Origin of the sequence: Nocardioides sp. WS12 (genome assembly GCF_014108865.1) — a bacterium.
Classification (GTDB): domain Bacteria; phylum Actinomycetota; class Actinomycetes; order Propionibacteriales; family Nocardioidaceae; genus Nocardioides.
In genome coordinates this window covers 1760681-1817302 of sequence record NZ_CP053928.1, presented here as the reverse complement: position 1 = coordinate 1817302, position 56622 = coordinate 1760681, and the positions used below count along the sequence as shown (strand labels likewise).

The window sequence follows — 56622 nt, the reverse complement described above, 5'->3', positions numbered from 1 at the left end:
GGCCGCGGAGGCCTCGGCGCAACCACCTATGACGACGATCTCAACGCCTTCGACGTCGACGCCACCCTGGTGCCTCTGCAGGCCGGGGACGATGTCGCTGACCTCGCGAAGGACTACGAGGTCACCGCCGGCGACCTTCCCTACGACCCGCCCCTCAAGCGCGGGGAGAACCGCGTTGTCGATGGCGTCGAGGGCTGGACCGCCCAGACTGTCGAAAACGGCCAACTCATCTATGCGTTCGGGACGAGGCACAATCGCGTGTCCTTCGACCTCTTCTTCGGCTTCCCCAAGAAGGACCCGCGAACCCTTGAGTGGATCGAGGCCGTGCTGGCCTCGATCGAGTGGAAATGATGCGCGTGCGCGGCCGCCGATGGGCACCGGCCGTCATCCTCGCGATCGGCCTCGCGACCGGCCTGACCGCGTGCGGGGACGGCGATGACAAGGGCGCAGGTCCCAGCGACCCACCCGCCACCTCGCCGTCGACGGTCGACTCCTCGGCAACCTCGCCCTCCAGCCCCACCACGGATGTCGCGCCGCCCGGCCCCCTCGTCAAGGATGCCCACGTCAGCTTCCGCCTCCCCGGTGACCTCGAGTGGTACTTCGACGGCAAGCTCGTTGCCAGCGCCTACGACGCTGACCTCAACCCGTACGACGTCGAGGCCGCCGTGGTCCCGCTGAAGGCGGGCGACGACGTCACGGACCTCGACACCGACTACGAGGCGAGCGTCCGCACCCTCAAGGTCGACTCGCCGTTGAAACGCGGGGAGAACCGCGTCATCGACGGCGTCGAGGGGTGGACCGCCGAAACGATCGACAACGGCCAGCTCGTCCACGTCTTCGGCACGCGGCACAACGGCGTGTCCTTCCACATCCTGTTCAGCTTCTTCGAGAAGGGCCCGAGCAGTCGCGCATGGATCGAGGCGACCCTGGCCTCGATCGAGTGGAAGTGACCGGGCTTCGCCAGCCGCGGACGAGGCCCGCCGGGAAGGCTTCCGCGCGGTAGCGTTCACCCATGGATCTGCTCCCCCTGCGTTCGGTTCCGGGAGCCGGTCTGCTCCCCGGCCCCGATCAGGTCGTTGCTGCTGCCAGCAACGTGGCCCACAAGGTGTTGTACGGCGGCCTGGCCGACCTGCGTCCGATGCCGCGCACCCTGATCGATGAAGGCACGCTGCGCGAGGTCTATCACTACCGACCGGCCGGCACCGTCGTCCAGAAGGGCGACCCCGTCCTGCTCGTGACGCCGCTCGCTGCGCCCGCGCTCTGCTACGACCTGCGCCGCGGCTGCTCGCTCGTCGAGCACTTCGTCACCGAGGGCCGGCCGACGTACCTGCTGGAGTACGGCGAGGTGTCGTTCCGGGACCGCAATCTCGGCATGGAGCACTGGGTCGACGAGGTCCTGCCGACCGCGATCCGCGAGGTGTCCGAACACGCCGGCGGACGCCCGGTGCACCTGATCGGCTGGAGCCTCGGCGGCATCTTCTCGCTGCTGACCCTCGCCGACGAGAAGTCCGGCAAGCTGCCGGTGGCCTCGCTGTCCGTGGTCGGCTCCCCCATCGACGTGTCGCTGGTGCCGCTGCTGGCCCCGCTCCGGCCACTGCTGAACATGTTCAACGGCAAGGGCCCGATCACCAAGGGCTACCAGATGCTCGGCGGTGCCCCGAAGCCGCTCGTGAAGTGGGCCTTCCAACTCAGCGCCTTCCAGAAGATGGTGACCAAGCCGATCGCGCTGGCCCAGCACATCGACGACCGCGAGTTCCTCGCGCAGGTCGAGGCGGTCGACCGGTTCACCGCCAACATGATCGCTTACCCGGGCCGCACGTTCGGGCAGCTCTACCACCGCTTCGCCAAGGGCAATCAGCTCGCGCAGGGCCTGTTCGAGCTCGACGACCGCGTGATCGACCTCGGCAAGATCGACGTCCCCGTGCTGGTGTTCGGCGGTGCCACGGACGGCATCGCCCCGGTCCCGGCAGTGCGGGCCGTCGTACCGCTGTTGAAGGGGTCACCGGAGGTGCGCTTCGAGGTCGTCCCCGGCGGACACCTCGGCATGCTGACGGGGCGCGCGGCCCGGCACACAACGTGGTTGGCGATGGACGAGTGGATCACCGAGTGGTCCACGGACAACCAGCCGGAAGCCCCGATCGGCACCAGCCGCAAGCGTCGGCACGGTTCCGCCTCGTCGCGCGCGCTGTCGAAGTGACCCTGATCGGTACCGCCGATCGCCGTGCCGTCGTAGTCCCAAAGGACTAGAAGAGGACGGCCGTGCTCCCGATCCCGGGACCCCTCCCGGTTCCGTAGATTCTTCCTTACCGACGCGGACCTCGAAGCCGCTGGAGGGAGCCCCACCGGGCCTGGCGCACCGCAAGGAAGCGCTGCCGGAGGACCAGTTGGGCTCGAAGTCCGCGTCGGAGCTGGCTGTCACGCGTGCTGGTGCGCCCCTCGGAGGGAGAGGGGCGCCCCACCGCGAAGCAGCCGGCAAGAGGGAGCAGCACCACGGCCGGACACCACATGTGGGGTCTGGGGGGACCGCTGCGCGTCGGGAGCCGCGCACGAGCGTTACTGTCCGGCTGTGGGTGCTTCTCTTTCTCAACTCGTCGACCAGGGCCGCATGGCCGCTGACTGGGCTGACGCCCTTGCCCCGGTCGAGGACCGGATCGCCGAGGTGATGCGATTCCTCGATGCGGAGACCGCTGCAGGGAAGTTCTGGGCACCTGAGCCGGACCTGATCTTCCGCGCCTTCGAACGGCCGCTGGCCGAGGTCCGGGTGCTCATCGTCGGCCAGGACCCGTACCCCACGCCGGGGCACGGGATCGGACTCTGCTTCGCCGTCGACCGCTCGGTGCGGCCACTGCCGCCGAGCCTGAAGAACATCTACAAGGAGATGCGCACCGACCTCAAGGCGGTGCCGCCCGAGCACGGCGACCTGACCACCTGGTCCGAGCAGGGCGTGCTGCTGCTCAACCGGGTGCTCACCGTCGAGCAGGGCCAGCGGCACGCGCACCGGCGACAGGGCTGGGAGGACGTCACTGCCTGTGCCATCCAGGCCCTCGCCCGTCGCGCAGAGGCCGGGGCCCCGATGGTCGCGATCCTCTGGGGCGATCCGGCACGGACACTCGCGCCGCTCCTGGACCCGGTCCCGGTGATCGAGTCGGCGCACCCCTCACCGCTCTCGGCCCACAAGGGCTTCTTCGGCTCCCGTCCCTTCAGCCGGGCCAACCAGTTGCTCGCCGAGCAGGGCAGCACTCCCGTGAACTGGAGTCTGCCTTCCTGAGCAACCCGGGAATATAGTTGAGTCTTCAACTATTGTGTCAGGCATGAGCACTGACACGACTGGACGGATGCCAGCCCTCTACATCGGGCACGGCGCTCCCCCGCTGCTCGACGACCCGCTCTGGTCGAGCCAACTGGCCACCTGGGCCCGGGACCTGCCGCGCCCCAAGGCGATCCTGATCGTCAGCGCCCACTGGGAATCCGCGCCGCTCTCGCTGTCCGCGAACCACGCGCCGCTGGTCTACGACTTCGGCGGTTTCGCGCCGAAGTACTACCAGATGACCTACGAGACGCCCGACAACTCCGACCTCGCAGCCCGGATCACCGCGATGATGCCGAAGACCGAACCGGTCCACCAGCACGCTTCGCGCGGCCTCGACCACGGCGCCTGGGTGCCGCTGAAGATCATGTATCCGAAGGCGGACATCCCGGTGGTCCAGATGTCGATGCCCACGCACGATCCCGGCCGCCTGATGGAGATCGGGCGCCGCCTGCAGTCACTGCGCGACGAGGGCGTACTGATCATCGGCTCGGGCTTCCTCACCCACGGCCTGCCGTTCCTGAAGTCCTTCCAGATCGACGCCCAGGCGCCCGGCTGGTCGAAGGACTTCGACGCCTGGGCCGGCGAGGCGATGGCCCGCGGCGACGTGGACGAACTGGCGTCGTACCGCGACAAGGCGCCGGGCATGCCGTACGCCCACCCGACCGTCGAGCACTACAGCCCGCTGTTCGTCACCCTCGGCGCAGCCACCGACCCCACCGCGCCCGGCGACCAGGTGATCGACGGGTTCTGGATGGGCCTGTCGAAGCGGTCGCTGCAGATTGGCTGAGCCTCAGCGACCCAGCTTCCGCATGATCTTCAGCGACTGCATCATCTGCTTGACGTAGGCGTTGTAGTCCTGGCCCGGCCGGGCACCCATGACCTGCTTCTTGAGCACCGCGACGTTCTTGGCGTCCGTGTACTTCAGCAGGCCCTGGTCACCGTGGCGAGCACCGACGCCGGAGCTCTTCACACCGCCTGAGGGCGAACCCTTCGAGGCGTAGGCAGTCGCGAGCGCGTCGTTGATGTTGACGTTGCCGGAGTCGATCCGGGCCGCCACTGCCTCGGCGCGGGCGATGTCGCCGCTCCACACCGAAGCGTTGAGCCCGTAGTCCGTGTCGTTGGCGAGGTGGATCGCCTGGTCCAGGGTCCGGTACGGGTACAGCCCGACGACAGGACCGAAGGTCTCCGTGCGGCCGGCCAGCATGTCCTTGGTGACACCCTCCAGCACGGTGGGCTCGAAGAAGGCCGGCCCGAGGTCCGGGCGCGCCCGGCCACCGATCAGCACCTTCGCACCCTTGGCCACGGCATCCTCGACGTGCGAGGCGACCCGGTCGCGGTGATCCGGGCTGACGAGCGAGCCGACCTCCGGACCGAAGTCGTACGTCGCCCCGATCACCAGGTTGCGGGCCCGCTCGACGAACGCCGAGCGCAGCTCGTCGTACCGGCTCTCGGGGAGGTAGATCCGCTCGATGTGCATGCAGATCTGGCCGGTGTTGCCGAAGCAACCAAAGATCGCGGACTCCACCCAGTCGGCGACGCCCGCCTCGTCGAGGTCGTCGAGGACGATCATCGGGTTCTTGCCACCGAGCTCCAGGCAGCAGCCGATCAGGTTGCGTCCCGCACGCTCGCCGATGACCCGACCGGTGGCGGTCGATCCGGTGAACATGACGTAGTTGGCGTTGTCGATCAGCGTCGGACCGATGTCCGGTCCCTCGCCGCAGACAACCTGGAACAGGCCCTTGGGCAGACCCGCCTCCTCGAGGAGGGCGATGCCGAAGAGCGGCGACAGGGCCGTCTTGTTGTCCGGCTTCACCACGACGGCGTTGCCGGCGATCAGCGCCGGGATCGCGTCGGAGAGGCCGGTCGCGAACGGGAAGTTCCACGGCGCGATGATGCCGACGACGCCCTTCGGGACGCGGACCTCGGTGGAGCCGGAGATGATCGGGACCGGCCCCGCGTGCTTGGCCGGCTTGAGCAGCTTCTGCGCCCGCTTGATGTAGTAGCTCATCACCATCGGCGGATCGCAGGACTCCTCGATCGCCATCCGACGGTTCTTGCCGCTCTCGACCTGGATCAGGTCGGCGGTCGTGTGGGCGTTGTCGACCAGCAGCGTGTGCGCACGCTTGAAGACCTCGACCCGCTTGGCCACCGGCCACTGGGCCCACAGCCGCTGGGCCGCTCGCGCTTCCTCGAACGCTGCCTCGATGTCCTCGGGCGTCGACTGCGGGAGCTCGACGAGGACCTCACCGGAGTAGACCTCGGTCAGCTTCCAGGTCACGCCCGTGCGGCCCGGGACCCGCGCAACCAGGCGGTCGAGCAGCTCGTCGGTGACCGAGGCCGGCCGGACCGGGGCCTGCGTGGACGAGGTCACCAGTTCGCCCCGCCCAGGATGATCTCGGCCGCCATCTCGCCGATCATGTAGCAGGGCGCGTTGGTGTTGCCACCCGTGATCGACGGCATGATCGACGCGTCCGCGACCCGCAGGCCCTCGATGCCACGGACCTTCAGGTCCGGGCCGACGACCGCACGCTCGTCGACGCCCATCCGGCAGGTGCCGACACCGTGGTAGACCGACGTGGACCGCTGCTTGAGCGCGACCCGCAGGTCCTTGCCGTTGGCGATCGACGGACCCGGGTGGATCTCGGCCTTCACGCCCCCACCAAAGGCGGCGGACGCCATGATCTCGCGGATCATCTCGGTGCCCTGGGCCAGCACCTCGACGTCGTCGGGGTGGCTGAAGAAGCCGTAGTCGATGAGTGGTGCGGTCATCGGGTCCGAGGACGCGAGGCGGATCGTGCCCCGGCTCTTCGGATAGATCAGCGTCGAGAAGACGGTGAGGCCGGGACGCGGGTCGGGCATGTGCCGGATCGGCTCGTCCTGGTTGGGGCTCGGGTAGGTCCACGGCAGCGCGTGCAGCTGGATGTCGGGGACATCGGTCGCCAGGCCGGAGCGGATGAACCCGACCGACTCGAAGACCGAGTTGTCGAGGAAGGACTTGCGACCGGCGAGGTTGCGCGCGGTCCCCTTCGCGAACGTCCACGGGTTGCCGCGGTACGTGACGCTCGGGATGTGGAACGACAGCGGGTGAAACAGGTGGTCGTGCAGGTTGTCGCCCACCGGCAGGTCCGCGATCACCTCGATGCCGAGCGAGGCCAGGTGGTCGGCGGGACCGACACCGGACAGCATCAGCAGCTGCGGGCTGTTGATGAACCCCGAGGAGAGGATCACCTCCTTGCCGGCCCTGATGAAGCGGCGGGTGCCGCCGCCCTTGCCCTGGTCGAGGACCTCGACACCGGTGGCCCGGCCGTCCTTGATCACGACCTTCTCGACGTGCACCTCGGTCTGGAACTCGAGGGTGCGCGGGTTGAGGTGGTGCACGTAGCCGCGGGTCGAGGAGTAGCGCAGGCCGTCCGCAGCGTTCTGCTGCATCCGGGAGATGCCCTCCTGCTCGGCACCGTTGTAGTCGTCGTTGACCTTGACGCCGAGGGTGTCGGAGGTGGCCTGGATGAACTGGAGGGTCGCCTCCTGCGGGGTCTTGTTGCGGGTGATCTTGATGGGGCCTCCGGAGCCGCGGTAGGCGTCCTCGCCGTCCTCGAAGTCCTCGTAGCGCTTGAACGCCTTGTTGACGTCGTCGGCGGACCAACCCGTGTTGCCCTCAGCGGCCCACGAGTCGTAGTTGGCGCGGTTGCCGCGCACGTAGACCATGCCGTTGACCGAGGACGAGCCGCCGCCGACCTTGCCGCGCGGGGCGGGCATCCGGCGTCCATCGAGACCGGCCTGGGGAACCGAGCGGTAGCCCCAGTCGAACTTCGCCTCGAGCTTGGGCTCGGAGTGCATCGGGCCGATCATGCCGGGAACCTTGGACATGTAGCCGTGCAGGCCCTTGTCGTCGCTCTTGCCCGCCTCGAGCAGGATCACGCTCGCGCCCGACTGGGCCAGACGACCCGCGACGATCGCCCCGGAGCTCCCGGATCCGACCACCACGTAGTCGGCTTCACTGCTGCGCTGGTTGTTCTTGCTCGCGCGCTTGGCCATGCCAGTCCCATCCCTCGTCACTGTGGTCCGCTAACTGTAACGCGTTCTAGTTTCGTTACGAAAGGGTTTCGTTTGGGAGGATGTTCCGGTGAAGATCCTGTCCATCCAGTCCTCGGTCGCGTTCGGGCATGTCGGCAACTCGGCAGCGGTCTTCCCGCTGCAACGCCTCGGCCACGAGGTCTGGCCGGTGTTCACGGTGCACTTCTCGAACCACACCGGGTACGGCGCCTGGCGCGGCCCGCTGCTGGACCCGGCCGACGTGCGCGACGTCATCGCCGGCATCGATGACCGCGGCGTGCTGGGGTCGGCCGACGCGGTGCTGTCCGGCTACCAGGGCGACCCTGCAATGGGTGCGGTCATCCTCGAAGCCGTCGCCCGGGTCAAGGAACTCAACCCCGACGCCATCTATTGCTGCGACCCGGTCATCGGCGACGTGGGCCGCGGCATCTTCGTGCGGCCCGGGATCCCGGAGTACCTGCGCGACGAGGTGGTGCCCCATGCCGACGTCCTGACGCCCAACCACTTCGAACTCGAGTTCCTGGCCGGTCGTGAAGCACGCACGGTCGAGGACGTGCTGGCGGCTATTGACGTCGTACGCGATCGGGGGCCGCGGGACGTCCTCGTCACCTCGGTCCGGTACGACGACAGCGAGACCCTCGACGTCGTAGCGGTCTCCGACGCCGGCGCCTGGGCCGTCACCACCCCGGTCCTGCCGATCGCGCCCAACGGTGGCGGCGACCTGACGGCCGCGCTGTACCTCGCGCACCTGCACGCCTCCGGCTCCCCCGCGACCGCCCTGGGCCTGACCACCTCGTCGGTCTTCACCGTCCTCGAGCGCACCCTGGCTGCCGGAACACGCGAGCTCCAACTGATAGCCGCACAGGACGCGATTGCCGCTCCCCCGGAGCGGTTCGAGGTGCGGCAACTGCGGTGAGCGCGACCGTCAGCGCTCGACCATCCCCACAGCCGCGACGGACAGCACCGCGCCCACGGCGGCGATGCCACCCAGCACAGCGAACGTGACCGGATAACCACCGGCCACCTCGGCCAGACCGGCACCCACGAACGGCCCGACGGCCGTGGCCACGGCGACGGGCGCGCCGAGGACTCCATTGAGGGTTGCGTAGCGCTCCGGCCCCCACAGGTCGGTGACCAGCAGCGCGCCCACGAGCGTGAAGAGCCCACGGGCAGCGCCGGCCACGACGGCACCGAGCACGAGCAGCGACGCCGGACCCGGCACGACCGCGAACACGGCGATGGTCACCGCCAGCGCGGAGGTCATCAGGCCGACCCGGGCTCGCAGTCCGAGCGTCCGGCTGAGTGCCGGGTAGGCGAGGCGCCCGACGACCTGCCCGGCTCCTCCGAGACCGAGCGCCCAGGCGGCGAGCCCAGGAGTGAGGTCGCGCTCGATCAGGAGCGGCACGAACGCCACGATCGACGCATACATCGCCAGGGTGGCCAGGGTGAAACCGATCGCGACGAGCACGAAGGCGGCGCTGGTGACGACGTCGCGGTCGGTGGCCGCATGGTGCCCCGCCTCCACCGGCTGCCAGGCAAGCCGGAGCGCGAAGTGGTGCAGCGGTACCGCGACGACCAGGAGGAGCACAGCCAGCATCAGGTAGGTGGTGCGCCACGAGGTGCGCTCGGCCAGCAGGGTCGTCGTCGGCGCGAAGATGGTGCTGGCGAAGCCCGCCACGAGCGTGAGCGCCGTCAGCGCCTCGACCCGGCGCGCGCCGTACCAGTGGGTGATCGCGGCAAACGCGGGCGCGTAGAACAGGCCGGCCCCACCCGTGCCGCACACGACCATGGCCACGAGGAAGAGCGGGTACGTCGGCGCGACCGCCACGAGCAGCAGTCCCGCCGCACCGACACATCCGCCGGCCACCATGACCTTGCGCGGGCCGCCCGCCTGGATCGCCCGCCCCGCCGGGATCCCGGCCACTCCGGTGGCGAGACTCCCGGCGGAGAACGCGGCGGTGATCGCGGTCAGGGACCACCCGGTGTCGGTCGAGATCGTGGGCGCCAGCACGGCGAAGGCGTAGTAGAGCGTGCCGTAGCTGACCGTCACCGTCACGCAAAGAGTCGCGAGGACCCTGCGCGGCGGCCGATCGGTCATGGGCGAACGGTACGCAGGGCCGTTGGAGCACCAACTCCGCAGGGACGCGATCGCCGTACCGCCGGAGCGGTTCGAGGTGCGGCAACTGCGCTGACTAGGATGCTCCGGTGCTCAGTGATGGGCGCAGGCCGGTGTAGCTCAGTTGGCAGAGCGTCTTACTTGTAATAAGAGGGTCGCAGGTTCGATTCCTGTCACCGGCCCCAAAGGTCTTCGCCCCTCCTTGTGTCGGCGGTCGTTCCTAGTCTTGTCACCATGCGAACCTGTCTCGGGTGCGGCACCTCGATGACCAAACCAAGCCAGAAGGTGTACTGCAGCGTCGCCTGCCAACGGTCGCTTGAACGCACTGCCAAGACCGCAGAGTGGTTGGCCACCGGCCACGCACGAGCCACCGGCCAACGCGGCCACTACGTTCGCCGATACCTCCTGGACGCACAGGACGGCTGCTGCGAGATCTGCGGGATCGTCGAGGAGTGGAACGGCCAGCCCTTGGTCTTCGTCCTCGACCACATCGACGGCGATGCTGCCAACAACCGCCGCGAGAACCTGCGCATGATCTGCCCGAACTGCGACTCGCAACTGCCGACGTTCAAGAACAGGAATCGTGGCAAGGGGCGGCACTTCCGCCGCGAGCGCTACGCGAACGGGCAGTCGTACTAGCCGATGGGTGCGGCAACACGGGGCTTCCGCCGCGTCACCAGCACCCCGACGACACAGAGCGCACCACCAGCGAACGCCAGCGCCGGCGGCACCTCGTCGAGCAGGACCCACGCCATCACGGTCGCGATGGCCGGCACCAAGAAGGTGGTCAGCGCCTGCTTGCCGGCGTCGGTGTAACGCAGCGCGAAGGCCCAAGTGCTGAACGCAATCGCCGTCGGGAAGACGCCCAGGTAGGCGATCCACAGCAACGTGTCGGTGCTGCCGTTCCGGATCACGTCACCCAGGTCACCGACCCACGGCAGGCAGACGATTGCGCCGATCCAGCAGGCGTAACAGGTCACCTCGAGCCCGGAGAGCCGCCGGAGCAGCACCTTCTGGCACACCACCCCGATCGCGTACGTCGCCGCGGCGAGCAGGGCGAGCAGGACCCCGTCGAGGTCGGAGCCGCCCTCGCCCCGCATCGCGCTGCCGATCACGACCACGCCGCCGAAGGCGATGGCCATCCCGACCAGCAGCCAGCCCGTGAGCCGCTCGCCGAGGAAGAGCGCAGCGAACAGGGCGATCAGGATCGGCCCGACCTGCACGACCATCGCGGCCGTGGCGGCGTCGATCCGACGCTCGCTGTCGTTGAGGGCGAGGTTGTAGATGCCGAACCACGCGACGCCGCAGCCGACCAGCAGCATCAGTTCGTTGCGGGTGAAGCGAGTCCGCGGCGCCCGCGCCAGCAGTGCCGAAAGAACGATCGCTGCAATCAGCAGCCGCCCCAGCGACAGCGCGCCGGGTGTCACTTCGCGCCCGAGGTGACGGATCGCCACGAAGGCAGAGGCCCACAGGACGAGGGTGACGCCGATCGCGGCAATGGGTTGCCAGGGCGGCGGTCCCGTGACGACCGGAGTTTCGGGGGCGGCCTGGGCGGGCGTTGACGTCACTCGTCGAACCTAGGGCGCTCGATCGTCCGGCGGCACGCGGTTTTCGGACGTCCTGCGTCGAGATCCGGACGTTCCGATGAATGTCGGAGTGCTGACTAGTCTGAGGTGCTGTGGACCTCCCCGTGATGCCGCCCGTCCAGCCGATGCTCGCCAAGGCCGTGTCGGGCGTGCCCGATCCGGCGAAGTACGACCCGATCGGACTGCTCTTCGAGCCGAAGTGGGACGGGTTCCGCTGCATCCTGTTCAAGGACGGCGACGAGGTGGAACTGGCCAGCCGCAACACCAAGCCGCTGACCCGTTACTTCCCCGAACTCGTCGAGGCGGCGCGAGCCGAACTGCCGGAGCGGTGCGTCCTGGACGGCGAGATCTTCGTGGCGCTCGACAGCGAGGACGGCAAGGGACGTCTGCAGTTCGAGGTGTTGCAGGAGCGGATCCACCCGGCTGCCTCGCGGATCACGATGCTGGCCGAGAAGACGCCGGCAGCCTTCGTGGCGTTCGACCTGCTGGCGCTCGGCGACGAGTCCTACCTCGAGCGACCGTTCGTCGAGCGACGCAAGGCGCTCGAGGAGGCGCTCGGCGGCCTCGCCGACAAGCCCGACGCCCGCTGCCACCTGACCCGCACCAGCACCGACCCAGCCGTCGCGCAGGAGTGGTTCCACCAGTTCGAAGGCGCCGGTCTCGATGGCGTCATTGCGAAGCCGCTGAGTGCGCCGTACTCCCCCAATGCCCGGACGATGCTGAAGATCAAGCATGAGCGCACCGCCGACGTCGTCCTCGCCGGCTACCGCGAACACAAGACCAGCACCCCCGAACAGCCGCTGATCGGAAGCCTGCTGCTGGGGCTCTACCAGGACGGCGAACTCCAGCACATCGGCGTCAGCGCCAGCTTCACCGCCGCCCGACGGGCCGAACTCTGGCAGGAGTTGCAGCCCCTGGTCTGCGCCATCGAGGAGCACCCGTGGGGGCGCTGGCAAGAGTTCCTCGTCGCCAACCCCGGCCGCCAGCCCGGCACCCAGAGCCGGTGGAGCAGCGGCAAGGACCTGTCCTTCACCCCGCTGCGACCCGAACGCGTCATCGAGGTGAAGTACGACGCCATGGAGGGCCGGCGCTTTCGCCACACCGCGCACTTCAAGCGGTGGCGCGAGGACCGCGACCCGGAGTCCTGCGGCTACGAACAACTCGAGCAGCCGGTGAAGTACGACCTCGCCGACGTGCTCGGGGGCTGAGGTCTCGACAAGCTCGACCAACGAGGGAATTCCTCGACCGCCAGGGACCAGGGGTGCAGGATGGTTGTATGAGCACCGACGCCACACCCGCCCAAGAGCAGTACGACGTCGTCCTCCTCGTGGAGCAGGCCCTGACACCTGTGGATGCGGCCCAGGTTCGCGCGCTGCACGTCGAACTCGACGACGACCCGACGATCGAGGTCGTCTACCACGTGCTGCTGCCGATGGCCGATGCCGCCGCAGCGGTCGAAGCCTCGCTGGGCGTGATCGGTGGCGCCGACCTGATGGCCGCACCGATGACACCGTCGCCGGACGAGATCGAGCACCTGCGGACGGAGTACCGCGACCAGGCCGAGCGCGACCTGGCCACCACCTCCGATGCACTCACCGCTGCCGGCGCCAACGTCGGCGACGGCACCGTGGTCACCGACTCTGCTGTCGATGCACTGATCCGCAAGGTGAAGGAGGTCGATGGCCGCGAGGCGATCATCCTCACCCGGTCCCACGTGGTGGCGGAGTTCTTCCACGTCGACTGGACCTCGCGCGCGCGACGCAAGCTCGGCGTACCGGTCCTGCACCTGCTCGAACACGACGCTTCCTAGAGTGCCCAACGGCAAGGCGTAACAGCAACGGCGGCCGCGTCGTTGATCAGTCATGTCGGCCCTGCACACCCTCGATGTCCGCCTCTACGAGGTGCTGGCGGGCGCGCGCCTGCCGGCCGCTGAGCGCGACCAGGTCATCGACCTGTGCGAGTACGTCGTCGGGTTGATCCCGGAGCTGGACCTGCCCCACCCCGGCCGGACCACGCGCAGCGCCGTCCACCTGCTCCTCGACGACCTGACCACGTCCCTGGACGTACGGGTGCGGGGCGATCTGGCCCGACTCTGCGAAGTCGCCGTGGTGCGCGGCCTCGACTGACTCTCCGACCGACTCCTGCCCGATCAGGTCCCTTCGACCCGGTTGCCCTGCTCGTCCCAGTGCTCGGCGACCTTCTTGCTCGGCTGCACCCGCGGCGGCTCCCCCGGCATCTTCGGGTAGTCCGGCGGGAAGTTGAGCTCGCTCGCACCGTCAGCGACCTGCTGGTCCCAGAGATCCAGCAGCGGCTGGAGCGAGAAGGACTCGTCGTCGATGCTCGTCCACGGGTCGCCGTCGGCCATCCGCTCGGGCACGGTGAAGAGGTTGAAGTCCTTGGGGTCCGTGACCCCGGCGAGCTCGGCCCACGTCATCGGCGTCGAGACGGGCGCACCGGGCAGCGGCCGCAAGGAGTACGCCGACGCGATGGTGCGGTCGCGATTGTTCTGGTTGAAGTCCACGAAGATCCGCTCACCCCGCTCCTCCTTCCACCACGCGGTCGTGACCTGATCATCGCGTCGGGACAGTTCCCGCCCGAACGCGATCGCCGCGTGCCGCACGTCGGTGAACTCCCAACGCGGATCGATCCGGACGTAGACGTGGACGCCGCGGTTGCCCGATGTCTTCGGGTAGGCGCGCAGGCCGAGCTCCTCGAACAACTCCCGGGCAAGATCCGCGACCCGCACGGCATCACCGAACGTCGTACCCGGCTGGGGGTCGAGGTCGATCCGCAACTCGTCGGGGTGATCGGTGTCGGCACGCCGGACCGGCCAGGGGTGGAACGTCAGGGCGCCCATCTGGGCGCACCACACCGGCACCGCCAGCTCGGTCGGGCAGATCTCCTCGGCCGTCCGGCCCGACGGGAACGTGATCTCGACGGCCTCCAGGTAGTCGGGAGCCCCCTTGGGGACGCGCTTCTGGTAGAAACCCTCGGCATCGTTGTCACGCGGGCCGGTGGCCAACCGGAAGCCCTCGCGGACTCCGGATGGCCACCGTTCGAGCGCTGTCGGGCGCTCACGCAACGCGCGCATCAGGCCGTCGCCGACCGCGACGACGTACTCGGCCACCATCAACTTGGTGACCTCGCCCGTCCGCTCGGTCGCTTCGTAGATCACGCGGTCCGGGCTCGACACCCGGACCTCGCGCTCGCCGGCCTGCACCATGGCTGCCGCGGTTTTCGCCATGCGGCGAGCCTAGAGGGTCAGCCCACGACGCCGCTCAACTCGTTGGGCGCCTGCGCCACGTCGATGCTCCGCGTGACCTTGCCGGCCGCGAGGTCGATCACGTGGATCTGCTTCGTCGCCGGCTCGGTGACGTACGCGAGGTCGCCGATGACCTGCAGCGTCGGGCGCGCCTCGTGCCAGTCGGTCGGCTCCCGCCAGGCCTTGGTCACGGGGATCGAGTTCGTCAGGGCAGCTTCGGCGGGATCGATGACGTGCAGGTTGCCATCGGTACCGAGGACCAGCGCGTCCCCGTCAGACGAGCGCCCCAGGGAGCGGAAGCTGTAGCTCGCCGGCAGGTCGACCAGCCGCAGCGACGCGTTGCGGGTGTCGATGACCGACACCCGGGTCGGGCGTTCGAGCTCGGCGTCGGGCTGGACCTTGTAGTCCCCGAGGACGTACGGCGAGGTCTCGTGGCCGGCCTGGTTGCCGATCCGGCCATAGGCGTCAGGCGCCTCGACCTTGGTGATCTCGCGTCCGTCCACGAGGAGAACGCCGTCCTGGCACCCGAACAGCGCGACGTCGCCGGCGAAGGCCTCGCCGTGGACGCCCGGGCACTCGTCGGACGCGGCCAGTTCGTTCCCCGCAGCGGTGATGATCCGGATGCCGCTGCGTGTTTCCGCATTCCCGACCGTGTGGATCAGGTTGCCGTGGCCGTCCTGTACGGCGACGCCGTGGTGGGCCTCATCGAGGGTCCAGGTGTCCAGTTCGGGCTGGCCGTCAGCAGACAGGTCCGCGGGGTCGAAGGCGGTGACGATGCCCGTGCCGTCGTCGAAGACGGTCGTACGGCCGTGGTGCGGCACCACGTGGCCCGGCTCCTCGGCAGCGATTGTGAAGTCGGTCAGTCGCGGATCGGTCGTCCAGGAGTGGCCGTGATCGCCGTGGTCATCGGTCCACGCCCCGAGGTCGAGGGCGGTCAGTCCGCCGGCAGCAGCGACGAGGAGGTGACGGTCGTCGCCGGCAGGGTTGAGCCGGACGAAGCCGTCGATCTTCTCGTCGAGCAGCACGTCACCGGTGGCGGCATCGAGGACGGCCACGCCGCCGTCGTACGTCATCGCCAGCCGGGGCGCCGGGGCCTTCACCTCCGTCGCGGACGCGTCCGCAGCAGGGGTCGTGTCAGTGGAGCGGGGAGCGGATTCCTCGGTGCCGCAGCCGACGAGGGCGAGGGTGGACAGGAGCGCGAGAGCACTGGACTTGATCAACATGAGAACGATTCTCATGTTCAAGTCCAGTCACGTCAAGCCGACGCCCCGCTCCCCTGTCAGCAGCCGTCCGTGAAGAAGATGGCGACGAAGCTCCAACCCGCCCCCAGGAAGTCGAGACCGCACACCACGACGAGCGCGATGATCACCGCGGCCAGCGGCGGTTGCCTCCACGGCCACCGGAGGAGTGCCGTCACGACAGGCATGGCGAGCAGCACCACGGCCGGCACCAGATACGCGGCCGGGTCGACCTCGTTCGCGGCCGAGCACTGCGAAGCGGCCGTGAACCCCAGCAACAGGATCCAGGCCGCCTCGAGGGCGCCCCCGAGAGACAGGACGAAAGCGACGGTTGCCAGTCCTCGGGCCGCGCCGCCGCCACCGGCGGCGGGCCGATGGGGCGGCACTCCCGCGGACGCGATCAGGCGTCCTTGGGTTCCAGCGTCAGGCTGACCGAGTTGATGCAGTAGCGGTCGCCGGTCGGTGTGCCGTAGCCATCAGGGAACACGTGGCCCAGGTGCGAGCCGCAGTTGGCGCAGCGCACCTCGGTCCGCTTCATGCCCAAGGTCGAGTCGTCGATGTACTCGATCGTGTCGCTGATCGGCTGGTAGAAGCTCGGCCAGCCACAGCCGGAGTGGAACTTCGTGTCCGACTCGAACAGGGTCGCCTGACACGCCTTGCAGCGATAGACGCCCTTGGTCTCGGTGTCGGTGTACTCACCCGTGAACGCGCGTTCAGTGCCGGCCTTGCGCAGCACCTGGTACTCCTCGGGAGTGAGTTCGGCCTTCCACTCCTCGTCGGTCTTCTCCACCTCATATGCCATGACACGAGCGTACCCAGCGGGTCAGGCCGTCAACCGGAAACAGGCATCCCGGCATCGCGCCAGGCTGCGAACCCGCCCACCACGTCAGTCGCGTTGCGGATGCCGATCCGCTGGAGCGCGTCGGCGGCCAGCGAGGACGTGTAGCCCTCCTGGCAGAGCACGATCACCCGACGGTCGTACGACGCCTCCGGAATGCTGGCGTCGCTGCGGGGGTCGAAGCGCCACTCGAGCACGTTGCGCTCGATCACGCGCAGCGGCAGCCAGGCCGCGACCTCGCCCTCGACCTCTCGCTGGGCGGCGGGCCGGATGTCGACAAGGAGCGCGTCCCCACCGATCAACTCCTGGAAGGCGGCGCGGGCGCTGACCCGGTCGAGCCGGGAGCGGGCGTCGTCGAGCATCGCGTCGATGCCGTCGTACTGCTGCGCGACGGGGGCGAACCCGGCGAGCGCGGTCACCACTCCTCCCCGGCGCGCTCGACGCCGAGCACCTCGAGGCGGTCACCACGGAAGCGGAAGCGGGTCATGGTGGAGAGTCTCGGCGAGTAGACGTGCAACGACAACGCCGGCAGGTCCGATTCGTTGCGGACATCGTGGGCGTAGCCGGCGCCGAATGCCTTGGCGTCACCCGACTCGAGGTCGTTGAGCTTCAAGCCACCATCGAAGGTGTGCTCGACGAGCGAACCCTGGAGCACGGTGAAGGCGCCGTACGACGCCCCGTGGTCGTGCCAGTCGGTGGAAGCCCCCGGCGGCCACGAGATCAGCCAGACCTCGTACTCCTGCGCGGCGTGGATCCGCAGCCAGGAGCGCTCGGGCTGGTCGGGGTCGATCAGGTAGTTGAGGTCGGGGTCGGCGGCGTACTCACGCACGACCTCGAGCAGGGACAGGACAGCAAGCTGGGTCATCGGGGCGTCTCTCGGAACGGCGTCGGCCACCCTGTCGGGGCCGGACGCGACTGCTGGGATCGGGGATGAGGGCGATCAACAACAGCGACAACACGACAGCGCGTCGCGCGAGACGACGTTCATGGCTGCAGTGCGGTCGGACATGTTCCTATAGTGCATTAAGTCAATGCACTTTGCAAGTGAACTACGGCAGGCGGTTGATGAAGTCCGTGACCTCGACGCGGCGACCGGTGTAGAACGGCACCTCTTCGCGGACGTGGCGACGCGTCTCGGAGCCGCGCAGATGCCGCATCAGGTCAACGATCCGGGACAGGTCGTCGCACTCGAAGGCGAGGATCCACTCGTAGTCACCGAGAGCGAAGCTGGGGACCGTGTTGGCACGCACGTCGGGGTAACCGCGGGCCATCTTGCCGTGCTCGGCGAGCAGCCCGCGGCGCTCGGCGTCGTCGAGGAGGTACCACTCATAGGAGCGCACGAAGGGGTAGACGGAGACGTAGTCGTGCACCCGCTCGTCAGCGAGGAACGCCGGCAGGTGGCTGCGGTTGAACTCCGCCGGCCGGTGCAGGGCCATCTGCGACCACACCGGCGCGAGTCGCGAGCCGAAGGCGGTGCGACGCAGACGGTGGTACGCCGCCTGGAGCGCGTCGCTCGACTCGGCATGCCACCACACCATGACGTCGGCGTCGGCACGCAGGCCCGCGACGTCGTACACACCGCGGACGACGACGTCCTCGGCGGCCAGTTCAGCGATGAGGGCCTCGACCTCGGCGGCCTCGCCCTTGCGGGCGACGTCGTCGTCACCGATCGTGCGGTCGAGGCGGAACACCGACCACATCGTGTAGCGGATCAACTCGTTGAGCTCGTTGATCTTCGCGGCGTTGGACTGGATGTGGGCCTGCGGGTCGGACATGGCCTCCATTGTGCCGCGCCCCCAACTGCCGCACTTCGCACCCCCAACTCCCACACTTCGCGGGTCAGGCGAGCAGGTCGGCGATCGCGTGATGGGCGGAGCCGATGGTGGCGGGGATGCCGACGCCGTCGTACGCCGCGCCACAGAGGGTGAGTCCGGGGACCTCGGCGACGGCGGCGCGGATGCGGGCGACGCGGTCGAGGTGGCCGACCCAGTACTGCGGGAGGCCACCACCCCAGCGCTGCACAACGGCGTCGACGGGTGCCACGGAGAGGCCGGTGGCAGTGGCCAGGTCCTTGAGCGAAACGGTGACCAGTTCCTCGTCCGCGGCCTGCAACGAGGCCTCCTCACCGAAGCGGCCCAAGGACGTGCGCAGCACCAGCAGGCCCTCCCCGGCGGCCCGGACCCAGTCCCACTTCGCGAACGAGAACGTCGATGCCTTGATCGCACGGTCATCGACCGGCGGGACGAGGAAGCCCGACGCGCCGGTGTCGAGAGTCTCGGCGGCCTCGTCAGCACGGAAGGCCAGCGTCACGAGGGCGACCGACGCGTACCCGATCTGCCGCAGCTCCTCGGCGGCGCTCGGCGCGAGGTCGGTGAGCAGGCGGGCGGTCGGGGCAGCCGGGGTGGCGACGACGAGCAGGTCCGCGGCCTCGTCACCGGCGGGGGTGGTGACCACGAAGCCAGAGCCGGTACGACGAACCGCGGTGACCGTGGCGCCGTGGCGGATCTCGACGCCCGGCCGTTCACGCAGGTCCGCCTCGAGCGCGGCGGCCATCCGCCACATGCCGCCGTCGACACTGGCGAACACAGGCGGCGCATCGGCCGGCGGGGTCGGGAGTGTGAACTCGTCGCGCGCGATCAGGTCGACCAGTTGGGGCACGGCAGCCCGCACCGAGATGTGGCGCGCCTGGCCGGCGTAGACGCCACCGAGTAGCGGTTCGACGAGACGGTCGACGACCTCCTGCCCGAAGCGCCCGCCGACGAGCTCGCCCACCGAGACGTCCCACGTGGGGTACTGGACGTGCTGGTGGCGCGCGTCGCGCATGCCCTCGGGCGACAGAATCCCCGAGGCCTCGAGCTGGTCGAGGTCGAGCGGAGCGCCCATCAGCGTGCGAGGCAGCGGACGCAGCGCATCGCGCGTCCACACCCGGGACGTCGCGGCCGTGGGGTGCGTGATCGGAAGTCGGAGGTCCGTGGCGAGCGCCGTACCTTCGGGCCGGCGGTGCAACATCGCCTCCGCGCCGACATCCACGGTCACCCCCGCGACCTCGCCCGCGCGCAACTTGCCGCCCGACCGATCCGTCGCTTCGAGGAGCAGGACGTCGTGACCCGCGATCGCCAGGTCGCGCGCGGCCGTCAGTCCAGCCACACCCGCACCGACCACGACCGCTCGACTCACGCGCCCAGACTGCCAGAGCCCGGGAAGTGTCGCTGCCAGGCCTGGTCCGGCTGGGTCGGCACCCGTGGGTGGCCACGCCGGACCAACAGGCGGTGGATCTTCGCGACCGTCACGTCGGGCCTCGCGTACACGCCCTTGGCGATCACGACGAGGATCCGCCACCCGTCGTCATCGATCTCCTCGCGACGCGCGAGATCCGATTCCCACTGCTCAATGCGCTCGACATGATGCCGACCGTCGTACTCGACGATCAGTCGCACCTCCGGCCAGCTCAGGTCGTAGCGCCGAAAGGCGAGCCCCTCGTCGTCGCCGTAGGTGATGTTGACGAGCGGTTCAGGCAGGCCGGCCAGCACGATCAGCATCCGCAGGCGGCTCTCCATCGGCGAGTCCACGCGCTCGCGCACATAGGCAGCGGCCGTGCGCGCCTGGGCAGAGCCGCTCCCTCGGGCCAGAGCACAGTGAGCCCGCAGCCGGTCCAGCCGGACCATTCCGCGCCGAACCATGTGGTCGCCGACCACGACGAGTTCAACGAGTGGCAGTTGCGTCGCCAGCTCGACGAAGACCTGCTCGGGGCTCGACACCGGCACGCCCTCGACCAGACGCACCAGGTCGGAAGTCGCGTCCGGCGCACAGTGGCAGACGATCCCGACCCGGTTGCGGCGGTCCTGACGCCGTACGACGGTCACGTGCTCCTCCGGCAGCGCTGGGATCGGGAGTCGCCACATCCGAGCGGCCGTGGCGTGGCTGGCCCAGCTCCCCTGCGCGTAGGAGAGCAAGGCGGCTTCGGCGCGCAGCGCCGGAGTCAGCGCAACAGTCGCGTCGACGTAGATGCTCGCGTGCAGTCGGACATGGCGCGGGGAACCGAGCTGGCGATCGGTGAGACCCGCAGCCAGCGCTGCGGCGCGCGTGAAGGGCCGGGTCGGATCAAGCATGCAGTCGAGGATGGATGAGTGGGCGCGCTGCCGCTGCCTTCATCCACAGCCCTCAAGGGCGGGCGCTGGCCTGCGCGGTGAAGGATCACACCTGGGCGCCGTTTCGACAGCGATTCGACCCGGATCGGCGTACAACGTCGCGCCCTGGCGCGATCTTTCACGCCCGAGCGGAACCGTCCGGGACGGCCGCACGTCGTACCGCCATGACGAAGACACCCCGCACCCGATTCCTGCTCGCCATCGCGGCCGTGGCCGCCATCGCCGCGACCGCGGGTTGCTCGGGATCCGGCGACGACGACCGCTCGACGGCCGACGTGGGCGCCAGCAGCGACGATGCAGGGCGCGCTGCTGTCGAGGAGCCGGCCGCACCCCAGGGCAGCCTGGCGGGTGGCGAAGCCCAGGACGCGGCCGCGACGGCGCCCGATGCCGATCCGGCGAAGCAACTCGAGGTACCGGGGCAGTCCGTGATCTCGACCGGCACCATCTCGCTGGAGTCCAAGGACGTGGGCGATGCGCGCACCGAGGTCCGCAAGGTCATCGACAAGTACCAGGGCACTCTCGCCGAGCAGGAGACGACGACCGGCGACAAGGGCGAGGTCACCTCAGCCCGGCTGGTGTTCCGGGTACCGAGCGCCCGCTTCGCCGACGCGACCCTGGACCTGGAAGGAATCGCGACCCTGACCAGTTCGACGTCGTCAGGTCAGGACGTGTCCACCGAGGTGGTCGACGTGGAGGCGCGGATCCGAGCCCAACGCAAGAGCGTGTCCCGCATCGAGGCGTTGCTCGCACGCGCCGAGAGCCTCGAGCAGATCGTCACGATCGAGAGCCAGTTGAGCTCGCGCCAGGCCGAACTCGACGCCCTGCTCGCCCGGCAGATCTACCTCGCCGACCAGACCAGCCAGTCCACGATCAACGTCTACATCGAGCAGCCCTCCCAGGACTCCGACGAGCCCGACGACGACACCGCCGACGGCTTCCTCGGTGGCCTGCGCGACGGCTGGGACAGCTTCGTCTCCGGCTTCGGCGCCGTGCTCACCGTGGTCGGCTTCGCGATCCCGTGGCTCGCCCTGCTCCTGCTGATCGGCATCCCCGCCCGCGTGCTGCTCAAGCGGCGGACGCGAGCAACCGCGTGATCAACGGTCGCGTCCTCTCGAGCCACTGCTCGTAGGCCGCGGGGTCGTCGTACTGCTTGTCGAGGACGTAGAGCCCTCCCGGTACGACGGCCCCGAGGTGCAGGAGGAGCGGCGCGAGGCCCACGTCGGGTGCCAGCGCATGCGCCGGCCCGCCGCCGAGCATCAGGGGTACGGCGATCCCGGACAGCTGACCGACCGCAAACCGGTCGAGGAACAACTTCAGCAACCCCGTGTACGTCGCCTTGTAGGTCGGGCACGCGACGACCACCAGGTCTGCGCCACCGACGTCGGCCACCAGCCCCTCGACCGTCGGGTCGGACCAGTCGATCAGGCCGGCGCCGAGCGTGGCGAGGTCGACCACCAGGTCCGGCTCGCCACCGACCAGTTCGCGGTGCAGGAGCAGGGCAGCGTCGAGGGTGCGGCTGGCGGGACGGGGGTTCCCGACCACGACGGCCGTGCGAGCCGCGCTCATCGCGAACCCACCGAGGCGAACGGCACGGCGCTGCTGTGCAGGCGTTGGGGACCGTCGTACTTCCACAGGCCGCGCTCGGCGAGGATCGGCAGGACCCCTTCGCCGAACCAGTAGGCGCCTTCGAGGTGTGGGTAGGCGGAGAGCACGAACTCGTCGATCCCGAGGTCTGCGTACTCGGCGATCCGGTCGGCCACCTGCTCGTGGCTCCCCACCAGTGCGGTGCCGGCACCGCCGCGCACCAGGCCCACTCCGGCCCAGACGTTCGGGTAGATCTCGAGGTCGGCCGTGCTGCCGCTGTGTAGGTCCAGCATCCGGCGCTGCCCTTCCGACTCGCTACGACGCAGGCCCTCCTGGACCCGCTTGATCGACTCCGGATCAATCCCCTGCAACAAGCGGTCGGCCTCTGCCCAAGCCTCCTCGGCGGTGTCCCGGGTGATCACGTGCATCCGGATCCCGAAGCGGATCGGCCGGTCGTCGGGCCCGCGACCGGCGGCCTCGGCGAGTCCGCGGATCCAGGCGATCTTCTCCGCCACGGCGCTGGGTGGCTCGCCCCAGGTCAGGTACACGTCGGCGTGCTCGGCGGCCACCTTGCCCGCGGCCGGCGAGGATCCGCCGAAGTAGATGTCCGGGATCGGGTTGGGGATCTGCGAGAGCTGGGCGTTCTCGACCGAGAGGTGCTCGCCGGCGAAGTCGACGATCTCCCCCGTCCAGAGCCGACGGACGATCTCGAGGAACTCACCGCAACGCTCGTAGCGCTCGTTCTTGTCGAGGAAGTCGCCGTACATCCGCTGCTCATGGCTCTCGCCACCGGTGACGACGTTGAGCAGCAGCCGCCCGCCGCTGAGGTTCTGGAAGGTGCCGGCCATCTGGGCGGCGAGGTACGGCGCCACGACCCCCGGGCGGAACGCCACGAGGAACTTCAACCGGTCCGTGGTCTGGCTCAGCATCGCCGTACTCAGCCAGGCGTCCTCACACCAGGCGCCCGTCGGCGTGAGGGCGGCGTCGAAGCCGTTGTCCTCGGCAGCGCGAGCGACCTGGGTGAGGTACGGGACGTCGGCCGGACGACCGGCCTGGCCGGGGTTGACGCCATGGCCGCCGCCGACGACGTGGCGTCCGTCGCCACCGTTGGTGGGCAGGAACCAGTGGAACTTCAGGGACATGAGTGTCTCTCGTCTCGTTTCAGGGCCTGGAGGTTTCGAGGCTCGTCGCTGGCGCCCCTCGCACCTCAACCACCGGCTAGATCTGGCCGTTGCGCGGCGGTAGGGTGCCGTCGATCGCGAAGCGACCGAGGTGCTGGACCTTCCAGGCCGCCGGGTCATGGAGGGTGTGGGTGCGGGCGTTGCGCCAATGCCGGTCGAGGTTGTCCGAAGCCAGCGCCGAGCGGGTGCCGGCGACCTCGAACAGCCGACTCGACGCCTCCAGGGAGGCGGCGGTCGTGGCGGCGCGGGCAGCGGCCACGGCCAGGCTGGCGTCGGCACTCGTCTCCGCAGTCAGCTCAGCGCGGGCCCGGTCGACCGCGCGGCCGGCCTCGGCCAACAGCGCCTCCGCGCCCCTCACCTGCAGTTCGATCTCGCCGAAGGCCTTCACGATCAGCGGGTCCCCGGCGGCGCCCTCGACGTCGTACAGCGCGATCGCGTCGGGGTAGGGCCGGCTCCGCGTGGTGACGAAGGCGGCCGCGTCCCGCAGTGCCGCGCGCGCAATGCCCGCGTCGATGGCCGCATGCAGGAGTTGCGCGAACGAACCGTAGGTCTGGGGCCGTTCGAACGTCAGGTGGTACGGCGTGATCCGGCCGGATGCGACGCGGACATCGGCCAGTCGGACCGTGCCGCTGGCGGTGGTGCGTTGGCCGAGTCCGTTCCAGTCATCGATGACCGTCACGCCCTCGGCATCGCGTTCGACCCAGGCGACGTGCAGCGGACCGCCCTCGCCGAGATGGGCGAGGACCGGGATCCAGTGCGCGAACAGCGCGCCCGTGCAGTAGCCCTTCTCGCCGTTGAGCACCCAGTCGCCGCTGACCGCGTCGTCACGGCGCAGCGTCGTCGCGTGATCGCGGACGTGCTTCGAGGCGATCTCGGACTGCGCGTTGCCGAACCGCTTCCCGGCCAGCACCTCGCCGAGCAGGAAGACCTTCTGCGCCTCGGTGCCCTGCTCGAGGAGTGCGTTGACGTAGACGAAGTGGCTGTGCGGGATCTGCGCGATGTTCGGATCGCCGGTCGCGACCAGTCGCACGACCTCGGCCAGCACGGCGGCGCCGAGCCCGGGGCCGCCGTACTCGACAGGGACCGTGAGGGCAAGCAGGCCAGCGGCCGAGAGCGCCTCCACCTCTGCGACGGGGAGGATCCGTTCCCGATCGCGGAGGGCCGAGCCCTCGGCGAAGCTGGCCGCGAGCTCGGCAGCAACGGCGATCGCGGAGGTCGCCGTGTGGACCCTGGGGGTTTCGAGGCTCGTCGCCGGCGCTCCTCGCACCTCAACCACCGGGGCGCTCATCCGACGCGTTCCAGCTCCGCGGCTTCGAGCTCCCGGACGATCGGGAGCACCTCGCGGCCGAAGTACGCGACGTCCTCGAGGTAGTGCAGGAAGCCGAGCAACAGCAGGTTCACGCCACGGCGCTTGTATTCGATGATCCGGGTCGCGATCTGCTCGGGCGTGCCGATCAGGCCGGTGCGGAAACCGTCGTTGTACTGGACCAGGTCGGCGAACTCCGAGTCCTGCCACATGCCCTTCTTGTCGCCGGTGCTCTGGCCGGCCTGGCGTACGGCGCCGCCAAATCCTTCGACGGCTTCGCGGTCGGCCTTGTCGATGATCTCGCGGAGGACGTCGCGCGCCTCGGCCTCGGTGTCGCGGCCGATGAAGAAGCCGTTGACCCCGAACCGGACCTTGCGGTGGTGCACGGTGGCGACATCGGTGACGTCGCGGATCTGCTCGGAGATCCCGTCGGGGGTGTTGCCGTTGGCGAAGTACCAGTCGGACACGCGGCCCGCCATGCCCCGGGCATCGGACGAGTTGCCGCCCTGGAAGATCTCCGGGTGCGGGCGTCCCTCGCTGGCGATCGGCTTCGGCTTCAGGTCGAAGTCGTGGAGGCGGTAGAAGTCGCCGTTGAACTCGGCGTTCTCCGAGGTCCAGATCTCCTTGACGTACCGGATGAACTCCTCCGAGCGGCGGTAGCGCTCGCCGTGCTCGAGCCACGGCTCACCGAGCTTGGTGAACTCGTCCTTGAACCAGCCGCTGACGACATTGATGGCCGCCCGGCCGCCGGAGATCTGGTCGGCGGTGGCGATGAACTTCGCCAGGACGCCCGGCTGCCACAGGCCCGGGTGGACCGCGGCGATCACCTTGAGGCGCTCGGTGGCGAGCAGCAGCGCGAGGCTGAAGCTGGTCGACTCGTGCTGGTTCGCGGCGCCGTACGACGCGATGTAGCGCACCTGGGAGAGCGCGTACTCGAAGCCGTTGTTCTCGGCCAGGCGCGCGAGCTCGACGTTGTAGTCGTAGCCCCAGTCGGTGCGCTGTTCGATCTTGCTGACCACCAGTCCCCCGCTGACATTGGGGACCCAGTAGGCGAACTTGAGCGGCTCGGCGAAGGCTTCGCGGTCAAAGGGCTGGTCGGTGCTCATCGGCTTCTCCGTAATGTCGAGTACGTCAATAGACTTTAGCGTATAGGCCGGATGTTCGACAGGCCAGGCGACCTCCACGGCAGGCGGAAGCGACGATCCCGCGCAAGGCGAAACCGATCACCACCGCCTGCCGTGCGCGGGTCAGGACGGCGCGGTGCGCCCGATCGCCCACGCGTACGGCGGCGGGGAACCGTTGACGAGATATCCGCCGACCACCCTCGACTTGAGGATCCGCGGGTTGTGCGAGGCCACGGTCCGGGCGTTGCGCCAGTGCCGATCCAGGCCCCGCGCACGCGAGGTCCCCGAGGCTCCGAGTGTGTCGAACAGGTTGGTCGTCGCCGTCAGGATCAGGTCGGTCACGGCCACCTGGGCAGCCGACGACTCGAGTTCGGCAACCTCGTTGGCGATCGCGATCTCGACGTCAGCCCCGGGCGGCAGGTCGGCCACCTCCTGCACTGCGGTCGCCGTGCGGATCGTGACCGCTTCGGCCGCGTGGACCGCAGCGGCGGCCTCGCCGATCCGGGCGAGCACCTGCGCGTCGTCGCGGACCCGTGCCGCATTCGCATGGGAGTAGTTGCGCTCGCGACCCTGCACCTGCGCAATGAACTCCCGCAGAGCGGCCTTCCCGATCCCAGTGAGGACGGCCAACAGGTTCAGTTGGTAGAGCGCCGTCTGGAACACGAAACGCTCACCGAACGCCAAGACGTCCGCGGCAGGCACGGGCGCCGCGGCGAAGGCCGTGGTCCCGCTGCCCGTACCGCGCTGGCCGAAGCCGTCCCAGTCGTCGGTGACCGTGACCGTGGGGTCCCGGGTGTCCACGAGGGCGATCGCGAAGTCCGCTTCGCGACCGGGCACTTCGCGCTTCGCGTAGACGTCCGCCCACTCGGCGTAGACCGTGCCCGTTGTGTAGAACTTGCTGCCCGTCAGCAGATAACTGCCGTCGGGCTGGCCGGTCAGCACGGTGGCCTGAGTGTCGATCGAGGTCGCCCCCACCTCCGACCAGGCGTTGCCGGCGATCTCGCCCGCAGCGAAGCGCTCGAACCACACCTGCTGGTCACGGCCGCGGGCGTGTTGCCAGAGCCGGTCCTCGACGAGGGCCGCGTGTCCGCGCAGCGCCTGGGGCAGGTTGGAGTCCGCGGCCGCGAGATCGATCCAGAGCTGCGTGAGCTCGGGAATCGAGGCCCCGCGGCCGCCGTACTCGATCGGGACGCGGAGCGCGCCGAAGCCGGCCGCCTTGAGGCGGCCCACCTCCTGATCCGGCAGTACGTCGTCGAGGTCGCGCTGGAGCGCACCTTCGCCGATCTCCTCGAAGAGCGGTCGGTACGACGCCCGCAACTCATCGAGCAAGGGGCTCCGCAGCGTGGGACGGTCGAGTCCACGCACCACGTCCTGGGCCAACTCGGCGGACGGGAGATCCGTCGTCGTCATCGCCGCGTCCTCACGTGTACCAGGACGGCGCGGGCAGCTCGCCGAGCAGGGCGTAGCGCCCCACCTCGGCCCGCTTGTGGGCGACCGGGTCGTGCAGGCTGTGCGTGCGGATGTTGCGCCAGAAGATGTCGAGACCGACGCTGCTCGCCGTCGCTCGAGCACCGGTGACGTCGTACACCCGCGTCCCGATCTCGAGGCCGGTGTCGATCGCGACCTGCTTGGCCGCAGCGATCACCACCTCCGCCTCGCCGCGCTCCTCCTCGGTCACCGTGTCGGCGTGGGCATTGATCGCCTCGATCAGGGTCGCGGCCCGCTCGACGAGCGCCTCGGCGGCCCAGAGCTTCGAGCGGAGGTCGCCGTACGCCTCGAGGATGTAGAACTCTTCGCTCGCGGAGTCCTTGAGGTCCGGCGTGAACGGCCAGGGACGAGTCCGCTCCCGGGTGTAGGTGGCGGCGGTCGCGAGGGCTCCCTCGGCGATGCCGACGTAGATGTTGGCGAAGATGATCTGGATCAGCGGCACGTTGAGGGTGTTGTAGACCCGCGGCTGGAACTCCCAGCCCTGCTCGGTCTCGACATAACCGGCAGCCGCGGCCCACGGCACCCGGACGCCGTCGATGACGACGCCGCCGCTCTCGGTGAGGCGCTGGCCGAGGGCGTCCCAGTCGCCCTTGAACCGGATGGCCGGCTGCGCGGTCGGGACGATCGCGAAGATGTGCTTGTCGGTGCCCTCGAGGACGCCCTCCAGCACGGTCACATCCGAGACCCGGCCACCGGTCGAGAAGCTCTTCTCGCCACGGAAGACCAGTTCCCCGTCCTCGTCGGCGATGGTCAGGTCGGCGTCGCGCGGATTGACGGCCCCGCCGAAGAACCAGGCCTCCTTCGTGGCCTGCTCCTCGACGGCTGCGATCTGTTCGGGCGTGCCCACCAGGCGCACTGCCCAGAACCACAGGTAGTGGTAGCCGATCAACTGGCCGATCGATCCGTCGCCGGCACTGACCGCACGGATCACGCGCAGCGCCGTCGTCCAGTCCTGTCCACCTCCCCCGTGCTCGACCGGGCCCAGCAGGGTGACCAGTCCGGAGTCCTTGAGCAGCTGCACCTCCGCCGTCGGGATCGCGAGCGCACGGTCTCGTTCAACCGCATCGGCAGCCAGCGTGGTGGCGACCTGGCGGGCTCGGTCGAGCCAGCCTTCGGCAGTCGAGGGGCGGTCGGTCCACCCACCGGCAACAGTGCCGGTCGGGGCGGTCAGGTCAGCAGTCATGGACGAACTCTCCTTGGGGAACGGGCAGGCGTGATACTGTTTCTCTAGAAACTTACTGCACTTTGAGTCCGGGGCAAGCGCCTGGACCCACGGCGTCGCCGATGGTGGTGATCGGCGGCGACACTCACCACCCACCGCAGGAGCACGACATGCGCATCGAACAACTGGAGTACCTCACCGCCGTCACCCAGCACGGATCACTCCGCCGCGCCAGTGAGAAGCTCCACCTCTCCCAGCCCGCCCTCAGCGAGGCGCTCACCAAGCTCGAACGGGAACTGCGGGTGACCCTGCTCGACCGCCGACGCTCCGGCGCACGCATCAGCCGGGAGGGCCGCGAACTGCTGCCCTACATGAACGAGGTGCTCACCGCCGTCGACCGCCTCCGCGTCGCGGCCGGCGACCAGCGCACCGACACCCGCGTCATCCGGGTCGGCACCGTGCACGCCGCCACCTCCACCCTGCTGGTGCCCGCGGTCCGCGTCTTCCAGGAGCGCCACCCCGGTACGACGGTGGAAGTGCTCACCATGCAGCAGGCCCAGATCGACGAAGCGTTGGCCGAGGGCACCCTGGACCTCGGTCTGGTCAACGTGCTCGACGGCGACGACGCACCCATCGGCCTCGACGGGATCGACCTGCTCGTCGGCCGACCGGTCGCCGTACTGCCGGCCGGGCACGCGCTCACCGCACGCCCCCAGGTCACCATCGACGAACTGCGCCAGGAGCGCTTCGTGATGATGCGCGCGGGCTACGTCATGCACCGCTACGTCCACCGCGCGTTCGGCCCGGAGGTCCCGCCGGCCGCACACAGCACCGACGGCGCGGAGATGGGCAAGGCGCTGGTGGCCGAGGGCATCGGCGTGACCGTGCTCCCGGACTACTCCGTGCACGGCGACCCCCTGCACCGGGTCGGCCTGATCGAAACCCGCCCCATCGTCGGCGAGCAGACCTTCGTCACCCTGCAACTGCGCCAGCGCAAGACCCTCCAGCAGCCGCTGCCCGTGCGGGAACTCCAGACCGCGCTGATCGCACGGGCGAAGGAGTACCGCGCCGCCAACGAGGCGGCGGCGGGCGCGGCGTCCTGAGGGGGTCGGACCGCTCGGCCATGATGGCCGCATGACCGCCACCCGGATCGCAGTGCTCATCGACGCGGACAACACCTCGCCGAAGCACGCGAGCGCCCTGCTCGAGGAGCTCGCGAAGTACGGCGTCTCGACGGTCAAGCGGGCCTACGGCGACTGGACGACCCCGCAGCTCGGAGGCTGGAAGACCGAGCTCAACCAGCACGCGATCGTGCCCGTGCAGCAGTTCGCCTACACGACCGGGAAGAACTCGACCGACTCCGCGCTGATCATCGACGCGATGGACCTGCTCTACAGCGGCAACCTCGACGCGTTCGCCCTGGTCTCCAGCGACAGCGACTTCACGCGACTGGCCACCCGGATCCGTGAGTCCGGGATGACCGTCTACGGGCTGGGCCTGCGCAAGACCCCGCAGTCGCTGGTCGCGGCTTGCGACACCTTCATCTACCTGGAGGTGCTGGGCAAGGACGCGGCGACCGGCCAACCGTCCGGGCCGGTGGATGCCGGCGACGACACGCCCGACGACCCGCCGCTCCCGAACCTGCAGAGCCTGCTGGTCCGCGGCATCAACAACGCCTCCGACGAGGACGGCTGGGTCAACCTGGGAGCGCTCGGCAACTACCTGCGCACGGCGAGCCCGTCCTTCGACCCGCGGCTCTACGGCTTCCCGAAGCTGCTCTCGCTGGTGGAGGCCCAGCCGTTCCTGACCGTCACCGGCTCAGGCAGCGGCACGAAGGTCAGCCAGAAGGGCAAGGCCGCCGCGAAGAAGACCACGGCGCGGAAGGCGAGCGCGACGAAGGAGCCCGCGGCGGCGCCCGTTGACGAGGTGAAGTCCACCCGGCCGGTCGTCACCACGACCACGCGGAAGCGCGCCGCGAAGAAGGCTCAGCCCAGCGGGTAGGACTGCACGAACTCGGTCAGCCGCGCGAGCTGGTCGGGGTTGGTGCTCGGGATGACCCCGTGGCCGAGGTTGAAGATGTGGCCGCGGGCGGCACGCCCGGCCTCGATGACCTCGGCGGCACGCGCCGTCATCACGTCCGTCGGTGCGAACACCAGGGTCGGGTCCAGGTTTCCCTGCACGGCCCGGTCGCCCACCATCGGGATCGCCCGGCCCAGCGGGGTGCGCCAGTCGACACCGACGACATCGGCACCGGCCTCGCCCATCAGGTCGAGCAGGTTCGTCGTACCGACGCCGAAGTGGATGCGCGGGACGCCCAGCTTGCCGACCTGCTCGAGGACGCGCGCCGAGTGCGGCTGGACGTGGCGGACGTAGTCGCCCGGGGTGAGCGCGCCGGCCCACGAGTCGAACAACTGGACGGCGGAGGCACCGGCCGCGACCTGGGTCTCGAGGAACGCGGCGGAGATGCCGGAGATCTTGCGCATCAGCGCGTCCCACACGTCGGGGGCACCGAACATGAGGGCCTTGGTCTTGGCGTGCTCCTTCGAGGGCCCGCCCTCGACGAGGTACGACGCCACGGTGAACGGGGCGCCCGCGAACCCGATCAACGGGGTACCGCCGTTGATTCCGGCGAGCTCGCCGACGAGGCCCTGCACCGCGGCCGTGATGTACGGGATCTGGTCGGCCGTGAGGTCCGGAATCGCCTCGACGTCCGCGAGGGTCCGCACCGGGTTGGCCACGACCGGGCCGACTCCGGGAACGATGTCGAGGTCGACGCCGACCGCCTTGAGCGGCAGCACGATGTCGGAGAAGAAGATCGCGGCGTCGACGCCGTACCGACGGACGGGCTGGAGGGTGATCTCGACGATCAGTTCGGGGTCAGCGCAGGAGTCGAGCATCGCGATGCCTTCGCGGAGCTTGAGGTACTCCGGGAGCGAGCGGCCGGCCTGGCGCATGAACCACACGGGCGTGTGCGGGACGGATTCACCGCGGGCAGCCTTCAGGAAGGCCGAGTCATGGAGGGTCGTCACGGGTTCAGGGTCGCAGGTGAACGGCGTGGGACGCACATCGATCGGCACCCTTCGCCCTAGTCTGACCTCATGGTCGCTCGCCAGGAGTCGAACCCGGGGTCCGGCGCTGCCGGCACACCCCGCGAGTTCACCGCTGCCGTCGACAGCCTTCGGTCAGCCAACTTCCGCCCCGAAGTGTTCTGCGAGGAGATGCCCGCGCCGCAGCGGATCGCGCCGTATGCCACGGCGCTGTCCGCCGACGTCACGGTCGACGACGACGAGGTGGCCACCGGTCGTCTCGTGGTGCTGCACGACCCCGCCGGCAACGACGCCTGGGAGGGCACCTTCCGCTGCGTCGCGTACTGCCGCGCCGAGATCGACCACGACCTGGCCACCGATCCCCTGCTGACCGACGTCGGCTGGACCTGGCTGACCGACGCGCTCGAGGCCCACGGCGCCGAGCACGTTGCCGAATCCGGCACCGTCACCCGGGTCGCCACCGAGAGCTACGGCGGAATGGCCGGCGAGCCGGGCAACGCCCAGCTCGAGATCCGGGCCTCCTGGACGCCGACCGACCCGACCGACCTCGTGTCGCATGCCGAGGCGTGGGGCGAGTTGATGTGCACTGCTGGTGGCCTGGAACCGGTGCCGGACGGGGTGGCCGTGATGCCGTCGCGTCGTGGCCAGCGGGGCGGCACCGACTGATGGCTGATCAGCCAACCGAAGCACCTGACGGCACGCCGGAGGAAGCAGAGACTGCACCGCCGGTCGAACTGCTCCGACTCGCCGACGGCCTGCCGCCGGTCATCGACACCGTGCCTGCCCTCGAGGCCTACTGCACCGGCCTTGCCGCCGGCACCGGCCCCGTCGCGATCGACGCCGAGCGCGCCTCCGGCTACCGCTACTCGAGTCGCGCCTACCTGATCCAGGTCAAGCGCGAAGGATCCGGCATCGGCCTGATCGACCCCATCGCGTTCGAGAACCTCGACCTGCTCTCCGAGGCCATCGGGGACGCCGAATGGATCCTGCACGCCGCCACCCAGGACCTCGCGTGCCTGGCCGAGGTCGGCCTGCGCCCCACGGTGCTGTTCGACACCGAACTCGCCGGCCGACTGCTGAACTACCCCCGCGTCGGTCTCGCGACCCTGGTCGAGACCCTGCTCGAGCGGCAGTTGCTCAAGGAGCACTCCGCCGTCGACTGGTCCACCCGCCCGCTGCCCGAGTCCTGGCTGGAGTACGCCGCCCTGGACGTCGAGGTGTTGGTCGAACTCCGCAACCTGCTGGCTGCCGAGCTCGAGGAGACCGGCAAGGCGGACTGGGCGCGCCAGGAGTTCGACAACCTGCTCAGCTTCACGCCGACCGTGCGCGTGGATGCCTGGCGCCGGACCAGCGGGCTGCACAAGGTGCGGGGTCGTCGTACTCTCGGCGCGGTGCGGGCCCTGTGGGAGGCCCGCGACAAGCTGGCCCAGGAGCGTGACGTCACGCCCGGTCGTCTGATCCCCGACGCCGCGATCGTCGTCGCCGCCACCGCGATGCCGACCACGCGCGGTGGCCTGATGTCGACCTCGGGCTTCCACGGACGGGGCGCCTCGCGCTACGCGAACGAGTGGCTCGAAGCACTCCAGAAGGCCGCGGCGCTGCCCGAGGACGAGCTACCGACCCGCGTCACCCACGGTGACGGACCGCCCGCGCCCCGCGCCTGGGGCGACAAGGACCCCGTGGCCGCCCGCCGTCTCGAGTTGGCGCGCGCTGCGATCGGCGCCATCGCCGAGGAGCAGAACCTCCCGCTGGAGAACCTGCTCACCCCCGACCACCTGCGCCGGGTCATGTGGACCCCGCCGAGCAGCCGCGAGCCCGTTGAGCTGCTCGAGGCCGTGATTGATCAGCTCCGCGCCCTGGGCGCCCGCAGCTGGCAGATCGGCCTGACCGCGCCCGCCCTGTCCAGCGCGGTTCTCGACGCCGACGCGTGGAAGCGTCAGTTGCGGGAGCGGTCGTCCGTGGCAGCGTCCGACGCCGGTGCGCTGGACGAGGACCCTGCCGATGGATCATCGGACGGGTCATCGGACGCGCCGTCCGAGGGCTCTTCCGACGGGTCGTAGTCCGGGTCCAGCAGCGTGCGCGACTTCTCGTCGATCGCACGCAGCAGTTCCTGCAGGTCCGTGAGGACGGGCGTCGTCAGCAACGCCTTGATGTCCGGGGTGATCAGCGCCTGGAGTTCCGCACCGTTCGTCATCAGCGGCGGCAGCACGATCGAGCGCACGACGTTGTTGAAGACGACCGCGTGGGCAGGCAGCTGGTCGGGCTGCAGAAAGTCCTTGGAGAGCGCGACCGTCAGCTTGCTCGGCTGGATGTAGCCGGTCTCGGCGACCCGGGCGACAGCCTCGTCGCTCACCAGGTAGCTGAGGAAGTTCGCCGAACTCTCGGCGCGGCCCGCAGGCCCCGAAGCCAGGCAGATGCCGTTCTGTTCGCCGACCGTGTGGTTGGCGCCGAGCGACGGCATCGGCATCACGTCGAAGTTGAGTCCCTCGACTGCGCGCAGGTCGGGCGTCAGCCCGCGGAACCCGGCGATCATCGCGAGGCGACCGCGCTTGAACCAGTCGATGGCCGGCCGCTGCTCCAGTTGCCGGGTGGTCAGGGTGAGCCGGGGATCCCGCAGGAGTTCGAGGGTCTGGCGCAAGGCGTCCGTCGAGTCGTCCTCGCCGAGGGACAGGGTCTTCGGCTCGTCGCCGTCGAAGATCTTGCCGCCGCCGGAGTAGATGAACGGTGCCAGACCGCGCAGGGTCGGCTCGATGTAGACGCCCCGGGTCTTCAGCCGCGGCCGGCTCGCGAACTCGGCAGCGGCGCGGAACTCCGCGAAGTTCCAGCCCGAGTGGTCGTCCTTCGGCGTCGGCAGGCCTTCGGCAGCCATCGCCTCGAAGTCGACGAGGTCGGTGTTGTAGTACATGACCATCGGTGAGGTCGTGTACGGCATGCACTGCAGGTCGTCGTCGACCGAGAACGCCTCGATGGCGTCGCGCGAGAAGTCCTCGCCGACCGGGATCTCGCGCTCGTTCAGCAGGTCGAGCAACGGCAGGTTGCGCTTCTCGGCGATCGTCTCGGCGAGGTCGCCGCGCGGCAGGAGGTACAGGTCCGGACGAGCCACGCCGGTGCGCATGGCCAGGAGCATCGATGCGGCGTCGGGCCACGAGGCGAGCGCGACGTTCGTGTCGGTGCTGCTCTGGTTGTAGTCGTCGACGACGACCTGATAGGCAGCGACCTCGGCCTCGTTACCCCAGACGGCGAACTTGAGATTCGTCATGGTGGGCTTGGTCGACACGGGGTGGTCCGGCTTCTCGACCTTGCTTCCGCTGGCCAGGACCAGCATGCCGATCAACACAGAAACGGCGACGACGCCGACGACGGCACCCGTTCGCCAGTCGAAGCGACTCACGCGCGTCATTACCGTCCTCACCGTGTCTCCCCAGTACCGGTGATCACCCTACCGGGGGGTTCGAGCACACCGGGCCGGGAGCGCCTCACGGCGCAGGGCCGCTCGTAGCGGCTTGTTTATGGGACCCGGGGCTGCCGCGACCCGGCGTGCTCGAGTCCCCATTGTAACGGGGTCAGCCCAGACCACGCGCCAGTTCGACGTGCCCAGCCGCCTCGAGTTGTTCAGCGAGCGCCAGCATCCTGCGGACGTCGGCGTCCGGCACCTCACTGAGCGCCGCCCGCCCCGCTGCGACCACGCGCGCGAACGCCGAGGCGCGAAAGAGGACGTCGGCAAAATCACCGGCGGCGATGCCCCGCAGCACCTCGTCGATCATGTGGCGCAACTCATCCGGTCCGGGCGGGTCGGCCACGCCCGCGACCACCCGGGCGAACTCCGCACGCGCCCGTCCGGCCTCGAACTGCCGAGCGACACCGGCCGGGTCGGCGTACACCCACGAACGGAGGAGGTAGAGCCGCCACAGGCAACCCGACAGCGAGTCGGCCGACGCGTGCGACCAGACCTGGGCAATCGCCTCGATGCCCTCGGTGTCGGCAAGGTGGACGAGCCTCTCAGCCACGTCCGCGTCCTGGCTGTCGTGCGCTCCGCGCACAAGAAGTACGGCGGCGCGCTCCGCCGCTTCGGTCAGGAGCGCCGGATCGGCGCCATCGGCGTGGTCCTCGAAGAACGCAGCCTCCCGCGGAACGGGGCGATGGTGCGGGCGCTGATCGGACACCCGAACAGCCTACGGTCGGCGCGGTTCAACTACCGGATTTGTAGCGATCCGGTCGGAATGACGACAAATCCGGTAGTTGAACCGCCAACCGCGGGAGTCAGAGTGCGTCGAATGCCTTGCGCAGGCGCACGTCGGAGACGGGTCCGTCGGTGCCGAGGTGCTGGGCCCACAGGGACACGCGGTACTCCTCGAGCATCCACCCGATGGCGCGCAGACCGGCGCCCGCCGGCCGACCCTCGGGCAGCGCGGCGACCCGCGCCAGCCACGCCTCCTGCAGCGGCTGGACCAGATCGAGGCGCTGGCGATCACGCCCCAGCGCCACCGGTCCACCGGTGTCGAGTGCCTGCCGGCGCTCGCGCATCGCGCCCAGCCACGGGCGGTAGCGGCGCAGTCGGGCGGCGCCCGCCTCGCCGACGAAGCCGTCGTGGACCAGTCGGCCGAGTTGGGCCTTGAGGTCGGTGAGGGCCGGGAGCATCAGCATGTCGGCGCGACCGCTGAGGAGCCGCTCGACCTCGCGCCACGTCTCCAGGACGCGGAGCAGTTCGGCCAGGACCTGGCGGACTGCGGGGGCGGCGGTGGTGCGCAGTGGGGCCAGCACGGCGTCGTACTCGGCAAGGGTGCGGACGGGGCTGGCCGCGTCGACCGCGTCGACCACGACCGCGCGCAGGCAGTCGGCCAGCAAGGCGGGGACGCCGGAGTAGGGGGTGCCGGCGAGGCCGAGCTTCTCAACGTTCGTGAAGCCGTCGACGATGCCGGCGAGCGGCTTGCTGCCGAGATCCAGGAGGACCAGTCGGATCACTCCGAGCCGATGCCGGGCGTCGCGCTCGTCCGCGGACCCGAACACCTGCAGACCGACGGTTGCCCCCTCGTCCACGAGTCCGGGATAGGCCTCGACGTCGTGGCCCGCGCGGGTCCACGTCGCGGTCGCCGGGATCTCGTCGAACAGCCACGTCTTCTCGCCGGTCCGGGCCACACCGGAATCGGACGCCACCGCCGCCATCGCCTTCTCGAACTGCGGCTGCAACGGAGCCTTGAGCTCGGTCAGCGACTTCCCGCGACCCTGCACGCGGCCGGTCTCGTCGACCACGCGGTACGTCGGCGTGAGGTGAGCACCCAGGCCGCTGAGGTTCCACGCGTCGCGCGGGACGTAGACGCCGGTCGTGGAACGCAGATGCCGCTCGAGGGCCACCAACAGCGGCTCCTCCCCCGCGGGTACGGCGGCCAGGAACTCCCGTGCGGTGTTGGGTGCCGGCACGAAGTTCACCCGCAGCGCCTTGGGCAGGCTGCGGATCAGTTCAGTGACCAGTTCCTCGCGCAGGCCCGGCACGATCCACGAGAAGTCCTCGTCGTCGACCCGGTTCAGCGTCGACACCGGGATGTCGATCGTCAGGCCGTCGTCCTTCGCACCCGGCTCGAAGTGATAGCTGATCGGGAAGGTCAGCCCCCCGGCGAGCGACCATTCCTCGGGGTAGTCGGCCTCGCGCACCTCGTCTGCGGTGTCGTGGGTGAGCATCGCCGGGTCGAACGTCAGCAGGTCCTGGTTGGCCTTGCGGGCGTCGCGCCACCAGCGGTCGAAGTGGGCTCCGCTGACCACACCCTCGCCCACACGGGCGTCATAGAAGTCGAAGAGCGTGTGCTCGTCGACCACCAGGTCGCGGCGACGGGCGCGGTGCTCCAGTTCCTCGGCCTCGGCAAGGAGCTTGCGGTTGTGCTGGAAGAAACGGTGCCGGGTGTCCCACTCGCCATAGACGAGCGCATGCCGGATGAAGAGCTCCCGGGACAGTGCCGCATCAATCCGTCCGTAGGTCACGGCACGATCCGCGACCAGCGGGACGCCGTACAAGGTCACCCGCTCGCGGGCCATCACGGACTGCCGCTTGCGCGACCAGTGCGGCTCGGAGTAGGTCCGCTTGACCAGGTGATCGCCCAGTCGCTCCGCCCATTCGGGCTTGATCTCGGCGTTCTGCCGGGCCCACAGGCGCCCGGTCTCGACGAGTTCGCCGGCCATCAGGAACTGGGGGTTCTTCCTGGCCAGGCCGCTGCCGGGGAAGATCGCGAACTTCGCTCCGCGGGCGCCGAGGTACTCGCGCGGTCCGGGGCGACGGCCCTCCTTCGCCTGACGGGAGCCGGGAGCCGGCTTCTCCCGCTCCTCGAGCAGGCCGACGTGCGAGAGCAGTCCCGACAGGAGTGCCTGGTGGATGCCGTCGGCGTCGGGTACGCCCGTGCCGGCCGCGACCTCGGTGCGTACGCCGATCTCCTTGGCCACCTGCCGCAACTGGCTGACGAACTCCTGCCACTCCCGCACCCGCAGGTAGTTGAGGAACTCCCGTTTGCACATCCGGCGGAAGGCGCTGCCGGAGAGTTCCTTCTGCTGTTCGCGCACGTGGCGCCACAGGTTGAGCAGGGTGAGGAAGTCCGACCCCTCGGCCTTGAAACGGGCATGGAACTGGTCAGCCTGCGCCTGTTCCTTCGGGCGGTCGACGCCGGGACGTTCGCGCGGGTCCTGCAGCGACAGGGCAGCCACGATGACAAGGACGTCGCCGACGCAACCGAGGCGTTCGGCCTCCAGGAGCATCCGGCCCAGCCGGGGATCGATCGGGAGTCGCGCGAGGCGGCGGCCAATCTTGGTCAGCTCGCCAGGTCTCGATACGCCGGCTCGTTCCTCGCCGGCTACTCGACCACCCTGGATGGCACCCAGTTCCTCGAGCAACTGCACGCCCGCCTGGATGTTGCGCTTGTCCGGCGGTTCGACGAACGGGAACCGCGCGATGTCGCCGAGTCCGAGCGACGTCATCTGGAGGATGACGGACGCGAGGTTGGTCCGGATGATCTCGGGGTCGGTGAACTCCGGGCGCGCGTCGAAGTCCTCTTCGGCGTACAACCGGATCGCGATGCCGGCGGCGACCCGGCCGCAGCGACCGGAGCGCTGGTTGGCGGAGGCCTGGCTGATCGGTTCGATCGGCAGTCGCTGCACCTTGGTGCGCACGGAGTAGCGCGAGATCCGGGCGACGCCCGTGTCGATGACGTAGCGGATGCCCGGCACGGTCAGCGACGTCTCGGCAACGTTGGTCGCCAGGACCACGCGACGGCGCGAACCGTTGGCGGGCGCGAACACGCGATGCTGCTCAGCCGCCGACAACCGCGAATAGAGCGGGAGTACGTCGACCCCGCGCTGAGGCGCATGTTGATTGAGCTTGTCGAAATCCGCCAGCGCTTCGGCGGTGTCGCGGATCTCGCGTTCGCCGGGAAGGAACACGAGGATGTCGCCCGGGCCCTCCCTGGAGAGCTCCTTCACCGCGTCGACGATCGCCTCGGTGGGGTCGCGGGCGAACCGCTCGGCGTCCTCGTCCTCTCCGGACTCCTCGATGAGCGGCCGGTAGCGGACCTCGACCGGGTAGGTGCGACCCGAGACCTCGATGACGGGTGCGTCGAAGTGCGCGGCGAAGCGGTCGACGTCGATGGTCGCGGAGGTGATGATCAGCTTCAGGTCCGGGCGCTTCGGCAGCAACTGCTTGAGGTACCCGAGCAGGAAGTCGATGTTGAGGCTGCGCTCGTGCGCCTCGTCGATGATGATCGTGTCGTAGCGGCGCAGGGTCCGGTCCCGCTGGAGTTCGGCCAGCAGGATGCCGTCGGTCATCAGCTTGATCCGGCTGGCCTTCGACGTCTTGTCGGTGAACCGCACCTGGTAGCCGACGAGGTCACCGAGTTCGACGCCGAGTTCGTCGGAGATCCGCTCGGCCACCGAGCGGGCCGCGATCCGGCGCGGCTGCGTGTGGCCGATCATCCGCGGCCGGCCGTCGTCCCCCGGCAGACCGCGCCCCAGCTCGAGGCAGATCTTCGGCAGCTGGGTCGTCTTTCCCGAGCCGGTCTCGCCGGCGATGATCACGACCTGGTGGTCCCGGATCGCCGCAGCGATGTCCTCGCGACGGGCGCTGACCGGCAGGTCGGGCGGGTAGGTGATGTCCACAGCGGGAACATTCTCCCGCTCCCCCGCAACCAGTTATCAATCGGCACTGCTTCGGGTCCACCCGATTCGCTTTTCGACGTGTGGCCTGGGTTACAGTGGACCAAGATTGTCCGACAATCTGGCAATCCACCGGAGATTCTCCGGTGCCATCAGGGTGACGGAGGGAATTCCATGAGCATCACCACTGATCGCAGCGTCGTGGCGCCCCGGCGAACCGCTGCTGAAGTGGTCCGTGCCGAGGCCCGGACCGCGCACAACTACCACCCGCTGCCCGTCGTGCTCAGTCACGCCGAGGGCGCCTGGCTGACCGACGTCGACGGTCGCCGGTTCCTCGACCTGCTCGCGGGCTACTCCGCGCTGAACTTCGGCCACAGTCACCCGCGTCTGCTGTCCGCCGCGCACGCACAACTCGACCGGCTCACCCTGACCAGCCGCGCGTTCGTCCACGACCGGTTCGCCGACTTCTGCGCCGCCCTCGGCGACCTGTGCGGCAAGGACATGGTGCTGCCGATGAACACCGGCGCCGAAGCCGTCGAGACCGCGATCAAGGTCTCGCGCAAGTGGGGGTACGACGTCAAGGGCGTCGCCGCCGACCAGGCCCGGATCATCGTGGCCGCCGGCAACTTCCACGGCCGCACCACCACGATCGTCGGCTTCTCCGACGACCCCGACGCCCGCGACGGCTTCGGGCCGTTCACCCCCGGCTTCGACATGGTTCCGTACGGCGACCTGGCGGCCATCGAGGGAGCGATCACGCCGAACACCGTGGCCGTGCTCATCGAGCCGATCCAGGGCGAGGGCGGCGTGATCATCCCGCCCGCCGGCTTCCTCGTCGGGCTCCGGGAACTGTGCACCCGCGAGAACGTCCTCTTCGTCGCCGACGAGATCCAGGCTGGGCTCGGCCGCACCGGCCGCACGTTCGCCTGCGACCACGACGGTGTCGTGCCGGATCTCTACGTCCTCGGCAAGGCGCTCGGCGGCGGCATCGTCCCCGTCTCCGCGGTCGTCGGCAACAGCGACGTGCTGGGCGTGCTGCACCCGGGACAGCACGGCTCCACGTTCGGCGGCAACCCGCTCGCCTGCGCGGTCGGCCTGGAAGTCGTGTCGATGCTGGCGTCCGGCGAGCACCAGACGCGCGCCGACCAGCTCGGCGTCGTACTCACGGAGCGGCTGCAGGCGATGGTCGGCAACGGCGTCGTCGGTTTCCGCACCCGCGGCCTCTGGGCCGGCGTCGACATCGACCCGTCCCTCGGGACGGGTCGCGAGGTCTGCGAGCGACTGATGGCGCACGGCGTCCTCGCCAAGGACACGCACGGCTCGACCATCCGGCTCGCGCCGCCTCTCGTCGTATCGACCGACGACCTCAACTGGGGAATGGACCAACTCGAAGGGAGCCTGCGGTGACCGCGGCCCAAGAAAAGCGCAGCATCAACCAGGTCGGCGTGATCGGCCTGGGCAAGGTCGGCGAACTGGTGGCAGGACTGCTCACCGACGCCGGTTTCAAGGTCAGCGGGTACGACGCAACTCCGCACCCCGGCCTGCGGTTCGAGACCGCTGAGCTCGACGTGACCGACGCCCACGCGTTGCAGGAAGCCCTGCGCGGCGTCGACGCCGTCGTCTCGTGCCTGCCGTACGACCGCAACATCGAGGTCGCCGAAGCGGCTGCCGCCGTGGGTTGTCACTACTTCGATCTGACCGAGGACGTGCCCACCACGCAGCGCGTGATCGAGCTCGCCGGGCAGACGCCGGGCGTCGCGTTCGTGCCGCAGTGCGGCCTCGCGCCGGGCCTGATCGGCATCGTGGGCGCTTCGCTCGCCAAGGGCTTCTCGGAGATCCGCTCCATCGAGCTCAAGGTCGGCGCACTCCCCCAGAACCCCACCGGGCTGCTGGGCTACGCGTTCAACTGGTCGGCCGAGGGTGTCGTCAACGAGTACCTCAACGACTGCGAGGTACTCCGCTCCGGTCGTCGCCAGATGGTGCCGGCGATGGAGGAGAAGGAACGCGTCGTCATCGGCGGCATCGAGCTCGAGGCCGCCCTCACCTCCGGTGGTCTCGGCACCATGTGCCAGAGCTACGAAGGCCGCGTCAACCGCCTCGACTACAAAACGCTGCGCTACCCCGGTCACTTCGACCAGATGCACTTCCTGTTCGACGAGCTCGGCCTGCGTGACTGCCGCGAAGAGGTCGGCCGGATCCTGGTCAAGGCCAAGCCGCCGGTCAATGACGACATCGTCTACCTCCACGCCGCCGTCGAGGGCATCAAGGACGGCCAGCCGTTCCGCGAGAACCACGTGCGCGGCTACCTGCCCCTCGAGATCGACGGGCGCATGTGGCGCGCGATCTCGTGGACCACGGCCTCCTCAGCCGTCGCCGTCCTCGAGCTCGTCGCCGAGGGCAAGCTGCCGCAGGAGGGCTTCGTGCGGCAAGAAGACATCACTCTCGAGGACCTGCACTCCACACACGCGGGTCGTCGCTTCAGGGACTACGGAAAGATCTCGGCATGAGCACCCCCATTGATCTGGCAGCCCGTTCGCGGGAGATCCTCGCGGCGCTGGGCGCCGGCGACCCCTTCACTGTCGACGGCGCGCTCGTCTCTCGGACCCCCATCGACGGGTCGGAGCTCGGGCGCCTCCCTGCGCACAGTGCTTCCGACGTCACCGCTGCGGTGACCGCTGCCCAGGCGGCCTTCGAGGACTGGCGCTCGGTGCCCGGTCCGGTGCGCGGCCAACTGGTCCGCGAGCTCGGCAACCTGTTGCGCGAGCACAAGGACCTGCTGGGAGAACTGGTCTCGATCGAGGCCGGCAAGATCCGCTCCGAGGGCCTCGGCGAGGTCCAGGAGATGATCGACATCTGCGAGTTCGCGGTCGGTCTCTCCCGCCAGCTGCACGGCCTGACCATCGCCTCCGAGCGACCGGGCCACCGGATGATGGAGCAATGGCACCCGCTGGGCGTCATCGGCGTCATCAGCGCCTTCAACTTCCCCGTGGCCGTCTGGTCCTGGAATGCCGCCCTCGCGTTCGTCGCGGGTGACGCCGTGGTCTGGAAGCCGTCGGAGAAGACCTTGCTGACCGCGCTCGCGTGTCAGGCCCTGGCTTCCGAGGCTGCCCGCCGAGTGGGGGCGCCGCAGGGGCTCAGCCAGCTGGTCCTGGGCGAGAGTGCGGTCGGCGAGGTGCTGGTCGACGACCCGCGCGTCCCGCTGGTCTCGGCCACCGGCTCCACCCGGATGGGCAAGCTCGTCGCGCCGCGGGTCGCCGCGCGGCTGGGCCGTTGCCTCCTCGAGCTGGGCGGCAACAACGCGGCCGTCGTGGCTCCGTCCGCCGATCTGGACCTCGCGGTCCGCGGCATCGTGTTCTCCGCTGTCGGCACCGCCGGCCAGCGGTGTACGTCGCTGCGCCGCGTCATCGTGCACGAGTCGATTCATGACGAGCTCGTCGACCGGCTCTCCAAGGCCTACGGCACGTTGTCGATCGGTTCGCCGCTCGACGGGTCGACCCTGGTCGGCCCGCTCGTCGATGCCGCCGCGACCGACGGTTTCCTCGCTGCGGTCGAGCAGGCACAAGCCGACGGTGGCCGCCTGGTCACCGGCGGCGGCCGAGCCGATGGCGTGCAGGGTGGTCAGTACGTCGTACCCGCGATCGTGGACATGCCGGCCCAGACCGACATCGTGAAGACCGAGACCTTCGCTCCCCTGCTCTACGTGCTGAAGTACGCCGACCTCGACGAGGCGATCGCGCTGCACAACGAGGTGGCGCAGGGCCTGTCGTCGGCGATCTTCACGCTCGACGTCCGCGAGGCCGAGACGTTCACGTCGGCGGTCGGCTCGGACTGCGGTATCGCCAACGTCAACATCGGCACCTCGGGCGCCGAGATCGGTGGCGCGTTCGGTGGCGAGAAGGAGACGGGCGGCGGACGCGAGTCCGGTTCGGACGCGTGGAAGGCCTACATGCGCCGTTCCACGAACACGATCAACTACTCGACCGAGCTGCCCCTCGCCCAGGGCGTCGAGTTCGGCTGATGCCTGAGGGTCTGATCAGGCCGACCGAGCTCCGCGCCCGGTTCGCCCGCTCCCTGTCGACGCTCTACGGCTCGGAGGTCCCGGCCTACAACACGCTGGTCGAGGTCTCCGAGGCCGTGAACGCCGACGTACTGGCGGCTCTCGGGCCCGAGGCCGAGCGACTGGGTTCGATCGGACGCGTGACCGCCGAGCGGCACGGCGCGATCCGGGTCGGGACGCCCGAGGAGCTCGCGCAGGTGGGCCGGATCTTCGGTGCGTGCGGGATGTACCCGGTCGGATTCTACGACCTGCGCGAGGCGAACCCGCCGATCCCGGTGGTCTCGACGGCGTTCCGTCCGACCGACGGGGCCGAGCTGGCGGCGAACCCGTTCCGGGTCTTCACGTCCCTACTGGTGTCGGACGACCGGCGCTTCTTCGACGCCTCGACGCAGGCTCAGTTGGAGGAGTTCCTCGGTGCCCGGCGACTGTTCCCCGACGAACTGCTCGACCTCGCCGACCTCGCGGAGAAGGGCGGCGGCCTGGAACCCGTCGATGCGGACCGATTCCTCGAACTGGCCACTGCGTCCTTCGCGTTGTCGCCCGAGCCGGTGGACCGGTCCTGGTACGACCATCTCGAAGCAATCTCGTCGGTGGCCGCCGACATCGGTGGCGTGGCGTCGACCCACATCAACCACCTCACCCCGCGGGTGCTCGACATCGACGACCTGTACCGACGGATGACCGACCGCGGGATCGTGATGATCGACCGGATCCAGGGCCCGCCGCTCGCCACGAAGCCTGCGGTGCTGCTGCGGCAGACGTCGTTCCGCGCGCTCGCCGAGCCGCGGACGTTCCGCGAGGCCGACGGATCAGTGGCGGCGGGAGCGTTGAGTGTCCGGTTCGGCGAGGTCGAGGCCCGCGGCGTCGCCCTCACCCCCGCCGGTCGTGCCTTGTACGACGACCAGGGGCTGGCCGCGTTCCCCGACACCGAGCAGGGTCTCCACGCAGCAGGACTGGCCTACTACCGGCGGGACCCCGGCGGCTCAGACACAGGGCTCCAGCCGATCGTCTACGAAGACTTCCTCCCGAAGTCAGCGGCCGGCATCTTCGCCTCGAACCTCACGTCCGACGGCAGCATGGATGCAGCGCAGCGCGCGTCCGTGCGCGACGCGGCCTCGCTGCAGGAAGCCCTCGGCCGTCCGCTCCACGACCCGTACGACCTGTATGCAGCGCAGATCTGAGGCTCCTCAGAGCGCTTCGACGTTCTTCACCAACGAGTGGCTCGTGTGCCGGATGGCCAGACCGATGACCGGCCGAACAGCGCGCTCCATGGCCTTTCCTGCCGGACCGCCGGGCAACGTGTAGCTGATCCACGCATCGACGCGTGTGCGTCCGTCGCCGAGATCGGTGAACGTCCAGCGCTGCGTGTTCTGGATGCCCTTGATCGAGGTGAACTCGATCCGCTCGTCGAGCGTCCAGTCGGTGCACCTGATCCGCGACCTGAGTGGCACGCCGACCTTCATGACGCCGTCGAACTCCGCGCCGACGCCGCTGACCTGATCGGTGACGGGGTCGATCTTGCTCAGCCCGTACATCCAGTCCTTCGTCGTCGTGCAGTCATCGACGTACGCGAAGACCGTGCTGATGTCCGCAGCGATCTCGACGCTCTGTTCCACCAGGTTGCTCACCGCGGGATTGTGGCACGCAGCGCTCAGCGCGGCGGCGGCAAGGCGTCGGTCGCCTCGAGCTGTCCCATCCCGGTCACCATCAGCAGGTCGGCGACAATTGCCCGCAACTGGGCGAGGATCGCCTCCGCAGTGAGGATCTCGCTGCGCTCGACGACGCCGGTCGCAGCACCCACCGCCAGCACCACGTCGCGCGCCTCGATCGCCAGCCGATCGGACGCGAGCTCGTTGGCCACGGCATCGGCGGCTGCGGCGAGGTCGGCGGTGACGCGCGCATAGGAAGAGGGCACCGTGCGATGCCGGTAGGCCGCGAGGGCGACCTGCCGCACCAGCACACGAGTACTGCGCAACGAACGGTCGAGCGGGTCGACGAGTTCCACCATCTGGCGCAGTCCTTCGCGGTGCCGCACCCGGAAGGGCGACGAGCTGACGACCGACATCCCTTCCTCGGCCGCCGACTGCAGTTCGCGGATCATCCGGTCCGTCGCCCGCGCATCGGCAAGGAGATCCAGCGCGGGGCCGACCTCTCCGTCGACCATCGCGTCCGACGCCGCCCGCAACAGGTCGGCGATCTTGCGGGCCACCGCGGCCGCCTGTTCCCGCGGCCGTCGCAGAGGTGCGGCCGGCACGATCATGGCGGCAATGAGCGCCACGCCACCGCCGATCAGCGCGTCGGTCCACCGCAGGAAGGCGCCACCGGCGTCGGGCATCAGGGCCGCGACGACGATCGACTGCACCGCAGCCTGGGTGACGAAGAGCTGGCCTGCATCGAGCAGCAGCGCGGTCGACATGGACAGCAGCACGATCAGTCCGATCTGCCACCCGCCCGAGCCGATGCCGGCCACCAGGACGTCCGCGACGAAGACACCGATTGCGACGCCGAGGGTGACCTCGACGACGCGCCGCAGTCGCTGTCCGTACGACGTCCCGAGCGACACGACCGCAGCGATGGGCGCGAAGAACGGCGTCTCGTGGCCGATCAGGTCGGCCGCGATCCACCACGCCACCGCCGCAGCGATGGCGCACTGGACCACGACCCACAGCTTGCTGCGCCAGCGGTCGACCCTGCCCCGGAGCGACAACCGGCTCCGGGTCCACATCCGGTCAAGGGACGCGTCCAGGGGTCAGACCACTTTCAGATCGTCGGTGCAGGCATGAACTTCTTCGACACCAGCGCGACGATGTCCTCGTAGCGCGAGCCGGTGAACTTCTGGAAGTTGTGCAGGGCGTGGGCGTCGAGCCCGACCAGCACGCGTGCCTGGTTCTTCGTGATGCCCTTGATGATGATCTCGGCTGCCCGCTCCGGTGTCATCTTCGCGAGCTTCTCGTCGAACAACTTCGCCGTGGCGGCCTTGTCCTCCTTGTCGGAGACCCGTGCGTTCCGCGCGATGCCGGTCTTGATCCCGCCCGGGTGCACGGACGTCACCCCGACCTTGTGGCCGGCGATGAGCATCTCCTCGCGCAGCGCCTCCGTGAAGCCGCGGACCGCGAACTTCGTCGCGTTGTAGGCGCTCTGGCCGGGAATCGCAAGCAGCCCGAACAGCGACGACAGGTTGACGACGTGGCCGTCCCCCGACGCGATCAGGTGCGGCAGGAACTCCTTGGTGCCGTGCACCACGCCCCAGAAGTTGATGCCGACGATCCAGTCCATGTCGTCGTACGCAAGGTCGACGGCGTTGCCGGCGAGGGCGACACCCGCGTTGTTGATGACGATGTTGACCTGGCCGAAGTGGTCTGCCACCGCGGCGGCGTACGCCACGAAGGCCTCGCGGTCGGCGACGTCGAGGCGCGCGGTGTGGACGTCGGGCGCGCCGGCCTTCTCCGCCAGTTCAACGGTCTCGGCGAGACCGGCCTCGTTGACGTCCGAGAGGGCCAGGCGGGCACCCCGGTCGGCAAAGTTCAGCGCGAGCGCGCGGCCGATGCCGGAGCCGGCTCCGGTGATGACGACGACCTTGTTCTTGAAGTCCTTCACTTGCTGACCTTCTTCTTGGCTCGGGTCTTCTTGACGGGGGCGCTGACGGGCTCGACGTCGTACTTGTCGAGGTCGAACTTTGTCAGGTGCTGGCGGAACGTGAACGTCTGTCCCGGCCAGAGGGTGGTGTTGTTGCCGAACTTGTCCTGGTACCAGCTGGCGCAGCCGCCGGTCTGCCACACGGTCGGCTTCATCTTCTGACGGATGTCGGCGGTCCACTCGTCCTGCGCGGACAGCGTGGGCTCGAACGCGCCGATGCCCTCACGGCGCATCGCCTTCGCGGCCTCGACGACGTACTTCACCTGCGACTCGATGATGAAGATGATGCTCGAGTGTCCCAGCGCCGTGTTCGGACCGACGATCTGGAACAGGTTCGGGAAGCCGTGGATGGTCGTGCCCTTGTACGCCGCCATGCCCTGCTCGTTCCACAGGTCGGCGAGCGTGCGGCCGTCCTTGCCGGTGACGTGCTCGGCGATGGGCGGCTCGGTCACGTAGAAGCCGGTGGCGACGACGAGGACGTCGATCGGCCGCTCGGTGCCGTCGGCCGTGACGACGCCGTTGGCCGTGATCTTCACGATCGGGTCGGTGACCAGGTCGACGTTGTCCGCGGCGAGCGCCGGGTACCACTTGTTCGAGATCAGGATCCGCTTGCAGCCCGCGCGGTAGTTCGGGGTGACCTTGGCACGCAGCTCGGGGTCCTTGATGGCGCCGTGGATGTTCTTCTTGCCCTGCGCTTCGACGACCTTGAGCAGGTCGGGGAACTTGGCGAACGCCGGCACCCGGCCCTCGAGCGTCGAGTAGACCGCCGAGCGGGCTGCGCGCTGGAGGCCCGGCACCTTGCGGAACGCCGTCTTCTCGAGGCTGGTGAACTTGCGCTCGTTGCGCGGGATGACCCAGTTGGGCGTGCGCTGGTAGACGTCGACGTGTCCGGCGATCTCCTGCAGCTCGGGGACGAGCTGGATCGCGGATGCGCCGGTACCGATCACGGCGATGCGCTTGCCGGTCAGGTCGACGTCGTGGTTCCAGCGGGCGGAGTGGAAGATCTCGCCGGCGAACGAGTCGATGCCCTCGATCTCGGGCACCCGGGGCTCGGAGAGCCCGCCGGCGCACGAGACGACGGTGCGGGCGGCGTACACACGGGGGCCGTCAGGCCCCTCGGTGCGTACGTTCCAGCGCTGCGTGGCCGCGTCCCAGGTCGAGTCGAGGACAGCCGTGTTGAAGACGAACCGGTCGAGCGTGCCCGAGTCGCGGGCGACCTTGCGGATGTACTCGAGGATCTCCGGCTGCGGGGAGTAGACCTTCGACCAGTCCGGGTTGAGGGCGAACGAGTACGAGTACAGCTGGCTGGGGACATCGCACTCGGCACCCGGGTAGGTGTTGATGTGCCACGTGCCACCGACGTCGCTGTCCTTCTCGATCACGACGAGGTCGCGCTCGCCTGCTTCGTCGAGCTTGATGGCTGCGGCCAGTCCAGCGAAGCCAGCGCCGACGATGAGGTGGTCGACCTGCGTGGGACTCGTTGTTGAACTCATGGGGAGGACGCTATTGCCACTATTGAATATCTGTCAATAGAATGGTCCACGTGACGGCCACCACCCCCTCCCGCACTCGCCTGACACCCGACGAACGACGCAGCCAGTTGCTCGACCTCGGCGTGCGCCTGCTCGCGACGCGCTCGCTCGAGGAGCTGTCCATCGACCTCCTCGCCGAGGAAGCCGGCATCTCGCGCGGTCTGCTCTACCACTACTTCGGCGGAAAGCAGGGCTTCTACGAGGCGGTCGTGCAGCGCGCGGCCGACGACCTCTACGAGCAGACCGCTCCCCCGTCGTCGGGCGAACCGCTCGACCGCTTGCTGGTCTCCCTCACCGGGTACGTCGACTACGTCGTGGCCAACACCGCCGGCTACCGCTCACTCGTGAAGGCGGCGTCCGGAAGCAACGACAACCTCCGCGCGATCTACGAAACCACCTTCGCTGCCCTCGCCGACCGGTTCTTCACCGCCGACCCCGGAGGCCTGGTCATCGCGAACACCCCGGCCGTCCGTCTGGTGATCCACGCCTGGCAGGCCATGGTCGAGGACCTCGTCCTCACCTGGATCGACGAACCTGCCGGCCTCACCCGCGAGGACCTCTTGCACCTGGTCACCGGGTCCCTCCCCACCCTGGTCGACCTGCTCCCCTGACGGTCCACCGATGACGGCGTCAGTCGTCGCGTCGCGCGAGTCGGCCCTTCCCGGAACGCTTCCTGCGGGGGTGGCGGGTGATGCCGACCAGGCGCGGGCCAGAGAGGCGCTGCTCGACGCGGCGGGCCTCACGCACCACTGGCTGGGCGACGTACTCCCCCAGGATCACGCCCGCGGCGAGGGCGATCGCGATGGACGCGGCCGTGGCCATCGCCAGCAGGCCGTCGGCGACCTGCTGCCCGCCTTCCTCGCCGAGGAGGAAGAGGCCGCGGTAGATCGAGAGGCCTGGCAGCAGGGGTACGACGGCGGAGACCACCACGACGAACGGCGGGACGCGGAAGCGACGACCCACGGTGTAGCCGAACAGGCCGATCACGAACGCCGAGACCCCGACCGCCCAGGTCCGGCCGAAGCCTGCTTGCGCGACGGCCTCGGTCGCGGCGATCCCGACGCCGCCGAGGACGCCGACCGGCAACAGGGTCCGCCACGGCGCGTAGGACGCGAAGGCAAACGAGGCCGCGGCGATGCCGCCGCCCGCTGCCGCGGCCGACAGGCTCACGAGGTCGAACCGGGGCAGATCGAGCCGCGGGATCTCTAGTCCGACCGCCGCACACAGTGACAGCCCGCCGCTGACACCCGCGATGATGCCGGCCGTCGCGAGCACCGCCTCGAGGACACGGGCGCCGCCGGTCACGAAGAATCCCGACAGCGCGTCCTGGATCGCGCCCATGAAGCCGATTCCCGCCAACAGCATGATGATGTTCGCCGTCACCACGAGCGAGGCGTTGAGGTGGACCCAGGGCTGGCGAGCCGGGTGCAGGCCGAGGCAAGCACTGTCGCCACCACCCCGCCGGCGATCTGCTGGTAGAAGACGGGCAGTCTGCGCCGCGTCATCAGCAGCTGGAGGCGGTCGATGCAGACGGCCGCCAGCATCGCCACGAGTACGACGACGGGTCCGCCCCCGAGCTGCACCGCGATGCCGCAGCACATCAGCCCCCAGCCCAGCGTCGCCGCCCACCGCGGGCGCACGTGCCCGGAGGACACGATCCGGGCGAGGGTCGTGCGCGCCTCCTCGAGGTTGGTCCGGCCAGCCACCACGTCGCGCGCGAGCTGGTCGACGCGGGTGAGGTCCTCGTAGTCGATCTCACGCTGGGTGACCTGGCGGATCTGCGTCACGGGCGACTCGTCGGGACCCTGTTGCACGCTCATCGCGAGCGAGGTGAAGGTGACATCGATCTGCGACTGTCGCACGCCAAGGGCCCGCGACAGCGCGCGCATCGTTGCCACCACGTCCGCCGCGCCGGCACCGGAGGACAGCAACACCTCGCCGACCTTCAGGCACAGGTCGAGCGTGCGATGCAGAGTCCGCGGATCGTCCACCCGACCATGCTCGCAGGTCGCCGGTCAGGCCCTACGCTGAACGGGTGCGCATCGACTTCCACGGATCAGCAGCACCCACACTGGGGGTGGAGTGGGAGTTCGCGCTGGTGGACCGGACGACCCGCGACCTCCGCAACGAGGCGGCCCACCTGTTCGCGCGGGCCAAGCCGCGGATGCCGGAGCCGGAGAAGCTCCACAAGGAGCTGCTGAAGAACACCGTCGAGGTCGTCACCGGGATCTGCCCGACGGTCAAGGACGCGATGGCGGACCTGCGCAACACGCTGCGGTACGTCGTCCCGGCGGCCGATGACCTCAACATCGACCTGTACGGCGCCGGCACGCACCCCTTCGCGTCGTGGACCGGGCAGCAGCTGACCGAGGGCCACCGGTACGCCGAGCTGATCAACCGCACCCAGTGGTGGGGTCGACAGATGCTGATCTGGGGCGTGCACGTCCACGTCGGGCTGCCCGAGCAGAGCCGCGTGATGCCGGTGATGTCCGCCCTGCTCACCTACTTCCCGCACCTGCAGGCGCTGTCGGCGTCCTCGCCGATCTGGAACGGCGTCGACACCGGCTACGCGTCGAACCGCGCCCTGATGTTCCAGCAGCTCCCCACGGCCGGCCTGCCGTTCCAGTTCGAACGGTGGGAGGAGTTCGAGCAGTTCGCCAGCGACCAGATCGTCACCGGCGTCATCGACGACCTCAGCGAGATCCGCTGGGACGTGCGCCCGGCCGTCAAGCACGGCACCCTCGAGAACCGGATCTGCGACGGTGTCTCCACCCTGAGTGACATGTCCGCGCTCGTGGCACTGATGCACTGCCTGGCGATCTGGCTCGACGACCGCGCCGCCGCAGGCGAGACGCTGCCGACCATGCCGCCGTGGCACGTCCAGGAGAACAAGTGGCGTTCCGCGCGGTACGGCGTCGACGCGATCGTGATCCTCGACGACAAGTCGAACGAGCGCCTGGTCACCGACGACCTCGCCGACCTGATCCCGCAGCTCGAGCCCACCGCAGCCAAGCTCGACTGCGAGGAGGAACTCGCATCAGTGCTGGACCTGCTGAAGCGCGGACCGTCGTACGCCCGGCAACGCGCGGTGGCCGAGCGCACCGACGGTGACCTGGTCGCGGTCGTCGACTCCGTCGTGACCGAGCTCCGCCAGGAGCTCGACCAGTAGGTCGGGCCGAGCCGCCCGGGGTCAGCGCAGGTTCGGCAGGAACTCGATCCGGCAGCTGTCGTCCTTGCACTGCGGCGTCTCAGCCCAGACCAGGGCCGGCTCGAAGATCGCGCCCGTCGACTTCATCACCTGGACACCGGAGAACTTCGTGTCGTCGTAACCCTTCACGACGAAGACCACGTCGGCCTTGCCGTCGCCGTCGACATCGCTGAGCTTGGCGCCCTGCAGCGCGCGCTCGCCGATCTTGGACTTGCCGGTGAACCCTGAAACCACCTTGAACTGGCCACCCGAGACGTCGTAGACGGTGACCACGATCTCCTGCTCGTAGGTGTTGGCCTTCACCCCCACGAGGTTCGTCGTACCGTCGCCGGTGACGTCACCGACCAGGAGCGCGTCGTCGTAGAGGTTGCTCTTGTTGACCGCACCGAGCGTGAACGTCTTGCCCGTCGACGTCAGCAGCGCGTAGCCGCGGTCACCGGAGTAGTAGTTCGTGTAGTCCTCGTCGGTGAGGCGTTCCGCCGGCAACTCGGCCCACAGGTCGGCGTCGCCGTCCTTGTCGAAGTCGCCCGCGGTGATCCGGGTGGCGTCGATGACCGCGTTGGGAATCGACAGCCAGAGCACCGGATCGGCGAAGGTGCCCTTGCCGTCGTTCAACAGGACGTTCACGTCGACGACCTTGTCGTTGGACCCGGCAATGGCGAGGTCCAGGTCACCGTCGGCATCGAAGTCGCCGTTGACGACGCGGATCTTTCCGCTGTCGTACTGCCTCAACGAGGAGAGGGACAGGGTGAAGTTCTGGTCGCCGGCACTGGACGACAAGGTCACCTGCTTGCCCGAGAGCACGAACTTCCAGGAGAGCTTGTCGTTGACGCCGTCGCCGTCCCAGTCGAAGTACATCTCCTCGGGCTCGTCGTAGGGCTCGACCGCCACCTCGGACAGCTCGAAGCCGTTGCCGTTGCTGGTCGCGGTGACCTTCTTGACGTCGTCGTACTCGTAGTAGAGGTAGTAGAGCGCGTCACCCAGGTTGTCGCCGGTGATGTCGCCCTGGATGGCGACCTTGCCGCTCGGCTTGTCCGGATCGGTCCCCTTTGTGGACGACGAGTCGTCGTCGCTCCACGGCTGCACGACCGCGAGGACCACACCGGCCCCGACGCCCAGGAGAAGGACGAGGCCCAGGGTCAGCCAGAGCCACAACTTGCTCTTCTTCGGCGGTCCGCCCTGGTAGCCGGCGAAGGACTGGCCGTACGAACCCGGGTACGGCGTCTCCAGCGAGTTGCCCGAGGGCACATGGCCGTAGGACTGCTGCCTGGCAGCGGTCGGCGCCTGCCCCTGCGGGGTGGCGTACTGACCCGGAGCCCCCTGCGGCGGGGGGCCCTGCGGGGGGAGTCCCTGGGGTGCCGCGGTCACCGGCGGTGTCGTGGCGGGCGGGGCTGTCGGCGGGATCGCGGGTCGGACCTGCGTCGGCTCGGCCATCCGGCGCCGCTCCTCAGTCCACCCGGAGCCGTCCCAGCGCCGCTCCCAGCCGTTGCCGTCGGGGTACCACCCAGCAGGGGTCGAGAAATTGCTCACGCCCAGTCTCTCCCACCACAGACCTGCCCCGAAACGTCCGAAGTGCTTGTGACCGCACTCACGACACGCCACTATCGAGGTCCTGCAACGAAAGGTCACCTGTGGTTTCTGCTCCGTCCTTCCGGCCGATCGACCCCACCGCCGCGGGCTTCCTGCTGGCCGAGAACCGCAACATGCCCATGCACGTGGGGTCGCTGCAGTTGTTCGAGAAGCCCGAGGACGCAGGTCCCGACTTCATCCGCGAGATGTTCGAGTCGATGCGCGACACCCAGGCGATCGCGCCGCTCTTCCTCAAGCACCCCCATCGATCGGTGGCGACCGCAGGTGCCCTGGTCTGGCGCGACGACGAGGCCTTCGACATCGAGCACCACGTCCGCCACAGCGCGCTCCCCCAACCGGGTCGGGTCCGCGAACTCCTCGAACTCTGCGGGCGACTGCACTCCACCCGCCTGGCCTGGGAACGCCCGCTGTGGGAGGCCCACATCATCGAAGGCCTGGCCGACGGCCGGGTCGCGATGTACACCAAGATGCACCACGGCCTGGTCGACGGCATCTCCGCGATGCGCCTGCTCGCCAGCGTGCTGTCGACCGACCCGGACCGACGAAACATGCCCGCCCCGTTCGCGGAGGGCGCCTCGCGCAGGAAGAAGGCCCCCGAGGCCGAGTCGTTGCCCGCAGCCGCGGCCGGCGCCGCCGGCGCTGTCGCGAGTACGGCGGCAGGCCTGCCCGTCGACGTACTCCGCTCGGCGCTCAGCATCAGCGGCGAGGCCGCTGGCTTGCCGATGGCCCTGATGAAGACGCTCCGCAAGGGCATGCGCAACGAGACCTCGGCCGTGTCGATGTCGGCGCCGCGCACGATCTTCAACCAGTCGATCACAGGAGCGCGACGCTTCGCAGCGCAGGACTGGCCGACCGAGCGGCTCCGTGCCGTCGGCAAGGCCACCGGCACCACCATCAACGACGTCGTCCTCGCCATGTGCAGCGGAGCCCTGCGGACCTACCTCGACGAACTCGGCGAGTTGCCCGACGTACCCCTCGTCTCAATGGTGCCGATCGGCCTCAACGCCAAGCAGGCGGGCACCGCGTCGGGCGCCGGCGGCAACGCCGTCGGTTCGATCATGGTGCGGCTCCCCACCGACGTGGCCGACCCCGGTGAGCGGCTCCGGTCGATCAGCCGCTCGATGAAGGACGGCAAGGACGCGTTGTCCTCGATGACGCCGCTGCAGATCGTGGCGATGAGCGCGATCGGCATGACGCCCTCGATCGTGCTCCCGCTGCTGGGCCTGCAGGGGATCGTCCAGGCGCCGGTCAACCTGGTCATCAGCAACGTCCCCGGACCGCGCGTGCCGCACTACTGGAACGGCGCCAAGTTGGTGGGCAACTACCCGTTGTCGATCCCGATCAACGGCATGGCGCTCAACATCACCTGCACGTCGTACGACGGCAACATGGCGTTCGGGCTCACCGGCTGTCGCCGGACGGTTCCTCACCTGCAGCGGCTGCTGACCTACCTCGACGACGAGATCGGCGCACTGGAGAAGGCGGCGGGTCTGAGCTGAGGCCACCGCCGAGCTGGTCGGCGACGGCCTGCAGGCGTGCTCGGGTGATGGCCGAGACGGTGGCGTAGCCGGCGAGCGCCGCGTTCGAACCGGCCCGCGTCGGTTCAGCGGAGTTCACCGACAGGCAGGTACGACGACCACCGTCGGCCAGGTTCGCCAGCGCCACCGCGTGGCCGGTCGTGCCGCTGCCGGCGAAGTAGTCGAGGACACGACAGTCGTCGGGCATCGTGTCGAGGATGCGGCGGAGCAGGCCGGTCGGCTTCGGTGACTCGAAGACGTGGCCGAGGATCTCCTTGAGTTCGGCGACCGCCGTGTCCGTGGAGCCGATCTCCTCGGACATCCAGATGGTGCGCAGCTTCTTGCGCCGCCCGCCCACCGGGTGCCGCCAATCGCGTTGGTAGACGTCGATCCGCTCGCCGCTCGCTCCCTGCACGACCCGGCACTCCAGGTCGTCAGGGCGCTCGTCGATCCGCGGACGCGACCAGCGCCAGACCGCCGGGGCCCCGTCACCGAAGACGGGTTTGACCTTCACGGCGCCCTCGAACGGCGCCGTCGCCACCCTGCCGGTCAGCGGGTCGCCCCACACCGCGAAGTGCAGGGTCGGTGCCGTCAGCGGGTTGAACTTCTTGTTGGTGTTGCGCAACGGAAGGCGGCGATAGCGCCGGCCGTCATCGGCCACCAGAGGGAAGTCCGCATCCACGACCGTCGTCGACGACGACGCGTCGAGGACACAGGTCGCAGCGTCCTTCGCGTACGCCAGGACGTACTCGTGCGAGGTCGCAAAACCGCGGCCGAGTTGCCGGCCCTTGGCGTTGAGGTTGACCACGATCTGCGCGAGGAAGTTCGCTTCGCCGTACACCTCGTCCATCAGCAACCGCAGGTGCGCGACCTCGTGGTCGTCGATGCTGACGAAGATCGCGCCCGTGTCAGCCAGGACGCGGTGCCCGGCGACCAGTCGCGGTCGCAGGTACTCGACCCAGGCCAGGTGCCGACCGGCCGCACCTGCGCCGCGGGCGCCCTTGAAGTCGTCGTTGTAGGCGAACCCGTTGCCCGTGTTGTACGGCGGGTCGAGGTAGATCAGGTCGAACGAGCCGTCGGCGAGCGTGGGCAGCACGTCGAGGTTGTCCCCCTCGACGAACGTGTTCCACGGACCGGCCATGCGGGCATCGTCGCACGCAGCCAGGCGATCAACGTGGAGTCTGGCGTTCACCTGGTGCACGCAGGACATCACAACGATCCGTGAGAATGGCGAGATGGCCCGCCGTACCTTCTCCCGAGCGGAGCTCGAGTCCTTCCGCGACGCCGAGGTCCCCGACCTCCTGCCGACCGCACCCGACGAGCCGCTCCGCCTGCTCTTCGTCGGCATCAACCCCGGACTGTGGACCGCCGCGACGAGCACCCATTTCGCGCACCCGGGCAACCGTTTCTACCCGGCGCTGCTCAAGGGCGGCGTCATCGAGCGCCCCATCGACCCGGCCAACGGGATGACCGACGAGGACCGCGCGATGATGCGCGAGCGGGGCATCGGGA

General features: G+C 69.3%; 53 protein-coding genes, 1 tRNA gene and 1 pseudogene (2 of these 55 only partly in view). 24 read left to right on the top strand and 31 right to left on the bottom strand.

Going from position 1 to position 56622, the window contains the following annotated elements; all coding sequences use genetic code 11:
- The 5 genes from HRC28_RS08605 to HRC28_RS08585 all read left to right on the top strand — a co-directional run.
- On the top strand, window positions 1-351 hold the 3' portion of the coding sequence (locus HRC28_RS08605) for a hypothetical protein (RefSeq protein WP_182379697.1). 240 nt of this gene lie to the left of the window's left edge; the window shows 351 of its 591 coding nt (coding positions 241-591); its start codon lies off the left edge, out of view; the stop codon is at window positions 349-351.
- Window positions 348-950, top strand: coding sequence for a hypothetical protein (locus tag HRC28_RS08600; protein ID WP_182379696.1), 603 nt, complete (start codon window positions 348-350; stop codon window positions 948-950). The genes HRC28_RS08605 and HRC28_RS08600 overlap by 4 nt, the downstream gene beginning before the upstream one ends.
- A gap of 62 nt (window positions 951-1012) precedes the next feature.
- On the top strand, window positions 1013-2197 hold the full coding sequence (locus tag HRC28_RS08595) for an alpha/beta fold hydrolase (RefSeq protein WP_202033276.1): 1185 nt from the start codon (window positions 1013-1015) through the stop codon (window positions 2195-2197).
- 408 nt (window positions 2198-2605) lie between these two features.
- Window positions 2606-3268, top strand: a complete 663-nt coding sequence (locus HRC28_RS08590; protein ID WP_182380533.1) for a uracil-DNA glycosylase — start codon at window positions 2606-2608, stop codon at window positions 3266-3268.
- A 43-nt stretch (window positions 3269-3311) separates the two neighbouring features.
- On the top strand, window positions 3312-4097 hold the full coding sequence (locus HRC28_RS08585) for a class III extradiol ring-cleavage dioxygenase (RefSeq protein WP_237111755.1): 786 nt from the start codon (window positions 3312-3314) through the stop codon (window positions 4095-4097).
- Window positions 4098-4100: 3 nt separating this feature from the next.
- Here the strand turns inward: HRC28_RS08585 and HRC28_RS08580 are convergent, their stop codons facing one another.
- Window positions 4101-5681 carry a succinic semialdehyde dehydrogenase gene (locus HRC28_RS08580; protein ID WP_182379695.1) on the bottom strand — a complete coding sequence of 527 codons (1581 nt, stop codon included), beginning with the start codon at window positions 5679-5681 and terminating at the stop codon, window positions 4101-4103.
- A complete protein-coding gene (locus HRC28_RS08575) occupies window positions 5678-7345 on the bottom strand; it encodes a GMC family oxidoreductase N-terminal domain-containing protein (RefSeq protein ID WP_182379694.1) in 1668 nt (555 codons plus the stop codon). Before HRC28_RS08575 ends, HRC28_RS08580 begins: the two co-directional genes overlap by 4 nt.
- Window positions 7346-7433: 88 nt before the next feature.
- Between HRC28_RS08575 and pdxY the strand changes: the two genes are divergently transcribed.
- The gene (pdxY, locus tag HRC28_RS08570) at window positions 7434-8279 is read left to right on the top strand and encodes a pyridoxal kinase PdxY (protein WP_182379693.1); all 846 of its coding nucleotides are present in this window, start codon (window positions 7434-7436) and stop codon (window positions 8277-8279) included.
- A gap of 9 nt (window positions 8280-8288) precedes the next feature.
- Here pdxY and HRC28_RS08565 read toward each other — a convergent pair whose 3' ends face one another.
- Window positions 8289-9461, bottom strand: a complete 1173-nt coding sequence (locus HRC28_RS08565; protein WP_182379692.1) for an MFS transporter — start codon at window positions 9459-9461, stop codon at window positions 8289-8291.
- Window positions 9462-9588: 127 nt separating this feature from the next.
- Between HRC28_RS08565 and HRC28_RS08560 the strand changes: the two genes are divergently transcribed.
- Window positions 9589-9664 (top strand) — tRNA-Thr (locus HRC28_RS08560).
- 49 nt (window positions 9665-9713) lie between these two features.
- Window positions 9714-10118 carry an HNH endonuclease gene (locus tag HRC28_RS08555; RefSeq protein WP_182379691.1) on the top strand — a complete coding sequence of 135 codons (405 nt, stop codon included), beginning with the start codon at window positions 9714-9716 and terminating at the stop codon, window positions 10116-10118.
- On the opposite strand, the gene HRC28_RS08550 is transcribed toward HRC28_RS08555, so the two are convergent.
- Window positions 10115-11047, bottom strand: coding sequence for a DMT family transporter (locus tag HRC28_RS08550; RefSeq protein WP_237111754.1), 933 nt, complete (start codon window positions 11045-11047; stop codon window positions 10115-10117). The two genes, HRC28_RS08555 and HRC28_RS08550, sit on opposite strands and share 4 nt — an antisense overlap.
- 110 nt (window positions 11048-11157) lie before the next feature.
- Between HRC28_RS08550 and HRC28_RS08545 the strand changes: the two genes are divergently transcribed.
- The 3 genes from HRC28_RS08545 to HRC28_RS08535 all read left to right on the top strand — a co-directional run bounded on the left by HRC28_RS08545 (window position 11158) and on the right by HRC28_RS08535 (window position 13191).
- Complete coding sequence (locus HRC28_RS08545) at window positions 11158-12273, top strand: ATP-dependent DNA ligase (RefSeq protein ID WP_182379690.1); 1116 nt, start codon at window positions 11158-11160, stop codon at window positions 12271-12273.
- Window positions 12274-12341: 68 nt separating this feature from the next.
- Entirely contained in the window at window positions 12342-12875 is a 534-nt protein-coding gene (locus tag HRC28_RS08540) for a hypothetical protein (RefSeq protein WP_182379689.1), read from the top strand.
- Window positions 12876-12927: 52 nt separating this feature from the next.
- Window positions 12928-13191, top strand: a complete 264-nt coding sequence (locus HRC28_RS08535) for a hypothetical protein (RefSeq protein WP_182379688.1) — start codon at window positions 12928-12930, stop codon at window positions 13189-13191.
- Window positions 13192-13214: 23 nt separating this feature from the next.
- Here HRC28_RS08535 and HRC28_RS08530 read toward each other — a convergent pair whose 3' ends face one another.
- The 9 genes from HRC28_RS08530 to HRC28_RS08490 all read right to left on the bottom strand — a co-directional run bounded on the left by HRC28_RS08530 (window position 13215) and on the right by HRC28_RS08490 (window position 20512).
- Window positions 13215-14309, bottom strand: a complete 1095-nt coding sequence (locus HRC28_RS08530; protein WP_182379687.1) for a DNA polymerase domain-containing protein — start codon at window positions 14307-14309, stop codon at window positions 13215-13217.
- A gap of 17 nt (window positions 14310-14326) precedes the next feature.
- Window positions 14327-15550, bottom strand: a complete 1224-nt coding sequence (aztD, locus tag HRC28_RS08525) for a zinc metallochaperone AztD (protein WP_182379686.1) — start codon at window positions 15548-15550, stop codon at window positions 14327-14329.
- Window positions 15551-15606: 56 nt separating this feature from the next.
- Complete coding sequence (locus tag HRC28_RS08520) at window positions 15607-15951, bottom strand: hypothetical protein (RefSeq protein WP_182379685.1); 345 nt, start codon at window positions 15949-15951, stop codon at window positions 15607-15609.
- 14 nt (window positions 15952-15965) lie between these two features.
- Window positions 15966-16367, bottom strand: a complete 402-nt coding sequence (msrB, locus tag HRC28_RS08515) for a peptide-methionine (R)-S-oxide reductase MsrB (protein ID WP_182379684.1) — start codon at window positions 16365-16367, stop codon at window positions 15966-15968.
- Between the two features lie 29 nt (window positions 16368-16396).
- Window positions 16397-16822, bottom strand: a complete 426-nt coding sequence (locus HRC28_RS08510) for a rhodanese-like domain-containing protein (protein WP_237111753.1) — start codon at window positions 16820-16822, stop codon at window positions 16397-16399.
- Window positions 16819-17268 (bottom strand): cysteine dioxygenase family protein, encoded by a 450-nt coding sequence (locus tag HRC28_RS08505; RefSeq protein WP_182379683.1) that lies wholly within the window; start codon window positions 17266-17268, stop codon window positions 16819-16821. Before HRC28_RS08505 ends, HRC28_RS08510 begins: the two co-directional genes overlap by 4 nt.
- A gap of 184 nt (window positions 17269-17452) precedes the next feature.
- A complete protein-coding gene (gene hemQ, locus HRC28_RS08500; protein ID WP_182379682.1) occupies window positions 17453-18178 on the bottom strand; it encodes a hydrogen peroxide-dependent heme synthase in 726 nt (241 codons plus the stop codon).
- Between the two features lie 64 nt (window positions 18179-18242).
- Window positions 18243-19580: an FAD-dependent oxidoreductase gene (locus tag HRC28_RS08495; protein WP_182379681.1), complete on the bottom strand. Its 1338-nt coding sequence runs from the start codon at window positions 19578-19580 to the stop codon at window positions 18243-18245.
- Window positions 19577-20512, bottom strand: coding sequence for a DUF559 domain-containing protein (locus HRC28_RS08490; protein WP_182379680.1), 936 nt, complete (start codon window positions 20510-20512; stop codon window positions 19577-19579). The genes HRC28_RS08495 and HRC28_RS08490 overlap by 4 nt, the downstream gene beginning before the upstream one ends.
- A gap of 203 nt (window positions 20513-20715) precedes the next feature.
- Here HRC28_RS08490 and HRC28_RS08485 point away from each other — a divergent pair, with 203 nt between their 5' ends.
- On the top strand, window positions 20716-21645 hold the full coding sequence (locus tag HRC28_RS08485; RefSeq protein ID WP_182379679.1) for a DUF4349 domain-containing protein: 930 nt from the start codon (window positions 20716-20718) through the stop codon (window positions 21643-21645).
- Here HRC28_RS08485 and HRC28_RS08480 read toward each other — a convergent pair.
- From HRC28_RS08480 to HRC28_RS08455, 6 genes are all read right to left on the bottom strand, one after another.
- Complete coding sequence (locus HRC28_RS08480) at window positions 21617-22117, bottom strand: NAD(P)H-dependent oxidoreductase (protein ID WP_182379678.1); 501 nt, start codon at window positions 22115-22117, stop codon at window positions 21617-21619. The genes HRC28_RS08485 and HRC28_RS08480 overlap by 29 nt on opposite strands.
- Window positions 22114-23277, bottom strand: coding sequence for an LLM class flavin-dependent oxidoreductase (locus tag HRC28_RS08475; RefSeq protein ID WP_182379677.1), 1164 nt, complete (start codon window positions 23275-23277; stop codon window positions 22114-22116). Before HRC28_RS08475 ends, HRC28_RS08480 begins: the two co-directional genes overlap by 4 nt.
- A gap of 76 nt (window positions 23278-23353) precedes the next feature.
- Complete coding sequence (locus HRC28_RS08470) at window positions 23354-24604, bottom strand: SfnB family sulfur acquisition oxidoreductase (protein WP_182379676.1); 1251 nt, start codon at window positions 24602-24604, stop codon at window positions 23354-23356.
- Window positions 24601-25728 carry a dimethylsulfone monooxygenase SfnG gene (gene sfnG, locus HRC28_RS08465; RefSeq protein WP_182379675.1) on the bottom strand — a complete coding sequence of 376 codons (1128 nt, stop codon included), beginning with the start codon at window positions 25726-25728 and terminating at the stop codon, window positions 24601-24603. The genes HRC28_RS08470 and sfnG overlap by 4 nt, the downstream gene beginning before the upstream one ends.
- Before the next feature lie 141 nt (window positions 25729-25869).
- Window positions 25870-27156: an acyl-CoA dehydrogenase family protein gene (locus tag HRC28_RS08460; protein ID WP_182379674.1), complete on the bottom strand. Its 1287-nt coding sequence runs from the start codon at window positions 27154-27156 to the stop codon at window positions 25870-25872.
- A 10-nt stretch (window positions 27157-27166) separates the two neighbouring features.
- A complete protein-coding gene (locus tag HRC28_RS08455; protein ID WP_182379673.1) occupies window positions 27167-28417 on the bottom strand; it encodes an acyl-CoA dehydrogenase family protein in 1251 nt (416 codons plus the stop codon).
- Window positions 28418-28566: 149 nt separating this feature from the next.
- Here HRC28_RS08455 and HRC28_RS08450 point away from each other — a divergent pair, with 149 nt between their 5' ends.
- Both HRC28_RS08450 and HRC28_RS08445 read left to right on the top strand, forming a co-directional pair.
- Window positions 28567-29499 (top strand): LysR family transcriptional regulator, encoded by a 933-nt coding sequence (locus HRC28_RS08450; protein ID WP_182379672.1) that lies wholly within the window; start codon window positions 28567-28569, stop codon window positions 29497-29499.
- Window positions 29500-29530: 31 nt separating this feature from the next.
- Window positions 29531-30397, top strand: a complete 867-nt coding sequence (locus HRC28_RS08445) for an NYN domain-containing protein (RefSeq protein ID WP_182379671.1) — start codon at window positions 29531-29533, stop codon at window positions 30395-30397.
- Here the strand turns inward: HRC28_RS08445 and hemE are convergent.
- Window positions 30382-31425 carry a uroporphyrinogen decarboxylase gene (gene hemE / locus HRC28_RS08440; protein WP_202033274.1) on the bottom strand — a complete coding sequence of 348 codons (1044 nt, stop codon included), beginning with the start codon at window positions 31423-31425 and terminating at the stop codon, window positions 30382-30384. The two genes, HRC28_RS08445 and hemE, sit on opposite strands and share 16 nt — an antisense overlap.
- A 69-nt stretch (window positions 31426-31494) precedes the next feature.
- Here hemE and HRC28_RS08435 point away from each other — a divergent pair, with 69 nt between their 5' ends.
- Both HRC28_RS08435 and HRC28_RS08430 read left to right on the top strand, forming a co-directional pair.
- Entirely contained in the window at window positions 31495-32109 is a 615-nt protein-coding gene (locus HRC28_RS08435) for a DUF3000 domain-containing protein (protein ID WP_182379670.1), read from the top strand.
- Window positions 32109-33503, top strand: a complete 1395-nt coding sequence (locus tag HRC28_RS08430; RefSeq protein WP_182379669.1) for an HRDC domain-containing protein — start codon at window positions 32109-32111, stop codon at window positions 33501-33503. Before HRC28_RS08435 ends, HRC28_RS08430 begins: the two co-directional genes overlap by 1 nt.
- Window positions 33504-33724: 221 nt before the next feature.
- Here HRC28_RS08430 and HRC28_RS25335 read toward each other — a convergent pair.
- The 3 genes and pseudogenes from HRC28_RS25335 to hrpA all read right to left on the bottom strand — a co-directional run.
- Window positions 33725-34702 (bottom strand): annotated as a pseudogene (locus HRC28_RS25335) (extracellular solute-binding protein); the annotation flags it as partial.
- 304 nt (window positions 34703-35006) lie between these two features.
- The gene (locus tag HRC28_RS08425) at window positions 35007-35606 is read right to left on the bottom strand and encodes a hypothetical protein (protein WP_237111752.1); all 600 of its coding nucleotides are present in this window, start codon (window positions 35604-35606) and stop codon (window positions 35007-35009) included.
- A 97-nt stretch (window positions 35607-35703) separates the two neighbouring features.
- Complete coding sequence (gene hrpA / locus HRC28_RS08420) at window positions 35704-39573, bottom strand: ATP-dependent RNA helicase HrpA (RefSeq protein WP_182379668.1); 3870 nt, start codon at window positions 39571-39573, stop codon at window positions 35704-35706.
- A 171-nt stretch (window positions 39574-39744) separates the two neighbouring features.
- On the opposite strand from hrpA, the gene rocD reads away from it, so the two are divergent.
- The 4 genes from rocD to HRC28_RS08400 are packed head-to-tail and all read left to right on the top strand — an operon-like array spanning window position 39745 to window position 44808.
- A complete protein-coding gene (rocD, locus tag HRC28_RS08415) occupies window positions 39745-40977 on the top strand; it encodes an ornithine--oxo-acid transaminase (RefSeq protein WP_182379667.1) in 1233 nt (410 codons plus the stop codon).
- Window positions 40974-42077, top strand: coding sequence for a saccharopine dehydrogenase C-terminal domain-containing protein (locus tag HRC28_RS08410; protein ID WP_202033273.1), 1104 nt, complete (start codon window positions 40974-40976; stop codon window positions 42075-42077). The genes rocD and HRC28_RS08410 overlap by 4 nt, the downstream gene beginning before the upstream one ends.
- Window positions 42074-43588, top strand: a complete 1515-nt coding sequence (locus tag HRC28_RS08405; protein ID WP_182379666.1) for an aldehyde dehydrogenase family protein — start codon at window positions 42074-42076, stop codon at window positions 43586-43588. Before HRC28_RS08410 ends, HRC28_RS08405 begins: the two co-directional genes overlap by 4 nt.
- The gene (locus HRC28_RS08400) at window positions 43588-44808 is read left to right on the top strand and encodes a VOC family protein (protein ID WP_182379665.1); all 1221 of its coding nucleotides are present in this window, start codon (window positions 43588-43590) and stop codon (window positions 44806-44808) included. The genes HRC28_RS08405 and HRC28_RS08400 overlap by 1 nt, the downstream gene beginning before the upstream one ends.
- A 6-nt stretch (window positions 44809-44814) precedes the next feature.
- On the opposite strand, the gene HRC28_RS08395 is transcribed toward HRC28_RS08400, so the two are convergent.
- From HRC28_RS08395 to HRC28_RS08380, 4 genes are read right to left on the bottom strand one after another with little or no spacing between them, the layout of a single operon-like run.
- A complete protein-coding gene (locus HRC28_RS08395; protein WP_182379664.1) occupies window positions 44815-45255 on the bottom strand; it encodes an SRPBCC family protein in 441 nt (146 codons plus the stop codon).
- 23 nt (window positions 45256-45278) lie between these two features.
- The gene (locus tag HRC28_RS08390; RefSeq protein WP_182379663.1) at window positions 45279-46352 is read right to left on the bottom strand and encodes an FUSC family protein; all 1074 of its coding nucleotides are present in this window, start codon (window positions 46350-46352) and stop codon (window positions 45279-45281) included.
- Window positions 46353-46387: 35 nt separating this feature from the next.
- Entirely contained in the window at window positions 46388-47224 is an 837-nt protein-coding gene (locus tag HRC28_RS08385; protein ID WP_182379662.1) for an SDR family NAD(P)-dependent oxidoreductase, read from the bottom strand.
- Window positions 47221-48756, bottom strand: coding sequence for an NAD(P)/FAD-dependent oxidoreductase (locus HRC28_RS08380; protein ID WP_182379661.1), 1536 nt, complete (start codon window positions 48754-48756; stop codon window positions 47221-47223). Before HRC28_RS08380 ends, HRC28_RS08385 begins: the two co-directional genes overlap by 4 nt.
- Window positions 48757-48797: 41 nt before the next feature.
- Here HRC28_RS08380 and HRC28_RS08375 point away from each other — a divergent pair, with 41 nt between their 5' ends.
- Window positions 48798-49406 carry a TetR/AcrR family transcriptional regulator gene (locus HRC28_RS08375; RefSeq protein WP_182379660.1) on the top strand — a complete coding sequence of 203 codons (609 nt, stop codon included), beginning with the start codon at window positions 48798-48800 and terminating at the stop codon, window positions 49404-49406.
- Window positions 49407-49425: 19 nt separating this feature from the next.
- Here HRC28_RS08375 and HRC28_RS25330 read toward each other — a convergent pair whose 3' ends face one another.
- Entirely contained in the window at window positions 49426-50181 is a 756-nt protein-coding gene (locus HRC28_RS25330) for a threonine/serine exporter family protein (RefSeq protein ID WP_272902672.1), read from the bottom strand.
- Window positions 50175-50786 carry a threonine/serine exporter family protein gene (locus HRC28_RS25325; RefSeq protein ID WP_272902671.1) on the bottom strand — a complete coding sequence of 204 codons (612 nt, stop codon included), beginning with the start codon at window positions 50784-50786 and terminating at the stop codon, window positions 50175-50177. Before HRC28_RS25325 ends, HRC28_RS25330 begins: the two co-directional genes overlap by 7 nt.
- A 44-nt stretch (window positions 50787-50830) precedes the next feature.
- Here HRC28_RS25325 and HRC28_RS08365 point away from each other — a divergent pair, with 44 nt between their 5' ends.
- On the top strand, window positions 50831-51964 hold the full coding sequence (locus HRC28_RS08365) for a glutamate--cysteine ligase (protein ID WP_182379659.1): 1134 nt from the start codon (window positions 50831-50833) through the stop codon (window positions 51962-51964).
- Window positions 51965-51985: 21 nt separating this feature from the next.
- Here the strand turns inward: HRC28_RS08365 and HRC28_RS08360 are convergent, their stop codons facing one another.
- Complete coding sequence (locus tag HRC28_RS08360; protein WP_182379658.1) at window positions 51986-53533, bottom strand: FG-GAP-like repeat-containing protein; 1548 nt, start codon at window positions 53531-53533, stop codon at window positions 51986-51988.
- A gap of 101 nt (window positions 53534-53634) precedes the next feature.
- Here HRC28_RS08360 and HRC28_RS08355 point away from each other — a divergent pair, with 101 nt between their 5' ends.
- Window positions 53635-55092, top strand: coding sequence for a wax ester/triacylglycerol synthase family O-acyltransferase (locus tag HRC28_RS08355; protein WP_237111751.1), 1458 nt, complete (start codon window positions 53635-53637; stop codon window positions 55090-55092).
- On the opposite strand, the gene HRC28_RS08350 is transcribed toward HRC28_RS08355, so the two are convergent.
- On the bottom strand, window positions 54995-56251 hold the full coding sequence (locus HRC28_RS08350; RefSeq protein ID WP_182379657.1) for a site-specific DNA-methyltransferase: 1257 nt from the start codon (window positions 56249-56251) through the stop codon (window positions 54995-54997). The two genes, HRC28_RS08355 and HRC28_RS08350, sit on opposite strands and share 98 nt — an antisense overlap.
- A 94-nt stretch (window positions 56252-56345) precedes the next feature.
- Here HRC28_RS08350 and HRC28_RS08345 point away from each other — a divergent pair, with 94 nt between their 5' ends.
- Window positions 56346-56622: the 5' portion of a mismatch-specific DNA-glycosylase gene (locus HRC28_RS08345; RefSeq protein WP_182379656.1), read on the top strand. The gene runs 317 nt beyond the window's last position; the window shows 277 of its 594 coding nt (coding positions 1-277); it begins with the start codon at window positions 56346-56348; its stop codon lies beyond the right edge, outside the window.

Bases quoted from the DNA above. Each gene is read 5' to 3' on its own strand.
- HRC28_RS08600 (WP_182379696.1), top strand. From the start codon at position 348: ATGATGCGCGTGCGCGGCCGCCGATGGGCACCGGCCGTCATCCTCGCG.
- HRC28_RS08595 (WP_202033276.1), top strand. From the start codon at position 1,013: ATGGATCTGCTCCCCCTGCGTTCGGTTCCGGGAGCCGGTCTGCTCCCC.
- HRC28_RS08590 (WP_182380533.1), top strand. From the start codon at position 2,606: ATGGCCGCTGACTGGGCTGACGCCCTTGCCCCGGTCGAGGACCGGATC.
- HRC28_RS08585 (WP_237111755.1), top strand. From the start codon at position 3,312: ATGAGCACTGACACGACTGGACGGATGCCAGCCCTCTACATCGGGCAC.
- HRC28_RS08575 (WP_182379694.1), bottom strand. From the start codon at position 7,345: ATGGCCAAGCGCGCGAGCAAGAACAACCAGCGCAGCAGTGAAGCCGAC.
- HRC28_RS08565 (WP_182379692.1), bottom strand. From the start codon at position 9,461: ATGACCGATCGGCCGCCGCGCAGGGTCCTCGCGACTCTTTGCGTGACG.
- HRC28_RS08555 (WP_182379691.1), top strand. From the start codon at position 9,714: ATGCGAACCTGTCTCGGGTGCGGCACCTCGATGACCAAACCAAGCCAG.
- HRC28_RS08540 (WP_182379689.1), top strand. From the start codon at position 12,342: ATGAGCACCGACGCCACACCCGCCCAAGAGCAGTACGACGTCGTCCTC.
- HRC28_RS08535 (WP_182379688.1), top strand. From the start codon at position 12,928: ATGTCGGCCCTGCACACCCTCGATGTCCGCCTCTACGAGGTGCTGGCG.
- HRC28_RS08530 (WP_182379687.1), bottom strand. From the start codon at position 14,309: ATGGCGAAAACCGCGGCAGCCATGGTGCAGGCCGGCGAGCGCGAGGTC.
- aztD (WP_182379686.1), bottom strand. From the start codon at position 15,550: ATGTTGATCAAGTCCAGTGCTCTCGCGCTCCTGTCCACCCTCGCCCTC.
- msrB (WP_182379684.1), bottom strand. From the start codon at position 16,367: ATGGCATATGAGGTGGAGAAGACCGACGAGGAGTGGAAGGCCGAACTC.
- HRC28_RS08505 (WP_182379683.1), bottom strand. From the start codon at position 17,268: ATGACCCAGCTTGCTGTCCTGTCCCTGCTCGAGGTCGTGCGTGAGTAC.
- hemQ (WP_182379682.1), bottom strand. From the start codon at position 18,178: ATGTCCGACCCGCAGGCCCACATCCAGTCCAACGCCGCGAAGATCAAC.
- HRC28_RS08490 (WP_182379680.1), bottom strand. From the start codon at position 20,512: ATGCTTGATCCGACCCGGCCCTTCACGCGCGCCGCAGCGCTGGCTGCG.
- HRC28_RS08485 (WP_182379679.1), top strand. From the start codon at position 20,716: ATGACGAAGACACCCCGCACCCGATTCCTGCTCGCCATCGCGGCCGTG.
- HRC28_RS08480 (WP_182379678.1), bottom strand. From the start codon at position 22,117: ATGAGCGCGGCTCGCACGGCCGTCGTGGTCGGGAACCCCCGTCCCGCC.
- HRC28_RS08475 (WP_182379677.1), bottom strand. From the start codon at position 23,277: ATGTCCCTGAAGTTCCACTGGTTCCTGCCCACCAACGGTGGCGACGGA.
- HRC28_RS08470 (WP_182379676.1), bottom strand. From the start codon at position 24,604: ATGAGCGCCCCGGTGGTTGAGGTGCGAGGAGCGCCGGCGACGAGCCTC.
- sfnG (WP_182379675.1), bottom strand. From the start codon at position 25,728: ATGAGCACCGACCAGCCCTTTGACCGCGAAGCCTTCGCCGAGCCGCTC.
- HRC28_RS08460 (WP_182379674.1), bottom strand. From the start codon at position 27,156: ATGACGACGACGGATCTCCCGTCCGCCGAGTTGGCCCAGGACGTGGTG.
- HRC28_RS08455 (WP_182379673.1), bottom strand. From the start codon at position 28,417: ATGACTGCTGACCTGACCGCCCCGACCGGCACTGTTGCCGGTGGGTGG.
- HRC28_RS08450 (WP_182379672.1), top strand. From the start codon at position 28,567: ATGCGCATCGAACAACTGGAGTACCTCACCGCCGTCACCCAGCACGGA.
- HRC28_RS08445 (WP_182379671.1), top strand. From the start codon at position 29,531: ATGACCGCCACCCGGATCGCAGTGCTCATCGACGCGGACAACACCTCG.
- HRC28_RS08435 (WP_182379670.1), top strand. From the start codon at position 31,495: ATGGTCGCTCGCCAGGAGTCGAACCCGGGGTCCGGCGCTGCCGGCACA.
- HRC28_RS08430 (WP_182379669.1), top strand. From the start codon at position 32,109: ATGGCTGATCAGCCAACCGAAGCACCTGACGGCACGCCGGAGGAAGCA.
- rocD (WP_182379667.1), top strand. From the start codon at position 39,745: ATGAGCATCACCACTGATCGCAGCGTCGTGGCGCCCCGGCGAACCGCT.
- HRC28_RS08405 (WP_182379666.1), top strand. From the start codon at position 42,074: ATGAGCACCCCCATTGATCTGGCAGCCCGTTCGCGGGAGATCCTCGCG.
- HRC28_RS08400 (WP_182379665.1), top strand. From the start codon at position 43,588: ATGCCTGAGGGTCTGATCAGGCCGACCGAGCTCCGCGCCCGGTTCGCC.
- HRC28_RS08390 (WP_182379663.1), bottom strand. From the start codon at position 46,352: ATGTGGACCCGGAGCCGGTTGTCGCTCCGGGGCAGGGTCGACCGCTGG.
- HRC28_RS08380 (WP_182379661.1), bottom strand. From the start codon at position 48,756: ATGAGTTCAACAACGAGTCCCACGCAGGTCGACCACCTCATCGTCGGC.
- HRC28_RS08375 (WP_182379660.1), top strand. From the start codon at position 48,798: ATGGTCCACGTGACGGCCACCACCCCCTCCCGCACTCGCCTGACACCC.
- HRC28_RS08350 (WP_182379657.1), bottom strand. From the start codon at position 56,251: ATGGCCGGTCCGTGGAACACGTTCGTCGAGGGGGACAACCTCGACGTG.